The following is a 57,671-nucleotide window of genomic DNA, read 5'->3' as shown; positions in this document are numbered from 1 at the left end:
TAAAATTCTGGTTTTAACACAGTTTAATTCCGCTTCTCTCAATTCACACATTAAGAACTCTTACCACTTTGATATTTTCAGCAAAGGCTTTGTCGATATTCTGGCAGCAGAGCAGAATGTAGAAAATGACAGTTGGTATCAGGGTACTGCAGATGCGGTACGTCAATCTATGAAGCACCTTGAAAAATATGATTATGACTATATTCTTATTCTTTCAGGAGATCAGTTGTATCAGATGGATTTCAGAGAAATGCTTGATTTTCATATTGAAAACGGAGGAGATCTTACCATCGCTACCATTCCGGTAAATGCAAAAGATGCCACAGGTTTTGGAATTTTAAAATCGGATGATGAAGGAAATATCACTTCTTTCTATGAAAAGCCGGATTATGACTTGTTGGAAGGAATGAAATCGGAAGTTTCAGAAGCCAACAAACATACAGGAAAAGAATTCCTTGCTTCTATGGGAATCTATATTTTTACCAAGAATATCCTTAAAAAGATGTTTGAAGAAGGAGCCGGCGATGATTTCGGAAAAGATATCATTCCAAGCTCTATTGGAAAATACAAGACCCTGAGCTATCAGTATGAAGGCTATTGGACAGATATTGGAACCATAGAATCTTTCTACGAAGCCAATCTTGATCTTTGTCTGGATCTTCCACAATTTAATCTTTTCTCTTCTTCACCTATCTACACCAGAGCAAGGATGCTTCCGCCATCAAAAATTAACGGTTCCTATGTAAGTAAAGCTGTTTTTGGAGATGGATGTATCATTATGGCAGATAAAATTGAAAATTCCGTGATAGGGAACAGAACAAGAATTGATAAAGGAAGTACCATCGTGAATTCTTACGTAATGGGAGCTGATTTCTACCAAAATACTACAGAAATTGTCATGAATGACAGAGGCGGCCGTCCTAATATGGGAATCGGGAAATACTGTTATATAGAAAAAGCAATTCTTGATAAAAATTGTTACATTGGTGATAATGTAAAGATCATCGGTGGTAAACATATTCCTGATGGTGATTATGGAACTTATTCCGTTCAGGATGGAATTGTTGTGGTGAAGAAAGGAGCAGTAATTGCTCTGGGAACACATATCGGATGAAGAGGAGGAAGTAAGAGAAAGGCCAGAAAATAATCAAAGATATTACCTCGATTGAATTTAGTTTTATTCAATCCTTCTGAATGTTTTTATCGTAAGACAGCACGTGATTATCTTTCCAATGGAAACCTCCAGCTTCCCTCACCCCGCTTCCAGCCTTTAACTAGGTTAATTATTGTTAAACATACAATCAGAGTGATCAGCATATTGTTCACTCTTTTTATTTGTATTATTTTTGTGCGATGCGTATTTTTAAGATATTAACTTTTATCGTTGTTTTGTTGGGAGGAGCTTATGCTGCTTCCATGTACTATTTTGTGGACGAAAGTAAAAATTTCACCATTGAAAAAGAGATTGATTATCCGGTAGATAAAGTTTTTTCCCAGTTTAATAATCTTCAAAATTTTACAAGGTGGAATAATTTTTTTACCAGTTCACAATCTATAGATATTGATTATTATACACCTTATGAAGGACAGGGAAGTGCCATCAGTTATGTAGATCCTAAAAATGATACCGATGGAGAAATGTTCATTAGGTATGAAAATCTTAATAAAACCCTGAAATACCAGCTTTTTGAGGATGAAAATGAAAACCCAACTTTGGTTGATGTTAAGTTTAAACCTGTTTCCGCAGAAAAAACAAAAATCATCTGGTACGTACATACCCCGAAATTATCTGTCTGGAAAAGAGTAGGAAACTTCTGGACGGAAGACCGTTTTGCCGAAAACATCAACAAAAGTATGGCAAATCTTAAAAACTCTTTAGGAAATAAAGTAGAAAAAGACAACCAGATGGCCGCCATTAAATACGACAGTCTGATGGTAGAAAATGAAGAAGACAAACTGTTGCTGGGGATCAATGTAAGTACATCGAATAAAAAAGATGCGCTTTACAAAAATATCGTGATGAATTATAACAAAGTCTATAATTTCGTGACGATGGATCTTGGTAAAAGAGATGATGAATTCGGATATCCAATCCTGATTACGGACGCAGATAATTACAAAGACAAAGAGGTTTCTTATTTCCTCGGAATTCCGCTTTCTAAGAAAATTGGGGTGTCTGATAATAATTTCAATTTTAGATCCGTAAATCCCTCTCAAAATTATGTAATGTACTACAAAGGGAATTATGAGGGCCGAATTCGGGCAATTCAACAACTGATTCAGAAAGCCAAAAAAGACGAGATGCGCTTCGGAGATATCCGTCAGACCTTTATTGAACGTCCGATGGATGGACAGGAAGTGAATGTTAAGCTCTCATTATCAGTGTATAAGTAATTTTTTTTTAATTATTTTTTTCTTAAGTTTTTTTAACGGTTTCAGACTGTTCTAACTCGGTTTTTTTTATTAAATTTGAAGATTAATTCTACAAATAAATTTTAATAAATAGATAAACTGTAATAATGGACAGATTTTCATTCCTAAACGCAGCTCATTCTCAGTTAATTGAGGATTTATACCAACAGTACTTAAAATTCCCAGACTCTCTAGAACCATCATGGAAAGCTTTCTTTCAAGGCTTCGATTTTGCTTTGGAGAACTATGGAGACGACGATAACATCCAGTTTATTCAGGCTTCGGCCAGCGCTGCCCCGGCAGTACAACAGATTTCTCAGGCAGTATCAAACGGAGAAGTTCCTGAGCACATCAAGAAAGAATTTAAAGTAGTAAACCTTATTGAGGCTTACAGAACAAGAGGACACCTTTTCACGAAAACTAACCCGGTTAGAGAAAGAAGACATTATACCCCTACTTTAGACATTGAGAACTTCGGTCTTTCTAAAGAAGATTTAAATACAAAATTCAACTGTGCAGTTGAAACAGGAATGAAAGAACCTGCTACTTTGGCAGATTTGATCAAGCACCTTGAAAGCATCTACTGTGATTCTATCGGAGTAGAATATACATACATCAACAATGTTGAAGAAAAAGATTTCATCAAAAGATGGCTTCAGGTAAATGAAAACCATCCAAGTCTTTCTGCAAACGAAAAAACAGAAATCTTATTAAAATTAAACCAGGCAGTTGCTTTTGAAAATTACCTTCACACAAAATTTGTAGGACAAAAAAGATTCTCATTAGAAGGTGGTGAAACATTAATCCCTGCTTTAGACCAGTTGATCTCAAGATCTTCTCAGTTAGGAGTAGATGAAGTGGTATTAGGGATGGCTCACAGAGGTAGACTTAATGTATTGACTAACATTTTCGGAAAATCTTACAAGCAGATCTTCTCAGAATTTGAAGGAAAAGAATTCGAAGAAGACGTATTCTCTGGTGACGTTAAATATCACTTAGGATCATCTAAAAAGATCAAAACAGCTTCTGGAGAAGAAGTTTGTATCAACCTTACGCCAAACCCGTCTCACCTTGAAACAGTTGCTGCCCTTGTAGAAGGTATCTGCCGTGCAAAAGTAGATGACAAATATAAAGATTACTCTAAAGTATTGCCAATCATCATCCATGGTGATGGAGCTATTGCCGGACAAGGTATTGCTTACGAAGTGGCTCAGATGATGACGTTGGAAGGATACAAAACTGGAGGTACTGTTCATATCGTTGTAAATAACCAGGTGTCATTTACAACCAACTATATGGATGCAAGATCTTCAACATACTGTACAGACATTGCAAAAGTTACAGAATCTCCTGTAATGCACGTAAATGCTGACGATGCTGAAGCAGTTGTTCATGCCATCCATTTTGCTGCTGATTTCAGAGCAAAATTTGGAAAAGACGTTTATATCGACCTTTTAGGATACAGAAAATATGGTCACAATGAAGGTGATGAGCCAAGATTTACTCAGCCTAACCTATATAAAACCATTTCAAAACACCCGAATCCAAGAGAAATTTATAAAGATAAATTGCTTAAAGACAGCGTTACTTCAAACGACGTAATTGCTAAAATGGAAACGGAATTCAAAGCTCTTCTAGACAAAGATTTTGATGCATCTAAAGAGATTGAGAAAAATGTAATGGATCTGTTCATGGCTGAAGACTGGACCAACTATCCAATTGGAAAGAGAGGAGCAGTTCAGTTGCCTGTAGATACAAAATATGATGCAGCGAAGCTTAAAGAATTAGCACTTAAAATGTCAACACTTCCTGTTGATAAAAAGTTCATCAATAAAATTACAAGACTTTTCGAAAACCGTATCAAAGCTATTGAAGGAAACTCATTAGACTGGGCGTTAGGAGAGTGGTTAGCATATGCTACACTTCTTGTAGAAGGTCACAACGTAAGAATCTCTGGAGAAGATGTAGAAAGAGGTACTTTCTCTCACAGACATGCTGTAGTAAAAACAGAAGATACAGAAGAAGAATATATCCCGTTAAGACACGTATCAGAAAGCAGATTTGATGTATTCAACTCTCACCTTTCAGAATATGGTGTTCTAGGTTTTGATTACGGATATGCAATGGCATCTCCTAATACATTAACCATCTGGGAAGCTCAGTTTGGAGATTTCGTGAACGGTGCTCAGATCATCGTTGACCAGTACCTTGCTGCTGCAGAAGAAAAATGGAAAATCCAGAACGGATTGGTAATGTTATTGCCTCACGGTTCAGAAGGACAGGGAGCAGAGCACTCTTCGGCAAGACTGGAGAGATTCCTTACTCTTTGTGCTAATGAAAACATGGTAGTAGCCAATATTACTTCACCTGCCAACTACTTCCACTTATTGAGAAGACAGTTGAAATGGGGCTTCAGAAAACCATTGATCGTAATGAGCCCTAAATCTTTGTTGAGACATCCTAAAGTGGTTTCTCCAATTGAAGATTTTGCAAACGGTACATTCCAGCCAATCTTGGACGATCCTACTGCAGATCCTAAAAAAGTAGAAAAAGTAGTTCTTTGTTCAGGTAAACTGTACTTCGAATTATTAGCGAAGAAAGAAGAACTGAACTGTGAAAATATTGCACTAGTAAGATTCGAGCAGTTATATCCACTTCAGGCAGATGCTATTGAAGCGATCTTCAACAAATACGAAAACAAAAAACAATTGGTTTGGGCTCAGGAAGAACCTGAAAACATGGGAGCTTGGTCTTATATCCTGAGAAACTTCAGAGATACAGGAATCCAGGTAGTAGCTCCGGTACCAAGCGGTGCACCAGCTCCAGGTAGCCACAAAATGTTTGAGAAAAACCAAAATGCAGTGATCAACAGAGTTTTTGACAGAGATGATGCTCCTGCAAAAAGACCCGTTACAGCTTAATTTAAATAATATCCAATTAAAAAATAAAAAATACTCGATATGTCAGTTTTAGAAATGAAAGTTCCTTCACCGGGCGAATCAATTACAGAAGTTGAAATTGCAACTTGGCTTGTAAAAGATGGTGATTATGTAGAAAAAGATCAACCTATCGCCGAAGTGGATTCAGATAAAGCAACTCTTGAATTGCCGGCAGAACAAAGTGGTATTATCACTTTAAAGGCAGAAGAAGGTGATGTAGTACAGGTAGGTCAGGTAGTTTGTTTAATTGATATGGATGCTAAAAAACCAGAAGGTGCTGCACCTGCTGCTGAAGCTCCAAAACAGGAAGAAGCTCCGAAAGCTGCTGAACCTGCTAAACAAGAAGCTCCAAAACAAGCTGCTCCGGTAGCTGCTCCACAAACTTATGCAACAGGAGCTCCATCTCCGGCTGCTAAGAAAATCCTTGATGAAAAAGGAATGGATGCTGCTCAGGTTTCAGGAACAGGAAGAGACGGAAGAATCACTAAAACTGATGCTGAATTAGCGGCAGTTCCTGCATTAGGAGGAAGCCCTATGACAGCTACAGGTGCTAGAACGACTACTACAACTAAACTTTCAGTTTTAAGAAGAAAAATCGCTCAAAGACTAGTTTCTGTAAAGAATGAAACGGCCATGTTGACGACTTTCAACGAAGTAGATATGTCTGAAATCTTCAGATTAAGAAAACAATATAAAGAAGAATTCGCTCAAAAGCATGGAGTAGGAATTGGTTTCATGTCTTTCTTTACAAAAGCAGTTACCAGAGCATTACAAATGTATCCGGATGTAAATGCATCTATCGATGGTGACTTCAAAGTAAACTATGACTTCTGTGATATTTCAATTGCCGTTTCAGGTCCTAAAGGATTAATGGTTCCGGTATTGAGAAACGCTGAAAATATGTCTTTTGCTAGCGTAGAAGCTAATATCAAAGATCTTGCTATCAAAGTAAGAGACGGTAAAATTACTGTTGATGAAATGACTGGTGGTACTTTCACGATTACAAACGGTGGTACTTTTGGATCTATGATGTCTACACCAATTATCAACCCTCCACAGTCTGCAATCTTAGGAATGCACAACATCATCCAGAGACCAGTAGCTGTTGACGGACAGGTAGTAATCAGACCAATGATGTACGTGGCAATGTCTTATGACCACAGAATTATCGACGGTAAAGAATCTGTAGGATTCCTTGTTGCGGTAAAAGAAGGTATCGACAATCCGGTTGAAATATTATTAGGAGGTGACGAAAGAAAAGGCCTTGGATTATAGTTTTAATGAAATTATAATGTAAATATATTGTCTCGCCTTATAAAAAAGGCGAGATTTTTGTATTTATTAAGAAAATGCTACAATGATGTTTTCAAAAATGACTTCCAATATCAAAGTTTCAGTTATACCTGAATATGATAGTAAAAACAGTTATCCATCCGAAAACCGTTACGTTTTTAAATACAATATCACGATAGAAAATGACGGAAGCTTTCCTATCAAAGTATTAAAAAGAAAATGGTTGATCTTCGATGTCGGATTCGGATACACAGAGATTATAGGTGATGGCGTTATCGGCTTAACTCCTGAAATAGGAACAGGTGAAAATTTCGCTTACTTCTCCAATGTAATGCTTCGTTCCGGAGTAGGAAATATGAGCGGAAAATACCTGGTTAAAAACCTCGAAACACAAGAAACATTTGAGATTGATATCCCGAAATTCAATCTGTTGTCTGAAGTGTTGAGTAATTAATGATAAAGAGCAGATTAAGAACCCGGGGTCTTATTAAAGCTTTTTGATTTTCGCTTTCATATAATCGTTTACTTCATCATTGCTGGTGAGAAACAGTTTCTCAAAAGCCAGCAGAGATATCTTTGCACACACTTCAGCATCTGCACCCGCTCTGTGGTGGGTGAAATCAATTTTGTGATATTCAGCCAATGGTTTCAATCCGTATTTCGGAAGGTAATTCCATGATTTCTTAGCAAGCTGAATACTGCACAAATAGTTTAGTTTTGGAGTGAACATTCCGTAATGTTCCAGGCATCCTCTTAGAACAGAAGCATCAAATCCTGCATTATGAGCAATCATAAGGCTTCCATACATCATATCCTGAGCTTCATACCATATCTCATCAAAAGTAGGTGCATCTTTCACATCTTCAGGATGGATTCCATGCACAGCAATATTGAATTTACTGAAGTAAGGAAAACTAGGAGGCTTAATCAGCCAGGTCTTTGTCTCAACAATTTTAGAATCCTGCACCACACAGATTCCCATCTCACAAGCTGAACTTTTCTCGTGAGTGGCCGTTTCAAAATCTATTGCACAGAAATCCATTGTTTTTTTATTATAAGTTGTCGGGTTGATTGTTGCTGGTTACTAATTCTCTGGTTTAGAGTTTAATGTTCAAGGTTTAGAGTTTAAGGTTAGTTGAAGTTATAAATTTTTACTCTAATGAATCTTAGTTCATGATAAGTAAAGAAAGTTGTAATTTTCCGTAATCCCTATTACCTGCCACCTATAACCTATCATCTGCCACCTATCACTTTCCTCCTAAAAAATGCTTAAATATCAACCATTTTGATTGATAAAACAGGCTCTTCTGATGTTTCTGACGAAGTTTCCATGTTCCGGGAAGCTGGGCATAAAATCCAAAATGAGCTCTTACTACAGCCCATAAATGTGGAAAACCATGTTTTAAGCCAAAGTAAATCCCGGCAACACCATCCAGGCATAATCTGAAAAAGATCAACCAGATCAGTTGTGGAAAAGGAAGATTTTTAAGCATCATGGAAAGATTATTCCTGATGTTTAAATACGTCTTTTGTGCACTCTGTTTATTGAGGGTTCCACCGCCTACATGATATACCTGGGCTCTTCCTGTATAATAAATTTGTTTCCCGGAATTAATGAGTCTCCAGCAAAGGTCAATTTCTTCCTGGTGGGCAAAAAACCTTGCATCAAACCCATTCTGTTCCCAAAAGTCTTTTGAACGGATAAAAAAACAGCATCCTGAAGCCCAGAAAATCTCTGTTTCATCATTATACTGGCCTTTATCTTCTTCCAGATCATCAAAAATTCTTCCTCTGCAATAAGGATATCCAAGGTTGTCTATCAAACCACCGGCAGCACCGGCGAACTCGAAATGACTTTTATTATGATAAGATAAAATTTTAGGCTGTACTGCTGAAACTGACGGTTTTTTTTCCAACAATTCCAATACAGGTTCTGTCCAGTTCTTTGTAACTTCTACATCGGAGTTCAGAAGACAGTAATATTCATTGGGAATAGATTTCAATCCTTCATTATAACCGCCTGCAAAACCATAGTTTTTATCATTTTTGATAATATGGACTGTGGGGAAACTCTTTTGTAGAAACTCAACGGAATCATCCGTAGAAAGATTGTCTATCACATAAATATCGGCATTCTGAGAAAATTGAACCACATCCGGAAGAAATTTTTCAAGCCAATTTCTTCCGTTCCAGTTTAAGATGGCAACTGCCAGTTTTTTCTGCATGTCAATCTATTTTTTTTCTGCATCAAAATTCTTGATGGAATCCTGATATTTCCACTTTCTGTGTGACCAAAGATAGTTGTCAGGATATTTGTGTAAGGTATTTTCCAATAATTTATGGAATTTTCTCACCACTTCATTCTCCGTAAATTTTTCCCCATCCGGGTATATTCTGTGATAATTAACCTGATAATAACCGCGTTTCACCTTTTTCATCTCGCAATAGATAAAAACTAGATCCATCCTTGTGGCCAATTTATCATATCCGATGAAAGCAGGTGTTCTTTGATTCAGAAATTCCAAACCATAAGTGACATGAGCATGGTGAGGCGTTTGATCTGCAACAAACATATAAGCAGAATCTCCGTTGTTTTTAGACCTGAAAATATTGAGGATGACTTCATTGGCTTCCAATGCTTCGTTTCCGAATTTGTTTCGGACCTTCTTCATTTGATTCTCCCAAAAATCACTGTTTACCTTTCTGTAAACAGGGTGACAATGAGCTTGAGGGATGATTTTTGCCAGTGCATTGATCCATTCCCAGTTGAAAACATGTCCTGCCAAAAGAATAATATTTTTACCTTCAGCCTTAGCTTCGTGGAATAAATGCTGGTTGATATGCTGCATCCTCACTCGGGATTCTGTCTCCGAAATGGTAAAAGATTTAATCGTTTCCACCAGATAATCGGAAAAATTAAGATAGAATTTCTTCCGGATTTCTTTTATTTCCTCTTCAGATTTTTCGGGAAAAGACTTTCTAAGGTTTTGAGTGATAACCTCTTTCCTGTATCCTACAATATAATAATTGAGGAAAAAGATGACGTCCGAAAAAATATATAATATTTTAAGCGGAAGCTTAGAGATCAGAGTTAATATTTTGATTAGAAAATTCATAAAACAGGCAAATTTAGTGATAATAAAATTATGGTTCTATTTTTGCTGAGGGATATATATTATTTTTTTACTTTTATGTTATGAAAAAATTGATAATATTCGCTTTCCTGGGATTAAATGCTTTTGCTTTTTCGCAAGATGTAAAGAATTCACCTGATCAAGGGAAACAAAAAACAGCTCTTATAGTGCCTACAGAGCAGAAAGAGTTAGAGGCAAAGAAAAAAGCAGCTGAAGAAAAAGCTAAGCTTCCAAAGCCATATGATCCAAAAGCTGATGCGCAGGCTGATATTAATAAATTGGTCGCTCAGGCTAAGAAAGAAGGCAAAAATGTGATGATCCAGGCTGGTGGAAACTGGTGTATCTGGTGTCTTCGTTTTAATAATTATGTGCAGACTACTCCAGAATTGAAGGAATTGGCAGATAAGAATTATGTTTATTATCACTTGAACTATTCTCCGGAGAATAAGAATGAAAAAGTTTTTGCCCAATATGGTAATCCGGGTGAGAAATTTGGATATCCGGTGTTTATTATCTTAGATAAAGACGGAAAAATGATCAAAGTTCAGCAGAGCGATGTGTTGGAAGAAGGAAAAGGCTACAGTAAAGATAAAGTAAAGGAATTCTTTACGACGTGGGCTCCTAAAAAAGGATAAAATAAAAAAACTGCTTCAGCAATGAAGCAGTTTTTTTATTGTCTGATGGGTAAAATAATAACCTGTAGAAATTATAATAACTTTTTAATCCAGCTTAATTTTTTTTCTGAATAAGGGGGATATTTGATATTCGGTTCACCCCAGGTTGCTTTTTCCAGAACTGCTTTTTGATGGGAGAAGGTTTCAAAACCATATTTACCATGATAATTTCCTATTCCTGAACTTCCTACTCCTCCAAACGGAAGATTATCATTGCTTAAATGCATCACCGTATCATTGATGCAGCCTCCCCCGAATGATAATTTCCTCGTAAAGTTTTCTTTCTCTTCGGAATTGTTTGTGAAAAGATAAGCTGCCAGTGGCTTTTCGAGTTCTAAAATAGAATTGAGTGCAGCGTTATAGTTTTGAAAGCTGATCACTGGCAGGAGAGGACCGAAAATTTCTTCCTGCATGATTTCGTCATTCCAGTTTATATGGTTCAGAATCGTAGGTTCTATGTAGAGTTTTTGTTCGTCAATGTGACCTCCGGAATAAATTTTTTCCTGATCAATCAAAGAAATCAGACGTTGAAAATTCCTTTGGTTGATAATTCTTGTGTATTGTTCGGAATCCTGGCTGTATTTGAATTCTTTGATATATTTTCTGAGTATTTCCAGAAACTGCTCCTGAATGGTTTCTTCTACCAAAAGATAATCGGGAGCTACACAGGTTTGTCCTGCATTAAGGAATTTCCCCCAAACAATTCTTTTAGCTGCGATATCGAGATTGGCATTTTTTGTAACAATAGCTGGAGATTTTCCGCCTAATTCAAGCGTTACTGGGGTAAGATGTTCCGCAGCTGCTTTGTATACAATTTTTCCGACTTTTGTACTTCCCGTAAAGAATATTTTGTCAAATTTTAATTGCAAAAGAGCAGTCGTTTCTTCAATTCCACCTTCGTATACATACAGATACTCTGGCGGAAAGTTTTCATTGATGATGGATGCCATAGCTTTCATTGTGTTTTCAGCAATTTCACTGGGCTTAAGAATGCAGCAGTTTCCGGCAGCCATTGCAGCAATAATGGGAGAAAGGGATAACTGATAAGGATAATTCCAGGCTCCGATGACCAATATACAACCCAATGGATCAGCATAAATTCTACTGCTTCCCAGCTGATTGACAAGATTGGTGCTTACTTTTTTAGGCTTTGAAAGAGAATTTAGATTTTTGATGTAATAATTGATATCATTCAGAATAAAAGATAATTCTGTGGTGAAAGTATCAAATTTTGACTTGCCAAAATCCTTGTTAATGGCCTCACACAGCATATTCTCATTAGAAATAATAAGGCTTTTAAGCTTTTCAAGATACATTTTCCGGTAAGCAAGGCTTTTGGTTTGCTGTGTTGTGAAAAAATCTCTTTGTTTCTGTAAAATACTTTCAATTTCCATGAGTTGGCTTTTGTGTTAAACGTAGTCATCTTCGCAATATTGCGGTCTAAAAATACGAACAATAAATCGGCCAAAAATTTTTAAGGGAAGCTTCTTTCCTTTACATAATATTCCTCACTGCTATTTTTACAGGATGGTAAAGCAGCAGACCAATTGCGGTAACAAGTGCCAGCCAGAATAATCCTGTGAAAATTTCCATATTGGAAAGGAGAATAGACTGAGCTGTTATTTTAGCTTTAAAGGCTCCTGCTGTCATGGATAGAGAATCATTCACTGATAATTTCGAAATATTAGCCCCGAAAATTTGACTCCATTGACTGTAAAAGACAGGATTGGTATCTGTAAGATTAGCGCTGAGTGTATCAGAATGTTTTAATGTTAAAAATAACATCAGATTCTGCATCAGGGCATACCCGATAGCGGTCGTCCAGAAACGGGTTGTTGTTCCCATCGCTGTAGCATTAGCTACGTATTCTTCCGGTGTTCCTGAAATCAAAAAGAAAACAAGCGGTGTAAATAATAATCCCTGAGCGACTCCCTGCAGAAATAAAGGCGGACAGATCGTGGAAAGAGTAGTATCAGGATAAAAAGTATAGGTAAACCACGCACAATCTATGGCCAGTAAAAGAAATCCTGTGAAGAAAACAATTCTTGAAGATACTCCGCGAACCAGACAGATTCCCGATAATAATATACCCAAAAGAGTTCCTGCTACATTCCAGTATTGAATGTTTACAATATAATCCCACGGCCATTTCCATACGGTAGCCATGATGCTGTACACATTATTCAGTCCGGAACGGATCAAATAGAAAATGAAAAACAGAATCATCCCCACAATTACATTTTTTGAGCTGAAAACTTCAAAATGAAATAAAGGTCTCTTAGAATTTCTTTGTTTAAGCATAAATAAACCTCCCGAAAGAAGGAAAATAAAAAGGCATATGATAATGGTGTCAGATTCGAACCACATCAGTCTTTTTCCATAAATAATAGCATAACCGCCAGCCTGCAGACATACCCAAAGTAAAAACCAGCTGGTAATATCCAATTGATACAAAGGTTTTTTAGGAAAGAATCTGTTTCTGTTGAACAAGGCAATCCCAATAATCAATACGAACACATGAAAATAGGCCATCATCAGAATCATATGCTGAAAATCGTAATCTTCAATGCTTGATTTAAGAAGGGAAGTGGTAATGGTTCCTCCGGTAAGCATGATGGTATACATGAAAAGGTAAGCCAGAACTTTGGCGTGCTTTGTTTTTAATTCTGCAATAATCAGAGGAAGGAAAATAGCGCCTTCCAGTAACCCGAAAATTCCTTCTAAAAAACGGATCACCAATATAACATGATAATCATGAGTGACTGATAAAACGTAAAGAATGATCACAGAAATGGAAGCCATCAGTAATACATAATACTTGACACTGAAATAGGCCATAAACCGTTGTAAAACTAAAAGGGTAACCACAAATGTCCCGTACATCAAAATCATTAAATACTGGATGTCATCTGAATCTACATCCATGAAAGAAGATGTGAAGGCGCTGTTTGAATGTAAAAGCGACAACAACATCAGGTGGGGAAACAAAGCCAGTATAAGAAGTGGCAGTTTCAGCCATTGTGGTACCCATTTATGATAAACTGTGTTATGATGCATAATTTTTATGAAGAACAAAAATGCGAAAAGACAAAGGGCAAAGGTGTAAATAAGTAAAAGGTAAAATGGCAAAAATGCTTAAGAAAAAATTGGCACATTCGCTATTTTGCAGTTTGTCTTTTCGCTAAAAAAATAATTTATTCGTAAAATTTGAGATAGGTTGATCAGAAGTTAATTTCGCACTCTAAAACTCTAAAACTCTAAAACTCTAAAACTCTAAAACTCTAAAACTCTAAAACTCTAAAACTCTAAAACTCTAAAACTCTAAAACTCTAAAACCCTCCAACCCTCAAACTCATATCTTCTTCGCACTCACCAGAACATTCATCCCGGAAAGTAGTTTTTCGTTGTCTTTATTGTTATCCAGAATAATTTTCACAGGAAATCTCTGCTCAATTTTCACAAAGTTTCCGGTTGCATTATCTGGCTTTACTAATGAAAACTGAGATCCTGAAGCAGGTGAAACAGAAAGTATTTTTCCTTTAAATTCCACATCAGGATAAGCATCTGCGGTAATAATGACTTCCTTGCTCTGATCAATCTGTCCAAGCTGTGTCTCCTTGTAATTGGCGATGATCCATTTCTCTTTGCTGACGATTTGTACCAGAGCCTGACCTTCTTTAATCAACTGTCCTTCCTGAATGGTCTTTTTTCCTACCCATCCATCATAAGGAGCTGTAATGACCGTATAGGAAAGATATAATTTGGCATTGTTAAGACTGGCAGAGCTCTGTTGAATCTGGCTTTTTACAGGAGCTACTTTAGTCTGCTGCTCACTGGCTCCGGCTCTTACTGCATTTTTCTGCTGTTCCAATGCTAAAAGATTGGCTTTTGACTGTTCATAAGAAGCTTTTACATTCTCAAATTCCTGTTCTGTAGCCGCATCTTCTGACAAAAGGTTTTTATATCTTTTATAATCCTGTTCTGTTCTCCAGATATCAATTTTTGCGGAAGCAATTTTAGCATCAATGATCTTGGTATCGCTTTCTTTGGTACTGACACCGCTTTCAATTGTGCTGATGGTTGCGGTATTGGCATGAAGATTAGCTTCTGCCATATGTACCTGATTCACAAACTCTCTGTTGTCTATGATGATTAAAGTATCTCCTTTATGCACAAACTGATTTTCGTTAAATTGTATCGATTTGATAAACCCTGAAACCTTGCTGGATACAGGCGTTATGTATTGCTCAATCTGCGCATCATTTGTCGTAACATTTTTTCTCGAAAAAAGATAAAAGCTGACCATTCCCGTGATTCCACTAATGATCAGGATCCAGGCCAGTAGAGTAATGGACTTGTTGATTCTTTTTTCCTTTTGTGTCAATTGTTTTTGTGCCATAGTTTTTATAAGTTTCCAATCGTATATTGGAGTTGGTAATATTTAAGTTGTCTGTTGATTTTTACGGAAATAAGATTAGATTCTGCTTCCAGATAAGTATTGTCAGCGTCGATCAGTTCAGTAATAAGGCTTAGTTTATTGGCATATTTTGTTCTTACGATACGGTAGTTTTCCTTAGCCTGATTAATCGCCTCTTCAGCAATTTTCACCTTCTGGTCTGTCTCTTCAAACTTTTTATAAGCTTCATACACATTATGTCTTACATTTTCCTCGTTTTCCTCTATCTGAAGCTTAGCCATGCCAATATTTTCCCGTGCTTCCTGCATTTTGTACTTATTTTTGTACAGGTTTTCGATAGGATAAGTAAGGTTCAAACCCACCATTCCCAGACGGTAAGCATAAGGTTCGGGAGGAAAGAACATCATATTCGGATATTTTAAAAAATATTCTCCGCCAGCGGTAATTTTGGGTAAATAATTCGCTTTGGTAATCTTTTGATCCAGTTCCTTTAATGAAAGGTTTTTATGAGTGATTTCAACAGATTCATTTTTGTTTAAAGCTGTTTCTGTCAGTTCATCCAAATAAGGAATCGAAGCATTGTCCGAAATAAGATCTTCTGTATCCACATGCATTTCCTGATTTTCCGGAAGCGAAAGAATCGTTTTCAGTTTATGCTCTGCAATCTGAATATCATTATCAAGTTCCGTCCAGCTCATTTTATGATTGGAAAGCTGTAATGATGTTCTTAAAACTTCGTTTACGGTCACAACACCATTGGCTTTAAGAGCTTTTACCTGCTTAATATTGACAGAATCTTCTTTCATTTTATCATTGATAAGACTCTGTTGTTCTTTTAAATGGTGAATCTGTAGGAAAGCTGTAATGATGGTCATTTTAAGTTGTCTCTCATCCAGATGCGTTTTTAAAGCCGAAATTTCAGTATCAATGGCCGCTTTCTTTTCTGTATTTTTGATTTTTCCGCCCATGTAAACAGGAATGGAAGCAGATAATGTAAAATCATACATCCCATTGATCACATCATACTTGGTAGCTTTGTTGAATACACCATTCTGATGCTGAAACAGGTTCGTAACCTGATTGTAGCTTGTGTGAAATTCAATATCCGGAAGTTTTTCCATTTTGAGGTCTTTCTCTTTGGTAACGGACATTTCCTGTTTCAGATGACTTATCTGTATGTTTTTGTTGTTTTTCAGACCAATCTCTACAGCTTGTTGTAAGCCTAGATGCTGGTAGTCTATCATCTGTGAATGTAAAAAGTTGCTCAATAATAAGCACAACGCAATGCACAGATATTGGCCTGCGTTCAATATGATATTCATAAATTAATTAAAGGATTTTTGCTAAAATGATTTTGATGCAGCAAAGTTACGATGAGGAGCTGCAGACTCTATTTGTGAAAACAGAAAAATATTTGCTCATTTACGCCAATTTGAAAATTCTTCTTACCTTTATGGGATGAACAACAGCCATTTCAAAGAAGTAGAAGAAGATGATACAGAATTTTACGTTTATCATGTCCTTACCGGAAATGTAACTACAGAGATTCATTATCACGGTTCTGCACAATTGGTATATGCAGAAGGCGGTATTGTACATGTCTTTACTGATCAGAAGCATTGGTATCTTCCTGCGAGATGTTTTATGTGGATTCCTGCCGGGACACCTCATTATATTTTTTCTACCAGTCCAAAAGTGGATTTATATAATTTTTATTTTAAAAAAGAAGAAGGTGAAAATGGCTTCTTTGATGAAATCAACATTTATTCTGTTAATGATTTACTCAGAGAGATGATTTTGTACACTAAAGAATGGGATGGGAAAATCACAAAAAATGATACCACTAAATATTTTTTTCTCAAAGCGCTGAAAGGTGTTTTACAAGAGAAAGAATATAAACATCTTGCGTTTCCAATACAGCATCCTTTTCCTAAAGATGAAACCTTATTAAAGATTGCACGATACATCCATGCTAACCTTGAAAAGCCTCTTACTATCGAATCTACGGCAAAAGAATTTGGAATGAGTACAAGAACCCTCTCAAGGAAATTTAAAGAGATTTTGGGCATGAATTATGTTCGTTTTCTAAGAGCATTAAGAATTACACGTTCCCTTGAACTGATGCTGGAAGATAAATACAATATGTACGAAATAGCAATGATGGTAGGGTACAACAGTCTGTCGTCTTTCAGCAATATTTTTAAAAAGATAATTGGCATTGCTCCTACGGAATATCAGCGGAAATTAAGAGGAGATAAGTGATGAGAGGGGGTGTGTTACGTGATAACGAATTTTATAAGCTGGACATGATTCTCTACTAACATACTTTGCTTCTGAACCAAATAAGGCTGAGAAAAGTTCATTTAACAAGTAATAATAGCTAAGATTTCCTGCATTCCTCTTCCATGAAGGGCTGGATTTTTGCAACGCAAAAAGACGGGGTAGCTCAATAAAAAAACCACCTCAAATAAATTGAAGTGGTCTGTATTGTGAGAAAATCTCAGTCGCTTATTAAGCTTCTTCAGATTTAACTTCTTCTTTCTTAGCAGCAGGAGCAGCTACAACTGGAGCGTCAGATACGATATCGAATTCGAAATTGTACTCAACGTTTCTGTGTAATCTGATGTTAGCTGTTACTTTACCAGTTCTCTTAATAGTGTTCCCTGGGATTTTGATGTATTTCTTCTCTACAGAAACTCCAGCTTTAGCAAGAGCAGCAGAAAGATCTGCATTGTTGATAGATCCGAATAATTTGTCACCAGAACCTACTTTTGCAGGAATAGTGATAGAAGTTTTCTTCAATTGCTCAACTACAGCGTTAGCAGCAGCGATTAATTTAGCTTCTTCTTCTTTTCTAGCTTCTAAAGTAGCTTCTAGAGCTGCTTTGTTTTTAGGTGTAGCTAAAAGTGCAATTCCTTGAGGAAGTAAAAAGTTTCTAGCATAACCTGGCTTTACGCTTACTGTATCAAACTCAAGTCCTAAGTTTTCTACGTCTTGTTTTAGGATGATATCCATTGTTGTTGTCCTTTTTTGGGATTTTAGAGTGATCTAAAATCAAGTTAGAATTAATTATTTATTCAGCAACAAAAGAAGAGGGAGACCTCTTCTTTTATTTATTTTTTGTCTTATTTCAATAAGTCAGCTACGTAAGGTAGTAAAGAAAGGTGTCTTGCTCTTTTGATAGCAGCAGAAACTTTTCTTTGGTATTTTAAAGAAGTTCCAGTGTATCTTCTTGGTAAGATTTTACCTTGCTCGTTTACAAATTGTAATAAGAAATCAGCATCTTTGTAGTCAACGTGCTTAATTCCGTATTTTTTGAATCTACAATATTTCTTTTCAGATTTTGTATTGATATCAAGCGGAGTAAGGAATTTTACTTCTGATTCTCCTCCTGCTGAGGCTTGTTTAGCCATTTCATCTATTGCCATGTCTTGTCTTTTTTAAAAAATAGGGTTAATAATTAAGCTTTAGCTGCTTTTACTTTAGCTCTTCTTGTTACAGCGTACTCAATAGCATGCTTGTCAAGTTTTGTAGTAAGGTAACGGATTACTCTTTCGTCACGCTTAAATGCTAATTCTAAATCAGCTACTACAGTACCTTCTCCTTTAAATTCGATTAAAGTATAGAACCCATTCTTTTTCAATTGGATAGGGTAAGCTAACTTTTTCAATCCCCAATTTTCTTTAGCAACGATTTCGCAGTTCTTTTCTTTGATAAGATCTACATACTTGTTCACTGCTTCCTCTACCTGTGCCTCAGATAGAACGGGAGTTAAAATGAAAACAGTTTCGTAATTGTTCATAATGTTAAAAAATTTGTTAATTATTTCGAGGTGCAAAAGTAGAAAATATATTTCTTATATACAAGAGTATTGAAGGAAAATGAGCAGAAATATCTTCTTGTTTAGTAACTGCTGCTTAAAATTTTTAAGTTGAAACATCTTAGAATTAATCTTTCTCTCTTAATTCCGTCAAAAAATTCACCTTCAAAACATCATACAAAGAATGTCTGCTTACAAGGATGGAAGCAATAGAAGATACCATTCCGGCAAGCATAAGATGGAATATTAATGAATGTCTATCCGTCATTTCAAGAACAATAATGGCTGAAGTAAATGGGGCTCTTGTAATTCCGGTAAGAAAAGCAACCATTCCGGCCAGAATCACTACATTGGTTTCGTTGGGGGTTAAATGAATAATTCCTGAAATAACAGAGCCAATACTTGCCCCTGCAGTAAGAGCCGGAGCAAAAATTCCACCAGCACCTCCTGAAGTGAAAGAAAGGGCAGGGCCCAGCATCCTTAGAATTGGAACATACCAGTCTTCGTGTTTATCTTTGGTAAATAGAACACGCTCCATGATTTCTTTTCCTGAACCCAGAATTTCTCTGTTGATGAAATAGGCGATTGAAGCAATAATTAAAGCACAAATAATCAGGAAAACGACATTAGCTTTATCTGTTTTCAGTTTTTTCTTCTTCCAGCTGTTGAGTTTAAGCATGATAACTGAAAGCTGACTGGCCAGAATTCCAGCCGTTGCCCCAACGAGAATGATTGGAAACATCACCATTAAAGAAACATCATTAGTCTTCGGATATCCCAGATATAAATAAGATCCTGCCAGCGTTTGTGCTGTAAGACCCGCAATTATTACCGCCGTAAACAAAGCTGTTTTAAAATAATTAATGTGGGTTTTAGACAACTCTTCCACCGCAAAAACAATTCCTCCAAGCGGCGTATTAAATGCTGCTGCAAGACCTGCTGCGGCTCCAGTCATAATCATGTTTTTCTTAGAGATCTTCGGCCACCATTCAGGAAGATATTCATTCACTTTTCTAAAAACAGAGCCTGCAATTTGAATCGTAGGGCCTTCACGTCCTACTGCACCTCCTCCGATGACCAGAATAACAGAGGATAGGATTTTAAAGAAAATGATTTTAATACTTAAAAGATTTCGGATTTTCCGATGCTCTTTAGGGTTGGCCAATTCTACAGCTGCCATCACCTGTGGAATACCACTTCCTTTAGCATTGGGAGCAAATTCTTTCACCAACCACCAAGAAAGGACAAATCCAATAGGAGCAATAATGAAAATCATCCATGCATGCCAGTCAAAAATAAAATTCATCAGATGTTCACCCCAGGCAAAGACCTGCGCATACATAACAGCAAAAAAACCTGTAATAACAGATCCTATCCAAAAAGGAATGGCCTGAAGAAGGTTATGCTTCAACTGTTCATTCCGGATATTATCGAAGGAATTTTTGAGGGATTTTTTGATGAGGGCGAAAATTTTCAGCATTTGGTAATTTAGAGGTGTAAAAATACGTGAATTTTGCAGAATTTATATTTCTTTCAGAAATTTTGAAACCATCTCAGCATTTTCAACGGTAAGTTCCTTGGGTAAACCGAAACTTATAATATCGTTTTTGACTACAAGTTTAAAATCTTCATCAGGAAAGAACTTTATTACGTCTTTTCTTCTGTTATCTAAAAATGACATGGTTTTGTACGGATCATTTCCAATCACATAAAAATCTTTAAAATCCTTATCGTCCTTAAAATTAATGTTAAAATGACTGAAAATTCCAGCTACTTTATCAGCGAGGCTTTTTTTATTGACGGAAATGAATCCAAAATCATTGTCGGTTTTTTTTAATCCCCAAATCTGCAGCGTATCAAGTTGCTTGTCAGCACGTGCTCCTCTGAAAGTAGTTCCCCCTTTATTGACAATAAAAAGATAAAAAGAATGGGCCTTATTCTTATCTGTTACAAAATAACAAATTTTAGGTGTAAATAATGGAGACAGATTATCTTGCTCCGATTTGAACTGGTTATAAGGAGAGTTTTCAATATCAATTACAGAAATATCATACATTTCAAAAAGCTTATCGTACACTTCAGAAATTAATTTCTCTTCTTCATTCGAAAAATCAAAAAGCTTGGTTGTCATATCTTAATTTAAGTTGGATTAGAGTAAATAGTTTGTTTTAAAATTAATACTAATAACTTAAACTGCCAAGGAAGTCGTTATAATATGAAATGAATTGATTTTGATTATTGATATATCATTAAATGTCAATTTTGTTTGAATTATTTTTAATATTAAAAATCAAATATTGTCAGTTTTTAGTAAAATAAAAGAAGTTTAAATCAAATAAAAAATCCCGACTTTCGTCAGGATCATATGTATTAAATGGATATAAATTTTAATTAATTTTTCTGAGCCATAAGATCTTCTATTTTCTTAATCATACTAGAACCATTGGTGTTTTGAGGGTTTAGCTCAAGAGATTTTTTATAATTTTTTAGCGCTAACGGATAGTTTTTAGCATTGAAATATCCCTCTCCCAGGCTATCGAAAGCGTTTCCGGATTGTGGATGTTCCTTTGCATTGAGTTCAAAAACTTTAATTGCTTCTTCAATTCTTGAATTTCCCATTAAAATATAACCAATATTATTCAACGTCCCGTCAAAATCCCACTTTGGATTTTTCGCCTTAATAGCATAGTAGTTTTTTTCTGCGTTTGGATTGTTATTTTGGGCAAACCCGGCAATAATAGATTCCTCAGAGATAGAATAAACATCGGTCAGGTTTTTATCAATGATGGCTGCAACATGATTAACAATATGATACTGTGCTGGGAAAAAATTATACCCGTTGGACATCATAATAATGGCCATGTTATTTTGTGGAAAAATCCTGTAAGCACTAACGTTTCCGCCGGAAAAACCATAAGACTTAATCTCATTCGCTTTACTGATCTCCCATCCATAAGCAAAAACATCTTTTTTGTTTCCATACTCAAACGGTTTCCACATCATTTCTTTTGTCTTTTGATTCAAAAAATCATTGTTACTGAGATGGCTGCTCCATTGTAAAAAAGCAGGAAGGGTAATGGCTAATCCATTTCCGGAATGGGATCTTACACCGTTATCAAATGGCGTTTTCTCGTATTGTTTTGTTTCATTGTTGAAGTTGTATTTCTGAACTCTGTTGGGAATCTGTTCAAGTGAATTTGATGAGAAATAGACTTGATTTTTTGTGTCTGAAAATTGATTGTTAATGATAAAATTATCAAAAGACTGTCCAGTAATCTTTTCGATAATCATGGTAAGGAGCATGTAATTCGTTTGATTATACCTGAATTCATTTCCCGTTTTGAATTCCATTTTTTCTTTGGAAAGACGTTCAATCACCTTTGCATTGGAATCACTCACTGGAATATCCTCAAAAGCGATAAAATTTGGAATTCCGGAAGAATGTGTCAATAGGTTTCTAACTTTTACGTCCTGCCATTCTTTGGGAAAATTTTCAACATATTTGGAGACGTTGTCCTCTAAAGATAACTTTCCCTGTTCGATCAGTTGAAAAATACCAACATTGGCAGCTAATTTTGAAGTAGAGTAGATTCTGAACATTGAGGTTGAACTCACTTTTTTAAGATCTTCAAGGTTTTCTGTACCGTAATATTGCTCAAAAATTACTTTGCCATCTTTTATAATTCCGAGAGCTAAACCAGGGATTTTATTGTTTTTCATGGCTTCTTTTACATAGCTGTCAATCATTTTAGACTGGTTGTTTTGCTGCGAAAAAGCCGTTGTGAAAATTTGTAATGCAAATGCTGCGAGAAGGATATGTTTCATTTGTTGATGATTCAGGGTTATGTTTTTTAGATAAGACAATTGAGCTGCCAGCTCTGTTACATGGTCTGTTGAATTTTTGTATAAAAGCTATGGGTTCCAACAAAAAAACCTCCGAAAAAATTCGAAGGTTTAGTATTTAAAATCAACAAAATTACTTATTGCTGATTACTCATTACTTATATTTCTGTGTTCAGATCCCAGTTTTCAAGGTAGTCGTGAACATGCTTCAGCATCATTCCTCCTAAAGATCCGTCTACCACTCTGTGGTCATAAGAGTGAGACATAAACATTAAGTTTCTGATTGCGATTACATCACCGTCAGCTGTTTCAAGAACTGCAGGCTTCTTAACGATCGCTCCGATGGCTAAAATAGCTACCTGAGGCTGTGGAATAATCGGTGTTCCCATAAGGTTTCCGAAGCTTCCTACGTTAGAGATTGTATACGTTGCACCCTGAGTGTCTTCTGGTCTTAATTTTTTGTTTCTTGCTCTGTACGCTAAGTCGTTGATTGCTTTTGCAAGGCCGGAAAGTGATAACTGATCTGCATTTTTAATAACAGGAACAATAAGGTTTCCGTCCGGAAGGGCAGTAGCCATACCGATGTTGATATTTTTCTTTTTGATGATGTTTTCACCATTAATAGAAACATTGATCATTGGGAAATCTTGGATTGCTTTTACAACAGCTTTCACGAAAATAGGCATAAACGTAAGTTTTTCACCTTCACGTTTTTCGAATACTGCTTTGTTTTTATTTCTCCATTTTACAACATTGGTAACGTCTGTTTCAATGAAAGAAGTAACGTGTGGAGCAATTTGTTTAGCTTTCACCATGTTTTCAGCGATGATCTTTCTCATTCTGTCCATAGGAATGATTTCATCACCTGCGCTTACCGGAACCGTAGCTGCAGGAGCAGATACTGCTGGTTTTGGAGTAGAAGCTGCCTGTACCGGAGCAGTCTGAGCTGGCTGGTTACCTCTGTTAGCAACATAAGCTAATATATCTTCTTTTGTAATTCTTCCTTCTAAACCGCTTCCTTTGATGGATTTCAGTTCAGTTTCAGAAATTTTTTCCTGTTGTGCAATAGATTTTACGAGTGGAGATAAATAAAGGTCTCCCGAGAATTCTACGTTTGAAGCAGCAGTTTGTAGAGGCTCTTCAATTGCTTTTAAAGTATTAGCATCTGGAGTCGCTGCCGGAGTTTCAGTTTTCACTTCCTCTGAAGCTGCGCCTTCTCCTTCAATTTCTAAAATAGCAATGGCTTCACCTACTTTTGCAACTTCATCTTTTTGCTTTAAAATTTTTACGATTTTCCCCGAAACTGGTGTCGGAACGTCTGAATCTACTTTATCTGTTGCAATTTCTACTACGGAGTCATCCTCCTTTACGTTATCACCTTCATTGAATAACCAAGTGATAATTGTCGCTTCCATAACACCTTCTCCCATGGAAGGAAGCAATAATTTGTATTCTGCCATTTTTGATTTTTAGATTTTGACAAATATATAAAAAAAATCGGTTTTTTTATGAAATATATAATCTTAGCTGAATTCAATATAAATATTTTCGCCTACATTCAATCCAAACAGGCTTTTGGCGCCGTTTTTCTTGCTTCCTTTATAGATGGAAAGCTCTAATAATTGACTATCATTGAAGATTGCAGCAGACTGCCCATGGAATTCTGTCTCCCTTTCCCAGTCTGAAACCACTTCTGTATGGCTGGAAAATACTCTTGAAAGGCTTAAATTCCTGAATTTTATGGTAAAACCGTTGTAACCTTTACTGATATTCTCGAAAAAATCTTTGTTGATATTTGAGATTATATTTCCGAAATTATCAATATAGGTAACTTCACCAATGATCATGCCTTCTGATTCATTGTATACAGCTCTTGGGAACATCAGCTGTTTTGCCGACTGTATTTTTCGTCCTATCACTTCAGGAAGTCCGCCATTGGCAAGGTGTACTGCTGCCGGTACAAAAATATCCGTAGAGGTAAAGTCGATGACATCATCAAAGCGGTTGTTCAGCGTGAGTTCATAGATCGCTTCCGGTTTAATATCAAAAAATATAAGGCTTAAAAGGCCGTTGTCTGCCGCCAGAAAGTAAGATCCATCAGCTTTATAGATGATATTCTTTCTTGATTTGTGGTAAAAACTGTCCACAGAAAGAATATGAATGCTTCCTTTAGGAAAATATTTATAAGCATTTCTTACAATATACGAAGTCTGTATAAGGTTGAATGCCTGGATGTCGTGGGTTATATCAATAATATTAACCTCAGGGTTTAGAGACAGAATTTTGCCTTTCACAGCGGCAACTCTGTAATCTAAATTTCCGAAATCCGAAGTAAGGGTAATAATTGACATGAGCAATTTCTAGAATAGTGTAGTATTGCAAAGTTATTTAAAATAAAAAGAATGCCCGAAAGATTGTTGAAAAGAATTTGACATAAATTGAAAAAAAGCTTTAATTTTAAAATCTAAAAATAAAAATACTGCATGTTTGAATTGACATATGATTTGGAAGATATCGATGCGAAAATCTTCTATGGAGTTAATAACCAATTTTTCAACTTAATAAAATCAAGCTTTCCGACCATTAAAATTACAGGAAGAGATCACGTTATCTTTGCCATGGGAAATCAGGAAGCTTTAGACATACTGAAGCAAAAACTGAATGATATTGTCAGTTTTATCTCCAAAAACAATTCAATAGGACTGAAAGATGTCGAAAATATATTGAATATTAAAGACGAAAACGAGAAACAACTGGTATTCGATCAGGATATTATCGTAAAGGGAGTTAACGGGAAAATTATTAAAGCGAAGACAACCAACCTTAAAAAACTGGTAAAGGAAACTGAGAAAAAGGACATGGTTTTTGCCATTGGGCCGGCAGGTACCGGAAAAACATATACCAGTGTAGCATTGGCAGCAAGAGCTTTGAGAGATAAAGAAGTGAAAAGAATTATCCTGACAAGACCAGCTGTAGAAGCAGGGGAGAGTCTGGGATTCCTTCCTGGTGATCTTAAAGAGAAGCTGGATCCGTATTTACAGCCTTTATATGATGCGCTTCGTGATATGATTCCTCATGAAAAGCTGGAAGGGTTTATGGAGAAAAAAGTAATTGAAGTAGCTCCTTTGGCTTTTATGAGAGGACGTACGCTGGATGATGCTTTTGTGATTCTTGATGAAGCACAGAATACGACGCATGCGCAGATGAAAATGTTCCTTACCAGAATGGGTATGAATGCCAAGTTCATTATCACTGGAGATCCAAGCCAGATTGACCTTCCGAAAAATCAACAGTCCGGGCTGAAAGAAGCAATGAGGATTTTAAATGGGGTAAAAGAAATTGGTTTTGTGCATCTTACAGAGGAAGATGTAGTAAGACACCCTGTGGTAAGAAAGATTATCCTTGCTTACAATGATGAAGATAAAAGAGTGAGAAATGACTAGATCTGAATGAGTAAAAGTTTCTATTAACCTTTTATTAACCTTGAATTGTTTGGTTAAAATTTGTTAATTTGAAAAAAATAATTAGTTTTGCAATCCTTAAATGTAAAAACTAATTAAACATGAAAAAACTTTTACTAGTTGCAGCGGTTGCCGTTATGGGAATTTCTGCCAACGCACAAGAATTTCGATTTGGTCCAAAAGCCGGATACTCTTACTCTACAATTAAATTAAAAGGTGACGGACAGTCTGAAACTTCAGATCCTGTACATACATTTTATATTGGTGGTATCGCTGAATATAAACTGAGTGATAAATTTGCTCTTCAGGGAGAACTTCTATACTCTCCACTAGGAGGAAAAATAAATGTAGCTGAAGCTGATCCGGAAGATCCGACTACTTTTTTAAATGTAAAAGCAAAGCAGACTTACCACACTTTATTAGTGCCTATTTCTGCTAAGTACTTTATCACTGAAGGATTGTCTGTTTCTGCGGGAGCAAGCTTCGGAGTGATTCTTTCTGCAAAGCAAAAGCTTACTGCTGATTTTGGATTCGGAATTCCTGGATTCGAGATTGATGCTAATGACGAAAGAGATATCAAAGATCAAATGAATACTTTGAATATCGCTCCATTCCTTGGTGCTGAATATGCACTGGAAAACGGATTGTTCTTTGATGCAAGATATAACCTTGGTGTTTCTAACCTTGGTAAACATGCAGAGGGGAATGAAAAGTTGACTAACAGTTTTGCACAAGTGGGTGTAGGGTTTAAATTCGGAGGAAACTAATTCTGAAAATCTTATCCAGAAATAATAGAAAAGCAGGACAATTTTTGTTCTGCTTTTTCATTGTGTAGTATTTCATTCATGTAAATTCTCTATATGATGAAAAATAATTAGTATTTTTGCGCCGTAATTCAAAGCTACTAAAAAAATGAAAAAACTATTATTACTAGGTGCTTTTGCACTTTTAGGAGGTGCTGCTCAAGCGCAGGAAGGTTTTAAAATTGGTGGACATATTGGTGTTCCCGTATCTGATGCAAGTGATGTATCTTCGTTTACATTAGGAGTAGATGCAGCTTATATGTGGAATATTGCTAAAGGTCTTGATCTTGGGGTAACCACAGGATATTCTCATTTCTTCGGAAAAGATCATTTTGATGATTTTGGTTTTGTTCCGGTAGCAGTTTCCGGAAAATATAGATTCTCTGGAGCACCTATCTTTGTTGGTTTAGACTTAGGGTACGGTATTTCTACAAAAGATGGAGTAGATGGAGGTTTCTATGCACAGCCTAAATTTGGATATCAAATGTCTAAAGGAGAGTTGTACATCGGGTACCAATCTATCAGCAACAAGCGTGACCTTCCAGGATGGGGAAGCTATAGCTGGAATGTAGGAGCTGTTAACCTTGGTTATAACTTCTTTATTAAATAAGAAAGCAATTGCATATTGAGAACTCCGGCCGAAGGCCGGAGTTTTTTTGATAGCTTATAAATACACTGTACGGATCTGTTCTCAGAAAGGTTTGATATAACACGCGTACAACGATTAGAAAATGGTGAAAATACTATTGAATATAAACAAATGTTTAAATTTTAAGAGATAATAACTTAAATATTAGTATTTTAGGTTAATTAAATTTGGCATTTTCCCTGAATTCATGGGGTTTTAGAAAAAAATGAAAAATTTAAAAAGCTAAATATATTTAGCTCTGATTGAAAAAAAGTTATTTTTTTATTCATAATATTGTGAAAAACCTAATAAGTTCTCATAAGTAGGATTTATTCTTACAAAACCCTAAATTTTAACAATGATATTAATCACATTAACAAATTTTAATATTAGTGGGTGCCACTGTAAATTTGCCCTCAGAAAGTATTAAAATTTTTTAAAATGAAAAAAATATTATTAGCGGGTGCAGTTGCACTTTTCGGTTTATCAAATGCTCAGATTGCAAAAGGAACTACATATTTATCTGGATCTGTTGGTTATTCTCAAGTAGAATCTAACAATGGTAACGATAAAAAAGAAAACTTCAACGTATTACCTACAGTTGGATATTTCGTAAACACTAACTTAGCAGTTGGATTAGGAATTGGATACCAAACTGAAAAGAACACTGTATCTACTACTACAACTTTAGGAAACGCTACAATCGTAAACGAGAGCGTAGTTAAAACTCCAGCATTCGTTGTTGCTCCATTCGTAAGAAAATATTGGACTTTATCTGACAAGTTATATTTCTTCGGACAATTAGCAGTGCCAATGCAGTTCGGAAAAACTGAAACTGAAACTAGCTCTGTAGCTACTTCTGGAAACACTGTTGTTTCAAACTCTACATCTACTGAAGCTAAATACACTAAAATTGGTGTAACTGTTAAGCCAGGTTTAGATTATTTCTTAAACAAAAACTGGTCTATCGAAGCTACTATCGGTGAGTTCGGTTATAGCAACTACAAGCCAAAAGATGGTGATGCTACAAACAACTATAACTTCGGATTGAATTTATCTTCTGTAACTTTCGGAGTTAAATATGTATTTGCAAAATAATAAACAAAGCATATAGCAAGAAAGCCCTGAGAAAACCTTAGGGCTTTTTTCTATATAAAAACTAATATAAAAACCATGAAAAAAATAGTATTGATGGGTGCTGTTGCGCTCTTCGGATTATCAAACGCACAGATTGCAAAAGGAACGTCTTACCTTTCAGGACAGGTAGAGTATAATCACAGTGAAAATAACGAATATTATAACAGCAGTAAAAAGGATGATATTGTCAAAATCATTCCTACAGCAGGGTATTTTGTGACTACTAATTTAGCCGTAGGGTTAGGTGCAGGATATAAAAGTGCTGTTACAAAGTATGATGTAAAAGGGGATTTCTTCAGTAACGCACTGGAAATAAAAGAGATCACTAATGCATTTGTAGTAGCTCCATTCGTGAGAAAATACTGGACTTTATCTGATAAGTTATATATCTTCGGACAACTGCAGGTTCCAATGGAATTTGGTCAGGAAAAGCTGGAATCAAACAGTGAAATCTTCATGGGGGATCCTCTTCTTGCTCCTTCATTTTCAAGAAAAAATAACTACACCAATATTGGCGTGAATATCAAACCGGGATTAGATTATTTTGTCAGTAAAAACTGGTCTATTGAAGCTACAATAGGGGAGTTTGGGTACAATACTTACAAAAAGGATATTGACGGCGCTAAAAGAAATAATAGCTACAAATTTGATCTCAATTTGGCCGCAGTTACTTTTGGAGTAAAATATGTATTTGCAAAATAATAAACAAAATATATACATTAGACGGTGGAAAGCTATCTCAGGCTTTTTAAGTGTAAAAACTAATTAATATAATAATCATGAAAAAAATCTTATTGGCATCTGCAATTGCTTTATTTGCAGGTCTGAATGCGCAAAAAACTACATTTGGTGTAAAAGCTGGTTACGCTTTATCAAAATTGAATTCCAGTGAGGGCGATTTTGAATTTGGTGGATTCGAAGCAAGTTTAAAATCCAAATCAGGGTTTTATATCGGAGGCTTGGTTGAGCATAAATTCAATAATAAGTTTGCTGTTCAGGGAGAGGTAGAATATGCCAATCTTGGAGGAAAAGCTGAAGTTGGAATACCGGGTACAGGTATTACCTTAACTGAAAAGATGAACCTTAACAGAATTGTTATTCCTGTATCTGCAAGATATTATGCAACTCCGGAACTGGGAATTTATGCAGGTCCATATGTGAGCTTTAAAACGAATAATAAAGCAAAATTTGAAGTTAGTGGTCCTAATGCTGGTATGGTAGATCCTTCCGGACTTAAAGAAGGAGAACGCTATTTGGAAAGAGAGCTGAATGATGGTTTAAAATCTACAGATTTCGGTTTATTCTTAGGAGCTGATTACAATATTCATAAAGGATTATTCGTAGATGCACGCTATAGCTTTGGTCTTAGCAATATGATCAAAAATCCTGTAGACGGAGAAACATTAAAAATGAATTTCTTCCAGTTAGGAATAGGGTACAAGTTTAAATAAACAGATCCTCATATAAAAATAAAAAACTCTCAGAATTTCTGAGAGTTTTTTTATGAATGATTTTGTCTTTCTTATTTTCCAAACATTCCGCCCATTCCAGGCATATTTGGCATTTTGCTCATCATCTGCATCATTTGCTTTCCTTGAGGCCCCTGCATCATCTTCATCATTTTACCCATTTGATCGAATTGTTTCATCAGTTGATTTACGTCTTCTACCTTTCTTCCGGCACCTTTAGCAATTCTTCCTTTTCTCTGAGTATTGATAATAGAAGGTCTTCTTCTTTCTTCAGGAGTCATAGAGTAGATAATCGCTTCAATGTGCTTGAATGCATCATCACTGATTTCTACATCTTTGATTGCTTTTCCAACTCCGGGAATCATTCCCATCAAGTCCTTCATGTTACCCATCTTCTTGATCTGATTGATCTGCTTAAGGAAATCATCAAAACCGAATTCGTTTTTAGCAATTTTCTTGTGAAGTTTTTTTGCTTCTTCTTCGTCAAATTGTTCCTGAGCTCTTTCTACTAAGGAAACAACATCTCCCATTCCCAGGATTCTGTCTGCCATCCTTTCCGGGTAGAAAAGATCTAAAGCTTCCATTTTTTCTCCTGTAGAGATAAATTTGATTGGTTTTTCAACCACAGAACGGATCGTTAATGCAGCACCCCCTCTGGTATCACCATCTAATTTTGTTAAAACAACCCCGTCAAAGTTCAATGCATCGTTGAATGCTTTTGCTGTATTTACAGCATCCTGACCTGTCATTGAGTCAACAACAAATAGGGTTTCATTTGGTTTAATGAAGTAATGAACAGATTTGATCTCGTTCATCATCTGCTCATCAATCGCTAAACGACCAGCGGTATCCACGATGACAACATCATGACCGTTTGCTTTTGCAAAATTGATCGCATTTTCAGCAATGGTAGATGGGTTTGTAGAACCTTCTTCAGTAAAAACAGGAACATTAATCTGTCCTCCTAATACTTTCAGCTGGTCAATTGCTGCAGGACGGTAAACGTCGCAGGCTACCAATAAAGGTTTTTTATTTCTTTTTGTTTGTAAATAATTAGCTAGTTTTCCTGAGAAAGTAGTCTTACCAGACCCCTGAAGACCTGCAATAAGGATTACAGACGGCTTTCCTGAAAGATTGATCCCCTCTTGAGAACCTCCCATCAGGTCTACCAATTCATCATGAACAATTTTGGTCATCAACTGTCCTGGAGTAAGGGACGTAAGAACGTTCTCTCCTAATGCTTTATCCTGAACTCTTTTAGTAAGATCTTTTGCAACTTTATAGTTAACGTCGGCATCCACCAATGCTCTACGGATTTCCTTTACGGTTTCCGCTACATTGATTTCTGTAATTTTTCCTCTCCCGGAAATATTATGTAATGCCTTGTCTAATTTATCCTGTAAACTATTAAACATATTTATTGTAAATTATAGGTTTGCAAAAATAAGGAATTTTTAGCATATCTAAAGTGTCCGGGACGTAATATTATATATATAAGAAAAAATGATATATATCAAACCTTATCATAATACGATAGAAAAAGTCTATTTTTGCGTTCAATTAAAATTTAGAATGAAAATTAATCCCAATATTCTTGTTGTCATTTTATTCTTCCTGACGTTTCTGGTGCACTTTTCCCTTTGGAAATTTGTTTTTCACCTGGATGAAATTGTGATCATAAAATTTTATCTTTTTCTGAGCGTCATGTTTATGATGATGATCACTCTTGTAATTTTAATTAATAGAGTAGCGCCGGAATTTTTAGGATTGTCTGTCATTGGTTTGATTCTTTTAAAATTCGGTTTAATGTACTTAATCAGAAAGAAACTGAACTTTGAAGTGATTCCAGGCTATAAATTTCATTTTATTATTCCCTATTTTGTCCTGACAGCCCTGCTTACATACTATGCCATCAAGCTGATTAATCATGATAAAAAACAGTAAAATAATTTATTGAAACTAGAAAAAATATCATATTTTTGCACAACGAAAAAAACCTATCAATGTTTAAGAAATTCGCAGTTTTATTCTACAGTATTTTTGTATTAAACTTAGTGTCTGCACAGCACGGAGAGGCTACTGCTGGCGCAGCTCCTGCTCAAGAGCTTTCAGAGAAAGACAAAGTGAGCAAAGAAAACAAAGAGTTCATCGATCATCACTTGTTGGATGCACATGATTTCACATTGATGGTTGATAAAGATGGTCACCACATCGGTTTTCCTCTTCCTGTTATTGTATATGACAACGGTTTTCATGCTTTCATGAGTAACAAAGAAGGGTTTATGCACGGAGAGCCTACTGAAGTAGATGGTTCTTTTTATGTGTTGCACCACGAGAAAATCTATAAGACTGATGCAGCTGGAACTATTACTCTTGATGATCACGGTCACCCAACGAACGAAAAGCCAATGGATCTTTCTATTACAAAAAGTGTACTGATCATTTTATTAGTATCAATCTTTATGTTAGTATTATTCGGAGGTATGGCTAAGTCTTATAAAAAATCAGTTGTTCCTACAGGTGCTGCAAGATTTTTAGAGCCGCTAATCATTTTTGTAAGAGATGAAGTTGCTATTCCAAACATCGGACACAAGTATAAGAGATTTATGGGTTATTTATTAACTGTATTCTTCTTTATTCTTTTCCTTAACGTTTTAGGATTGATGCCTTTCGGAATCAATGTTACAGGTAATATTACCATGACATTCTTCCTTGCGATCCTTACTTATTTGATTACAACGTTTTCAGCTAATAAAGATTACTGGAAACACATCTTCTGGATGCCAGGAGTACCGGTTCCAATGAAGTTGATCATGCTTCCTATCGAATTATTAGGAACAATCACTAAGCCGTTCGCATTGATGATCCGACTTTTTGCCAACATGACGGCAGGTCACATTGTAGTAATGAGTTTGATCGGATTGATCTACGTATTCAAAAATTTCATCGCAGGTGTTGCATTCCCATTTCTAACGTTAGTAATTTATTTACTAGAAGTATTGGTAGCATTCCTACAGGCTTATATCTTTACTATGTTATCAGCCCTGTTTATCGGAATGGCAGTACAAGAGCACGAACATGAACATCATGCAGCTCATTAATTGAAATTATAAATTAAAGTAAAACAAATTTTTTAAAATTATATATTATGGAAATCCCTAAAATTGTAGGTGCTGGTATCGTAGTACTAGGTGTAGGTATCGGTCTTGGTAAAATCGGAGCTGCTGCTCTTGAAGCTATCGCTAGACAACCTGAGCAATCTGGAAAAATCCAAACAGCTATGCTTATCGCAGCTGCACTTGTAGAAGGTGTTGCGTTTGCTGCTCTATTCGCAGTAAACTAATTAAAATCAGACCATTATCTGTGACGGTTGGTTACAGATAATGGTTCTTTAAAAAAGTAATAATTATTTATACATTTATATAATGGAATTAATTCATCAGTTTTCATCAGGATTATTTATTATCCAGTCTGTAATTTTTCTAGCATTATTATTTTTGTTAGGTAAATTCGCTTGGAAACCTATTTTAACGTCTATCAATGACAGAGAAACATCTATTGTTGACGCTCTTAATCAAGCTAAATTAGCTAGAAAAGAAATGGAAACTTTAAAAGAGGATAACGAAAGAATCATTCGTGAAGCTAAAATCGAAAGAGATGCTATCCTTAAAGAAGCTAGAGAAATTAAAGACAGAATCGTAGGGGAAGCTAAAGATGTTGCTAAAGCTGAAGGAGACAAAATGATCGAAGCTGCTAAACAGACTATCAATGCTGAGAAAAATGCTGCTATGGCAGATATCAAAACTCAAATTGGTACTTTATCTGTAAACATTGCTGAGTCTATCTTGAAACAAAAATTAGACAACAGCGAAGCTCAAAACGAATTAGTTCAAAATTATTTAAACAAATCAAACCTTAACTAAGAATGCTTACATCTAAAGTAGCTAAAAGATACGCACAAGGTTTACTTGATTTCACAAACGAGTCAGGTCAAACGGCTACTGTATTTTCTGAAATGAAAGATGTAGTAAAGATCATGAAAGAGTCTGCGGACTTAAATAAATTTTTCATGACTCCTTACATCGATTCTAAAAAGAAAATAGAAGTAGCAAACGAAATTTTCAAAGGTTTATCTGTTTCTTCTCAGAACCTGATTAAATTGGTCATTAAACACGGACGTGAAAGCCAATTGAAAAATATCGCTCAGGAATTCATCAATAAAGTAGAAGACCTTAGTGGTGTACAGAGAGTAACGCTTACTACAGCAACTCCGCTTTCAAAAGAAAACCTTGATCAGATTTTAAGATCTACCAATCTTGTAAATGCTGATTCAAATTTTGATCTGAAAGTAAATGTGAAGCCTGAAATTCTTGGAGGATATGTTCTAAGAGTAGGTGACCAGCAGGTAGACGCGTCTGTGAAGACAAAACTGAACCAAGTTAAAAAAGATTTTCAATTGAACTAATATGAAGAAGGTCTTATATATATCAATGCTAGCTTTTTCTTGCATCGCTTTTGGTCAAAAGATAAAAGTTAAAAAAGATAAAGTTTTTGTTGATGATAAGGAAACCTATCATATTGAAACTAATGATTATAACTTTATACTGTCTGATCTGAAAGATAACGAAATTGTTTCCGTTCTTGGATCTACTTACGAGGTTCCCAAAACACCTCCAATTTATAAGAATGAATCTCCTTATTGGACTAAACTGATTTATAAGGTAAGATTCTTGAAGAGCAATAAAGAGGTTATTACAGACCTATCAGATAAAGATATTATTAAAAACATTTATAAGTCCGGAATATTTGATGAAAACGGTACAGCTGACGAAGCAAAAGTTGACCTTTTTGTCGCTAAATATTCTAACGAAGATCTAAAAATTAAACTTTTTAAATAAGAAAAACAACCATACAATGGCAGAAATAAATCCGGCAGAAGTATCTGCGATCTTAAAACAGCAATTGGCCAACTTCGATACTCAATCAAACGTTGAGGAAGTAGGTACAGTTTTAACCATCGGTGATGGTATTGCTCGTGTATACGGGTTAGAAAACGTACAATACGGAGAGTTGGTGAAATTTTCTAGTGATGTAGAAGGTATTGTACTTAACCTTGAAGAAGACAACGTGGGTGTTGCTCTACTTGGTGAAAGTAAATTAGTAAAAGAAGGTGATACAGTAAGAAGAACAAACAGAATCTCCTCTATCAAAGTAGGAGAAGGTATGTTAGGAAGAGTAGTAGATACTCTTGGTAACCCTATCGATGGTAAAGGTCCTATTACTGGGGATTTATACGAAATGCCATTGGAAAGAAAGGCTCCTGGAGTTATCTTCAGACAGCCGGTAACTGAACCTCTACAATCTGGTATCGTTGCAATTGACGCGATGATTCCTGTAGGAAGAGGCCAGAGAGAGCTTATCATTGGTGACAGACAAACAGGTAAAACTACTGTTGCAATTGATACGATCATCAACCAAAAAGAATTCTTTGATGCTGGTAAACCAGTATATTGTATATATGTTGCTATCGGTCAGAAAGCTTCTACTGTAGCACAAATCGTTAAAACTCTTTCTGATAAAGGAGCTTTAGCGTATACTGTAATTGTTGCGGCTAACGCATCAGATCCAGTTCCAATGCAGGTATACTCTGCAATGGCAGGAGCTTCTATCGGTGAGTTCTTCAGAGACACTGGTAGACCAGCACTTATCGTTTATGATGACTTATCTAAACAAGCTGTTGCTTACCGTGAGCTTTCTCTACTATTGAGAAGACCACCGGGCCGTGAAGCTTACCCTGGAGACGTTTTCTACCTTCACTCAAGACTATTGGAAAGAGCTGCAAAAGTAATCGCTGATGACGAAATTGCTAAGCAAATGAACGATTTGCCAGAGTCTCTTAGACCAATCGTAAAAGGTGGTGGTTCATTAACAGCCCTTCCAATTATCGAAACTCAGGCTGGTGACGTTTCTGCATATATCCCTACAAACGTAATCTCTATTACAGACGGACAGATCTTCTTGGAGTCTGATCTATTCAACTCAGGGGTTCGTCCAGCGATCAACGTTGGTATCTCTGTATCGAGAGTAGGAGGTAATGCTCAGATCAAATCAATGAAAAAAGTTTCTGGTACGTTGAAGCTTGATCAGGCTCAATATAAAGAACTAGAAGCGTTTGCTAAATTTGGTTCTGACCTTGATGCGTCTACTTTAGCAGTTATCTCTAAAGGAGAAAGAAACGTAGAAATCCTTAAGCAGCCGGTAAATGCACCACTTCCTGTAGAAAGTCAGGTAGCGATCGTATATGCTGGAACAGAAAACTTAATGAGAAACGTTCCATTGAACAAGATTAAAGAATTCCAACACGAATATATCGAGTTCCTAAAATCTAAGCACCCAGATACAATGGCTGCAATTAAGGCTGGAAAAATCGATAACGATATTACAGGTGTTCTTAAGCAGGCAGCTAACGATTTAGCTTCTAAATACAACTAAAAAATTCAAAGTTTAAGGTTTAAAACATAGTGTTTTAAACCTTAAACTTTAGACCTTAAACTTTGAACCCAAATTAATGGCAAACTTAAAAGAAATACGAGGCAGAATTACGTCAATTTCATCTACGATGCAGATTACACGTGCTATGAAGATGGTTTCCGCAGCGAAACTTAAAAAAGCACAGGATGCAATCGTAATGTTAAGACCTTATTCTGAAAAATTACAGGAGCTTATCCAGAATGTAAATTCTAGCTCTGATCCTGATCAGATTTCTGTATATGCTCAGAAAAGAGAGGTTAAAAGAGTACTATTCATCGCTGTTACTTCAAACAGAGGTCTTGCGGGAGCTTTTAACTCTTCTATCGTAAAAGAGCTTAACCTTCAGTTTCAGAATAATTCTCAATATGAGATTGAAATTCTACCTGTAGGTAAAAAAGTATATGATGCTGTAAGAAGAAACCGTACGGTATATGCTAATGGAAGTTCTGTGTATGATAATCTGAACTTTGATGCAGTTGCTCATATCACTGAAGGGGTAATGACAAGCTTCAGAGAAGGTAAATTTGACGAAGTATATGTTATCTATAACAAATTCGTTAATGCTGCTACTCAGGAGGTAACTACAGAAAAACTTCTTCCAATCTCAATGCCGGAAAACACTGAGCCACAGGTTGAAACAGATTATATTTTTGAACCTAACAGAACTGAGATTCTTGATAATTTGATTCCAAAGTCTATCAAAACTCAGGTTTTCAAAGCCATCCTAGATTCAGTAGCATCTGAGCACGGAGCGAGAATGACTGCAATGCACAAAGCAACAGATAATGCCGAAGCTTTGAGAAATGATCTTAAGATCTTCTACAACAAAGCAAGACAGGCTGCAATTACCAACGAAATCCTGGAAATTGTTTCCGGAGCAGAAGCTTTGAAAAATTCTTAAAGAATTATTTTAATATACAAATTAAAGCACCGAAATTATCGGTGCTTTTTTATTTAAATAAGGTGAAAACCGCTGTTTACTATCCAAAAATCTCCCTTTTTTAGAAAAATGGATTTCTGTTCCAATTATTTTTTTTATTTAAAAACAGGAGTATCTTAAAGATCGATTTTTCTGTTTCAAAAATCTCCAATCGAAATAATCAATCCCGGATTCAGGCAGGTTATTTTTATTTTACATATCTTTGTACCTAATAAAATTTATACAACCTCTAAATGGACTCGGACATAGTCAGGCTTTTGCTGGCCTTATTTCTTGTTTTACTAAATGGCTTCTTCGTAGCCGCAGAATTTTCAATTGTTAAAGTTCGTTACTCACAAATTCAGTTAAAAGCCGCAGAAGGTAATTCTATGGCTAAACAAGCAGAACATATCATCAAGCATCTTGATGAATATCTTTCCGCTACACAATTAGGAATTACATTGGCATCCCTTGCCCTTGGTTGGGTGGGAGAAAGTGCCCTGCATCATATTGTTGAAAATATTTTCACATCGTTGAGTATTGATCTTACTCAAACAACGATTACTACCATTTCGGTAGCAACAAGTTTTGTATTGATTACCATCATGCACATTGTATTTGGTGAGCTTATCCCAAAATCAATTGCCATCAGAAAATCTGAAGCCACTACAATGGCTACAGCTGTTCCGTTGAGAGTTTTTTACACGATTTTTAAACCATTTATCTGGTTGATGAACTCAATGTCGAATGGTTTCTTAAGACTTATAAAAATCCACCCTGCTTCCGAACAGGAAATTCACTCTACCGAAGAACTTCAGCTTTTGGTAAAACAAAGTGCAGACAGTGGTGAGATTGAAGAAGAGAACTATGAAATCATTAAAAATGCATTTGATTTTACAGATCACTCTGCGAAGCAGATCATGGTTCCAAGGCAGAATATCACTTCCATAGACTTTGAAGAAGATGTTAATGATATTATCAATAAGATTATGGATAGCGGTTACTCCCGTATTCCTGTTTATATTGATTCTATTGACAATGTGATCGGAATTTTCTACACAAAGGAAATTATAAGAGAATTTGTAAAGAGAAAAGGTGATCTGGATCATGAAGACCTTAAAGACTTAATGCGTGATGCCTTTTTCGTGGTGGAAAGTAAAAAAGTTTCTGACTTATTGAAAACTTTCCAGCTTAAAAAACAACATATTGCTATTGTTATTGACGAATTTGGAGGAACTGAAGGAATTATCACACTGGAAGATATCCTTGAGGAACTTGTAGGTGAAATTCAGGATGAAGAAGATGATGAAGAAAAAATCGTTGATAAAATAGCGGATAATACGTATTGGGTACAGGCTACACAACCTTTGGACGAAATCAATGAGTTCCTTCCTAAAAGGCTTCCTCTTTCTGAAGAAAGTGAGTACAATTCATTAGCCGGATTTATTCTTTATGAATTGGAAGAAATCCCTGAAGAAAATCAGGAGTTTGATCTTGAAGACTATCACTTTAAAATTCTGAAGATGAATAACAAGAGTGTGGAACTTGTGGAATTAATTTATCAGGAGCCTAATGCCATTGATAATCTGGCAGACAAAATAGGAGAAGTTTAAAAGAATTAGAATGAGTTTTTATAACAGTATAAAAGATTACGAAAATCCGAAACGTCAGTACGAAGAAGAAGTTCTCGTCTTAGATGATACGGATGAAGTTTACAAACTGGTACTGCATAACGATGATGTTCATACATTTGATTATGTAATAGACTGCCTGATCGAAATATGCAAACATAGTCTGGAACAGGCTGAGCAATGCACTATTTTGGTTCATTATAAAGGTAAGTGCACCGTAAAAACAGGCTCAATGGATGTTTTGAAGCCTATGCATGAAAAATTAATTTCGCGCGAATTAACAAGCGAAATCGTATAATAAAAGAACCGACAATCAATTTGTCGGTTTTTTTATTAAATCCGGATAGAAAAATTGAGTAATAATGATAAATGACAAAGACTAACAGGCATCCGGCAAATCTTTTAATCTTTAAATGCTTTAATCTTTTAATTTCTCAATACACTTACATTGTCATATTTTATCTAAAATAGTATATTTGTACCAACTATAAAGAAACAAAAAAACAATGCTTGTAATAGGAATTGCCGGTGGTACAGGATCCGGCAAAACTACAGTTGTTGATAAGATACTTCAGCAGCTTGATATTGAGGGAATGAATATCCTCTCTCAGGATAATTATTATCACGACAACCAAGGTCTTACACTCACGGAAAGAGAAGCTCTAAACTATGACCATCCGAAATCCATAGACTTTGACCTACTGATAAAACATGTAAAAGCTTTAAAAAATAATGAGTCTATTGAACAGCCCATTTATAGCTTTGTCACTCATTCCAGAACAGGAGATCATGTTACTGTAGAACCTAAGAATGTATTGGTAGTAGAAGGAATTCTTGTTCTTACCAACAAAGAATTACTGAAAGAATTTGATTTGAAAGTATTTGTTCATGCAGATTCTGACGAAAGACTGATCAGGAGGATCAGAAGAGATACCCAGGAAAGGGGAAGAGATCTGAGCGAAGTATTACACCGTTATCAGACTACATTGAAACCAATGCACCAGGAATTCATCGAGCCGTCTAAAAATGATGCCGATCTTATTATTCCCAATATGAAGCAGAATTCTGTAGCCATTGATTTTTTAACTACCGTTATTAAAAATTCATTGAAAAAACATTAAAAAATGGAAGAAAATAACCTTATCAAAGACATTCAGCCGAAATCTGAAACATTCAAAATTATCCAGAAATATGTTTTGAATAAGTATACCATTACGATCTGTCTGTTTTTGGTATGGATGATTTTTTTCGATAAAACCTCATTTCTTGTAATTAATGAACTGAATGGTGAGATTCATAAATATGAAGATCAGCTGGATTATTATAAAAAAGAATACGAGAAAAACGATGCTTTTTATAAAAAACTGATGAATAACAAATCAGAAAAAGAAAAGTATGCAAGAGAAAATTATTTTATGAAAAAACCGAATGAAGAGATCTTTATTCTGGTGGTAGACAGCACAAAAGTTGCTAAAAAGTAATAAAAATCAAATAGAATTATATCAATGGTGAAATTTATTTTGTGTTTGAAAATTCATTTACAAAGTAAAATTCACTATTGACAATTTATAATTTAAACTAAAACTAATGTCAAATACACATATACTTTCAAACTGGGAAAATTTAGTCAAAAAACAGCTTAAAACAGAGGATATTTATCCAGTTTTAGAAAAGCAGAATCTGGAAGGTGTAGAGGTGAAGCCTTTTTATACAGAAGTTGAGAAACCTTTGTTAAATCTGCCCAGAGTTGAAGAAAGCACCCATTTGGTAGCAAGATACCATGAAAGTCTGGAAGATGAAGTATTTGCATTTGTCCTTGATCAGAATGTAGAAAACCTTGATCAGAAAACCCTTTTTATTAATAATAAAGAACTTGCAGGACATATCAGTCCCACAGAAGAAGACCAGTATTTTTCACTGATAGATGTTTTTGATGAAAAAACAGGAGTTATTGATGATCAGTTAGTAAAAGAATTGCTGGCAAAAGACTTCAAAAGAAGAATCTGTGTTGATATTTCACTGCATCAGAATGCAGGAGCTGCCATCTATCAGCAGCTGGGTATTGCTTTGGCAAAAGCTAAAGAATTAGTAGAGGCATATGGAGCTGAAATTTTAAACAAATTGATCTTCAGAATAGCAGTAGGAGGAAGCTATTTTTTTGAAATGGCCAAACTGAGAGCCTTTAAAATCGTTTTTAACCAGTTTTCCAAAGAATATGGACTGGATGAAGTTCCTTACATCTTTGCGGAGACTTCGCTTCGAAATAAAGCAGTAGCTGATAACGAAAACAATCTGATCCGTTCCACATTAGAACTTGCTTCTGCCATGATTGGAGGTGCTGATGCCGTATTTTCCAATAACTATCTTGTAGACAGAAGTACGGATAACTCGGAGGAAATATCTTTCAAGCAACAGATTGTTCTGGCTTACGAAAGTATTATCAATGTATTTGAAGATGCTTCGAACGGAAGTTATTATGTAGAAGATATTACGCGCCAGTTTGCAGAGAAATCATGGGCTTTATTTGTTGAAATAGAAGAAGCAGGAGGGTATCTTGAGCTATTGAAACAGGGAATTGTCCAGAAAAAGATCTACGATCATGCTATTGAAGAACAGCAATGGATTGAAGAAGGGAAAATAAAGCTGATAGGAGTTAATTTATACCCTAAATTAGACGTTAAAAAGTCCATTGGAGATCTTTACAACGAAAAAGAAATAAAAGCCGTACGTTGGGCTGAAATGTTTGAATAGGACATCTTAAAATAAACTGATACTTCGGCTCCGCTCAGTATGACACTGTTAAATTTTCTGTATTAATTTTCAATAATAAATTTATACATTGAGTATTAGCGTTGTCATGCTGAGCGGAGTCGAAGCATTTTAAACAAATGAACATAAAATTGGCAGAGTCTGTGGAAAACAAATTATCAAACAAAGAAATTCAAAACTATATCAACGCAAATCTGCATTCAAATTTACACACCTTACTGTTGAAAAAATCACCATTTCCAGAGGTTTCTATGCAGGAAATTGTACAGCAGATCAAAGGAAAGCAGGTGGCAGAGAGGAAATTTCCATTTCTTTTAAAAGAAGGCATTCTTTTCCCGCCACAGCTTAATCTGGAACAGTCATCATCCGAAAAAACGGCCCTATATAAATCTGAAATACTGAAAGGAAAAACATTTATTGACCTTACAAGCGGTTTTGGGATTGACGCTTATTATCTGTCTCAAAATTTTGACGATATCACTTTAGTAGAACAGAATACCGAACTTTTAAAGATTGTTGAAAATAATTGGAATATTTTAAACCGAAAAGCAAAATTTATCAATCTTAAGCTTGAAGATTTTTTGGAGACCAATCAGGAACACTTTGATGTTATTTATCTTGATCCGGCCAGAAGAGACGAGCAAAAAAATAAAGTTTTTCTTTTGGAAGATCTTTCACCAGATATTCTTGAAATTCAGGAAAAATTATGCTCTATTTCCAATCTTGTAATAATAAAGCTTTCCCCGCTTATTGACCTTAAGTACCTTGTTTCAGTGCTGCCAGGCATTTCAAGAATTGATATTATTGCTTTGAAAAATGACGTGAAGGAAGTTGTAGTTTTTTTATCCAACGAAAATACAGAAGGAATTATATGCAACTGTGTGAATCTTGAAAGTGGGGAAGAAGCCTTTACATTCAGATTTGGGGAAGAAGAAACCGCAGAATCGGAATATTCTGAACCAGAAAAATACATTTACATTCCTAATCACTCCATTTTGAAGGCGGGAATCTTTAATTTAATTTCTCAAAAATTTGGATTAAAAAAACTGCACCCGAATACCCATTTATATACTTCAGCTGAGAAAAATGAAAACTTCCCAGGAAGAATTTTAGAGATGGAAGTGATTGATTCTAAAAATATTAAAAAGAAAGAGCAGTTCAATATTATTTCAAAAAATTACCCTTTAAAACCGGAAGAAATCAAAAAGAAATACGGACTGAAAGATGGAGGAAAACAATACCTTATTTTTACACAATCCAAAAAAGGGAAAATTATTTTAAAATCAGTATAAAAATGTTGCTGAAAAATGCAGGATTTCTTAATTTTGGGCAATCAAAAATTTAAGCATGAAATCGCGGGCTGTTTAAATAACCAAAAATAGTGCGGTTTCATATGATTTTTTAAAAAATTAAATTGTACATATGAAAAAATTGATTATATGTTTAGCTATTGCAACTGTAGCTGTAAGCTGTAAAAAAATATCTGCTGGAGGGAATAAAAATACTCTTAAATTAGAAGAAGGAGCAGAAAGATATTCTGATGACGTTCAGAAAGGTGGAGAGGCTCACGGACATGGTCATGAGGCTGCTGCAACAGCTGAAGGACACAAAGAAGAAGCTGCAAAACCTGAAGCTCACAAAACAGACAGTACTGCTGCGGCAAAACCTGCTGAAGCAAAAGAAGCTCCAAAAGCTGAACACTAATTAGTAGTATACAATATACAAGTGCCCTGTTTCTGCAGGGCATTTTTTATTAAAAAATCTGACTAACGGGCTCAGTAACACAAGGTTTGGAAAATCATTCCTTTTTGTTTGTCCCTGCCAGGCATTTTTTTTAATTTTAACAAAATAAATTTTTACAATGCAAGAGACATTAAATTACATTAACGAAAACAAACAGCGTTTCGTGGATGAATTATTTGAGTTATTGAGAATTCCTTCTATTTCTGCAGATCCGGCGTATAAAGATGACGTTTTGAAATGTGCAGATGTAGTGGCAGCACACCTTAAGAATGCAGGAGCTGATAATGTTGAAATTTGCCAGACAAAAGGGTATCCAATTGTTTTCGGGGAAAAGATTTTAGATAAAAATTTACCTACAGTATTGGTTTATGGACACTATGATGTTCAGCCGGCAGATCCATTGGAATTATGGACAAAACCTCCTTTTGAGCCTTATATTGAGAAAACTGAATTACACCCTGAAGGTGCCATCTTCGCAAGAGGTTCTGCTGATGATAAAGGACAGTTTTTCATGCACCTGAAGGCTTTTGAAGCCATGATGAAAACCAATGCTCTTCCTTGCAATGTTAAATTTATCTTAGAAGGAGAAGAAGAAGTAGGATCTGTAAGCTTGGGAGACTGGGTAAATGAAAATAAAGAGAAATTAACTTGCGATTGTATCTTAATTTCGGATACGCATATCTACAGCAACGAACAGCCTACTGTAACAACAGGATTAAGAGGTTTAAGCTATGTAGAAGTAGAAGTGGAAGGGCCAAACAGAGACCTGCACTCAGGGCTTTATGGTGGAGCAGTTCCAAACCCTATTCATGTTCTTTCAAGAATGATCGCTAATCTGATCGACGAAAACGGGCACATTACGATTGACGGGTTCTACGACAATGTAGAAACGGTTTCAGACGCAGAAAGAGCTGAAATGAACAAATTGAAAGACAATCCGGAAGAATTCAAAAAATCAATCGGATTAAGCAATATCGAAGGGGAAAAAGGATATACAACGTTAGAAAGAACATCTATTCGTCCTACTTTAGACTGCAACGGAATCTGGGGTGGTTATACAGGAGAAGGAGCAAAAACAGTAATTCCTTCAAAAGCTTTTGCTAAAATTTCAATGCGTTTGGTTCCTTACCAGACTCCTCAGGAGATCACAGAGAAATTCACAAAATATTTTGAAAAGATTGCTCCAGATACAGTAAAAATTAAAGTAACCCCTCACCACGGAGGTATGCCTTACGTTTTACCAACAGATACTAAAGAATTTGCTGCTGCAAAAGAAGCAATGGAATCAGCATTTGGAAAAGAAGTTCTTCCGTACAGAGGAGGAGGAAGTATTCCTATTACAGCCATGTTTGAGCAGATTTTAGGCGCTAAGTCTGTATTGATGGGCTTTGGGTTGGATTCTGATGCGATCCACTCTCCAAACGAACACTATGGATTATTTAATTTCTATAAAGGAATTGAAAGTATTCCAATGTTTTTTGAAAATTATTCAAAGTAATTCAACGAAAATAACAAATGATAAGGTATTTCTGCAAAGAGATACCTTATTTTTTTATCCATTTCATACCATTGTCACCTTTTAGAAATGTGTTTTTAGTGTCCTTTAAAAATTAAATTCACTGAAAATAAAAGTGTTAATTTTTATTTGCAATAAGTTATTTCACTATTCATGGAAAGTTTATATTTTTAATACAAAACTTGATTTACCATGAAAAAATACTACTTAATTGCATTTTTACTATTGTCAACATGCGTTTTTGCGCAACAGACAGTATCTTTTGAATCCAATGAAGGATTTAACACCGGAAATATCAACGGACAAGCTGGCTGGATCAGTACACCTACAGGAGGTGTTCCTGAAAATATAACCCATCAAACCATCAGTTCTGATAAAGCGAGTGACGGAAGCACATCCCTCAAAATTGTCAAAGAAACAACCTATGGAACCCAATCCGAGCCTATTATAGGAGGTTTTTATAATCTGCCACCCCCTCTTTCCTACAACAACTTCTCAGTATCATTCGATATCAATATGTCACAGCTCAACGGCTCTGATTTTGGCTTTCAAGGGGTGAGTGGTATTGATGATCAGGTTGTTGTGAGATTGGATTTTGATAAAACCGGACTGGTCAAGATTCTGAATACCATATCAGGTGTACAGGATCTGATTTCCATCCCTTCAGCCTGGCTGCCTAATACATGGTATAGATTCAAGGTTGTTGGAAGCCCTGCAGAGGTCAGTTACTATCTTAATAACGTCCTCATTTATACAGGTACAGCTGCAGGCGCTATGAATATCAATCAGCTGCGTTTTGTACATAATAACGCGTTAGGATCGGCTTATATTGATAATATTAAAATTAATACCGAATTACAGGTCATGGGTGTAAAAGAATCGGATTTAAGTGATATAGAATTAACATTTTATCCTAATCCGGTTGCAGATGTCATCAATGTTACCTCAAAAGAAGCGAAAATTAATCTGGTGAGCATTATTGATATGACTGGAAAATCAATAAAGACTGTATTATCCAGTGATAAGAAAAATGATGCCTCTGTAAATGTATCAGAATTAACTGCCGGAAATTATATTCTTATCATCGATACAGAGAAAGGAAGATTCAATAAGAAATTCATTAAAAAATAAATCCTGATCAATCTTAGCATCAGCAAAACGCTCCAATTGGGGCGTTTTTGTTATTTTAGACAATTAAAATTATTAAATAGATGTCAGAAAATAAAACAGCTTATATAACAGGAGGAACCAAAGGTATCGGTTTCGGAATTGCTAAGATTTTACTTGAAAATGGAATATCAGTAGCATTTTCAGGCAGAAAAAGAGAAGATGTAATGAAGGCCGAAGAAGAGCTTAAACAATACTCAGAAAATGTGTTGGGAATTGTTTCTGATGTAAGAAGCCTGGAAAATGAGCAGGAAGCTGTAAAACATGCGGTTGAAAAGTTTGGAAGACTAGATTATATCATTGCCAATGCAGGATTAGGCATTTTTAAGCCCGTAGATGAATTGACGGCAGAAGAATGGAATGATATGATAGAAACCAACCTTACGGGTGTTTTTTATACCTTAAAAGCCTCTGTAGAAGAATTGAAAAAGACGGAAGGGTATTATATTACCATTTCCAGTCTGGCAGGAGCAAATTTCTTTGAAAACGGAACAGGGTACAATGCTTCAAAATTCGGAGTCGTAGGTTTCACACAAGCTGCTATGATTGACCTAAGAAAGTATAATATTAAGTCCACAGTCATTATGCCTGGATCAGTAGCGACCCATTTTAACGGAAATACTCCATCGGAAAAGGACAGTTGGAAAATTCAGCCGGAGGATATGGGAAATCTTGTGTTGGATATTTTGAAGATGAATCCAAGAGTTTTACCTAGTAAAATAGAATTTAGGGCTACTAAACCATCATAATGTTTGATCTTAAAAATTTATAGTTAAAATAATAATTTTTTAGGATAACGAATTCAATAAGAGTACATTAATTGATAGATGTTTTTATTTCGCAGGCAACTTTTTAAAGCTTTTGTTGTCCTATGGATAGAAACCACTCTTTCTTCACTTAATTATATAATCATTAATAGGATAGGGGTTAAAATCTACCTAATAACTGGTATTGATTCTATTTTTAAACTGAAGTAAGTTTGGTTTCGAATTAAAATAAAAATATGAAAAATTTTCTATCAATTAATGCATTTTTGTTGATTTTATTTCAAACATGGAATGCCCAGACACTGGAAAGTGACAGCTTTAATACATATACTGTAGGAAATGTAGGGACAGACATTACTGCAGCTACTCCCGGGCAAGGCGGGTTTTATACAGATTTTGCAGGAGGATCCAATTCCGAAGCACAGATCGTAAATATAGATGCTTCCCATGGAAAATCTTTACAGCTTACAGGAAGTGCTGGTGGTCCGGTAACAAAATATATGTGGAAAAATGGCCTTGGAACGGCCTGGGCAGGAAGAACCTCCGGAAATGATATCCTTAAACTGAGTTTTAATCTTTACACGGGAAGCTCTACAGGAGGTGTAGGGCGGGGAACTGTATTGATTTATGACGGAACAACCCATAAAACATTACTAGGAGCCGGATATGAATACAATACACAACGTATTGTTGGAATTGCATACTACACCAAAATATCATCAGGGGTAACCGGAAATTATCTATTTTATCTGGAACCTGCTACTGCTATCTATCCACCCAATACCTGGATTACTTTGAGCTGTACATTCAATAAAACAACAGGAGTTGTTACATGGACAACCCCTGGTGGTGGTACTTACAGCCCTGCATCAACACATACCCCTGCAGCGGCTGGTGTGGATCCTTTCGAAATGGATTTCGTTTCAGTAGCCAGCGCAGGGAATACCGTAGTGAATATCACTTCTTTTGATGATTATATGGTAACAGCGGCAAATGCTGCAACATTGGGAACCAAAGAAGCTGTTGCACAAGAAAACAGAATTTCAGTCTACCCAAATCCTGCAACTGATTTTCTGAATATACAATCAGAAGAACCAGTTACCCAAGTTGAAGTTACAAATATGTCAGGAAGAAAAATGGAGGTTCAGTTAAATCATAATAAAGTAGATATCCGGAATCTTATCCCGGGAATTTATACAGTTAACATTGAAATAAAGGGAAATAAATTTTCTAAAAAAATCATTAAAAAATAATCTTAATCTTACTTTTAATAACATCAAAACGCTCTGTAATAGGGCGTTTTGTTAATTTTAATGCTCTGAATAACAAATCAATATATATTATGCATGCATAATATATTTTTTGCTTATATTAGCAAAAATTAATTCAAACAAAATCTCTGCAAAAATCGTCATGGGTGGATGCATTAAAGGGAAAAAATAAAATAGTACACATGAAAATATTAGTTTGTATTAGTAGTGTTCCGGATACTACTTCCAAAATTAACTTTACAGCAGATAAATCTGCTTTCGACAAAAACGGAATTCAGTGGGTAATCAACCCGCTAGACGAATTTGCATTGACAAAAGCGGTTAAACTTCAGGAATCTCAGGGAGCAACAGTAACAGTAATCAACATAGGGGATGCTGCTACAGAGCCTGTAATTAGAAAAGCTTTAGCTATTGGTGCTAACGATGCTGTAAGAGTAAATCTTGATCCAAAAGACAGCTATTCTACAGCAAAAGAAATTGCAGCTGTAGCTCAAAACGGAGGATATGATCTTATTCTTTGCGGAAAAGAATCCATTGACTATAACGGAGGTTCTGTTCCGGGAATGGTGGCTCAGTTATTGAACCAGCCTTTCGTAAACGCTTCAGTAGGATTAGACGTGAATGGAAGTGAAGCTACGGCAGTAAGAGAAATTGAAGGAGGAAAAGAAACTATTTCTGTAAAATTACCGGCAATTATTGCAGGTCAGAAAGGATTAGTAGATGAAAAAGATCTTATCATCCCGAATATGAGAGGAATTATGTCTGCAAGAACAAAACCTCTACAGGTAGTAGAGCCTTCTTCTTCAGAAGTAAAAGTTCAGGGAGTGTCTTATGACAGCGTTCCTGCAAGAGCAGCTGTGAAAATGGTTTCTCCTGACAATCTGGATGAATTGGTAAGATTACTTCACGAAGAAGCTAAAGTAATCTAATCTTTAAATTTTTTAATCTTTAAATTATTTTAAAATGGCAGTATTCGTATACGCAGAAAATATAAATGGAGTTTACAAAAAAGCAGCTTTCGAAGCAGTTTCTTATGCTAAAGCTATCGCAGATAAAGCTGGAGACACTGTTACAGCAATCTCTGTAAACCCAACAGATTCTTCAGATTTATTATACAAATATGGAGCGTCAAACGTTATCAATATCAAAGACGAAGGTCTTAAAAACTTCTCAGCAAAAGCATTTGCACAGGCTGTAAGCGAAGTAGCAGACGGAAATATCATTGTTTTCCCTCATACTACTGATGCTTCTTCAATTGCTCCTATGTTTGCTGTAATGAAGAATTATTCTTTAATTACTAATGCATTAGAAGCTCCTGAAAGTCTTTCTCCTTTCCAGGTGAAGAGAAGAGCATTCTCAGGAAAAGGTTTCATGCATGCAAAAGCAGAAGGAAACGGAGTAATCGTTACGGTTTCTCAAAATGCTTTCGGTGTTAAAGAAAATGCAGTATCAGGTTCAGAAGAAGTGAAAAACTTATCTGTAGCTAATGAAGATACAAAAGTGATTTCTCATGAGCAAAGTTCAGGCAAATTAGACCTTAAAGAAGCTGAAGTTGTTGTTTCTGCTGGTAGAGGGATGAAAGGTCCTGAAAACTGGGGAATGATTGAAGATTTAGCAAACGTTTTAGGAGCTGCTACAGCATGTTCTAAGCCTGTTTCTGATATCGGATGGAGACCTCACACAGAACACGTAGGACAGACAGGTAAAGCAATTGCACCTAACCTTTATGTGGCTGTAGGTATCTCAGGAGCTATTCAGCACCTTGCCGGAGTAAACTCTTCAAAAACTATCGTAGTAATCAACAGTGATCCTGAAGCACCATTCTTCAAGTCTGCTGACTACGGGGTAGTAGGAGATGCTTTCCAGATTATTCCTGCACTAACAGAGAAAATTAAAGCAATTAAAGGATAAAAGTCAGTGAGGAATAGTTAATGCACTTTGCTCATCAATTTTAATCATTTACCCGCAAAGCAAATTCACTATTAACCACTTACAACTCTTAAAAAAATAAATAAAAGCTCGGCTTTCCGGGCTTTTATTTTTGCGTAAAAAAGTGAAAACACAACAAAAAATTAATCTATATTTGTAGCTATGGATTATAAGCAGCTAATTATTCGCGGAATATCGTACAGCCAAACCCAATCGGGGGCGTACGCATTGTTACTGGAACATGAAGAAACACACATAAAATTACCTGTTGTTATAGGAAATTTCGAAGCTCAGTCTATCTCTCTTGGATTGGAAAAAGATATTCATCCACCGCGTCCTCTTACTCATGATTTATTTACAAAATTTATAGTTTCTGCCAATTATGAGTTGATTTCTGTCATAATCTATCAGATTGTAGACGGAGTATTTTTCTCTAATATCAACTTTAAAAATAAAGTTACCGAAGAAGAATTAATCCTTGATGCCAGAACTTCTGATGCCGTTGCCATGGCCGTAAGATTTGATGCGCCTATATTTACCACACAGCAGGTTTTAAATGAAGCCGGGATTTTACTGGAGCTGGAAGACGTAGCAAAAGAAGATCAATCTTTCTCAGAAACTGTACAGACAGAAGATAATCTAAAATCTCTTTCCATGGAAGAGCTTCAGAAATTATTGGAAGATGCCGTTAAAGAAGAAGACTATGATACTGCCCTTGAGATTCAGGAAGAAATCAAAAGGAGGAAAAAGACAATTGACTAAAGAGATACTTTTTATATAAACTATGAATTTAAAATTACGACTGACCATCCTCAGTTTTCTCCAGTTTTTTGTGTGGGGAGCATGGCTGATTACGATGGCAAACTTCTGGTTTGGCACCAAACATTGGGAAGGAACTCAGTTTGGAGCTGTGTTCGGAACAATGGGAATTGCTTCCATCTTTATGCCAACCATTACTGGAATTATCGCAGACCGCTGGATCAATGCGGAACGTATATTTTCAGTATTACACATTCTTTATGGGGTTGTTCTTTTCATATTACCTCATTCCACAGATCCGAATTCTTTCTTTTCGGTAATGCTTATAGCCATGTGTTTCTATATGCCTACTATCGCACTTGCCAACTCCATTTCTTATACAATCCTGAAAAATAATAATCTGGATGTAGTAAAAGACTTTCCTCCCATTCGTGTATGGGGAACTATTGGTTTTATTGTTGCCATGTGGATCACCAACCTTAGTGGAAACAAAGCGACAGAAGGACAGTTTTATATTGGAGGTGCTGTAGCCATTTTCTTAGGAATTTACGCCCTTACATTACCAAAATGTCCACCACAAAAGCTGATTGATAAAAATTCACCATTATCCGAGCAATTAGGATTGAATGCATTCAAGCTTTTCGGGAACTATAAAATGGCATTGTTCTTTTTATTTTCAATGCTTCTGGGAGCGGCACTTCAGCTTACGAACGCCTATGGAGATGTTTTCTTAAGTGAATTTGCACATTTCCCGAAGTATGCTGATTCGTTTGTAGTACAGAGATCTACCATTATCATGTCAATTTCTCAGGTTTCAGAAACCCTGTTTATTCTGGCGATTCCTTTCTTTCTGAAGAAATTTGGAATCAAAAAAGTAATGTTGATGTCAATGTTAGCATGGGTTTTAAGATTCGGATTCTTCGCATATGGGGTTCCGGATGGATTTGGACTTTCATTAATCATTCTTTCATGTATCGTGTACGGAATGGCTTTTGATTTCTTCAATATCTCAGGTTCACTTTTCGTAGAAACTACCACTGACAAAAAGATACGTTCTTCGGCTCAGGGATTGTTTATGATGATGACCAACGGTTTTGGAGCTGTTTTTGGAAGTTATCTTGCCGGGTGGGCTATTGATAAATTTTTTACCCATCAATTTACAACGGCTTCAGATCTGTCTACTTATCTGGAAACAACTCCTGATAACCCTACTTTCCTGGAAATTTTAAAGAATAGCTTTAATGCTGCTGTGAACGCAGACGGAACCCTTTCCTCTGTAGTAATGGTAAAAGACTGGCAGCAGATATGGCTTTCTTTTGCAATTTATGCGTTGATACTGGCGATTTTCTTTGCTATATTATTCAAGCATAAACACAATCCGGAAGATGTTTCTTCAGTGAAACATTAATCGAAACTTACATTTATTAAGATATTAAATTGCATTTTTGAAAAAAAAATGCAATTTTTTTTTATTTTTAAGCCATTGTGTTGGCAGGAACCTGTTTATTAAAAAATACTTTTATTCCTGATTTCTGAAAAGATGCTTTTCCGGAGAAAAATAAGGACTTCAGCCTGATATAGAATCCTTAAATGTTAATTTTTAATTTGATAATAAATCTCTTTTTTCTTTATGTAATAATTAGAAATATCGAATATTTTTTATAACTAACAAGTGTTCGGAAGCGGAATTTCTATTTTTAAAACACTCTCTTTAAAAGTGTGTTTTTTTTTGTATTTTGGCACTTTAGTAAATATGAAAAATATTCAATTATTAGGATTACTGTTAGTCATTGTTGGTAGTTTTTTACCCCTGGTACATGTGCCTGTTATTGGGAACTGGAACTATTGGAAGCTTGATCATTATCTGGCTATTGCCTGTTGGTTATTTTCAGCATGCGCTGTTTTTGGAATCGTCAATAACAGTGCAAAAATTGTAAGGTTTTTTGGTATTCTGCTTATACTTTTATTTGCGTTTACCTTATTTGCTGTAAAAATGCAGTCTCTACAATATTTCAGTTTTTTACCTTTCAAATCCTGGCAGGAAACTTTTGCCGGTATCGTTAAACTGAGATGGGGCTGGATTGTAGAGTTTTTAGGAGCTTTTCTTCTGGTTTTTTCAGGAGGAAATAAGAAAGTTAATAATACAACACAAATATAAAAATGAACTTATTAAAAATATTCTCAGCAGGAATGCTGTTGACTGCAGCTATTCAGATTCAGGCTCAGACAACAGAGCAGAAAAAACCGGATAATCCGGCTAAATGTGCCAATATCAAAGAAGGTAAATTTGTAAGACCTAATTACCCGGAAGGAATATGGTATATGACCATTAAAGATAATGTTCAAACTGAATATTTTAATAATGGAAAAGACTTTATCAAATCAACATTGGTTTTCGTAGATGATTGCAACTACAAAGCTATTGTCATGGAGAAGTCTGATAAAAATGATCCTGCACAGGTAGGAGATGTTTTCAATAACAAAATAGTAGCCACACAAGATAATCTTCTGAAAGTGAATACTAAGATTGAAGGAACATCATTCGACGTTGTGTACGTAAAAGTAAAATAAATTCTAACTATAAAAATGGAACACTGGTTCCGTTTGGCTAAATAAAAATTATATACATGAAAGAAGTATTCATTGTTTCCGCAGTAAGAACACCTATGGGGAGTTTTATGGGAAGCTTATCAACAGTTCCAGCTACAAAACTGGGAGCAACTGCCGTAAAAGGAGCATTAGATAAAATCGGTTTAGATCCTAATCAGGTTCAGGAAATCTATATGGGAAATGTTCTTCAGGCAGGAGAAGGCCAGGCGCCGGCTCGTCAGGTAGCTTTAGGAGCAGGTCTTTCAATCAATACACCTTCTACTACAGTCAATAAAGTATGTGCTTCGGGAATGAAGGCTGTAACAATGGCTGCTCAGGCAATCAAAGCTGGTGATGCAGAAGTAATTGTTGCAGGAGGTATGGAAAATATGTCTTTAGTTCCTCACTATTATAATGCAAGAGTTGCTACAAAATTAGGCGATATCAAAATGCTTGATGGAATGGTACTTGACGGTCTTACAGACGTATACAACAAAGTACATATGGGAGTATGTGCAGAAAAATGTGCGGTAGACTATAATATCACAAGAGAAGATCAGGATAACTTTGCTGTTGAATCTTACAAAAGATCAGCAAAAGCATGGAGCGAAGGCAAATTCAACGAAGAAATTGTACCGGTTTCTATTCCACAGAGAAAAGGAGAGCCTGTAATTTTTGCTGAAGATGAAGAATACAAAGCTGTAAACTTCGACAGAATTTCAACACTTCCTACTGTATTCAAAAAAGAAGAAGGAACGGTAACTGCAGCTAATGCATCTACTTTGAACGACGGTGCTTCTGCGCTAATCCTTGTTTCTAAAGAAAAAATGGAAGAACTTGGATTAAAGCCTCTTGCAAAAATTGTTTCTTATGCTGATGCAGCACATGAGCCTGAAAACTTTACTACTGCTCCGGCTAAAGCACTACCTATCGCTCTTAAAAAAGCAGGATTAGAAGTTTCTGATATCGATTTCTTCGAATTCAACGAAGCATTCTCAGTAGTAGGATTGGCTAATAACAAAATCTTAGGATTAGATGCAGCTAAAGTAAACGTAAACGGAGGAGCTGTTGCTCTAGGACACCCATTGGGAAGTTCAGGATCAAGAATCATCGTTACATTGATTAATGTATTGAAGCAAAATAATGCAAAATACGGTGCAGCAGCAATCTGCAACGGTGGTGGAGGTGCTTCTGCTATCGTGATTGAAAATATCTAATATTCTGTTTCAGAGTATATTACCATTAAGGAATTGATAATTTTTTTAAAAACTTATCCATTTCTTAATGGTTTTTCTATTTTTGTGCTACTAATATATATTTGAAATGTCTGAAACTGAGAATCGACAGCCTAAAAACATAAAGAATAATCCGAAGATTATGAAAGCCTGGGCTGTATATGACTGGGCGAATTCCGTTTATTCCCTGGTTATTACCTCTACTATTTTCCCTATTTATTACTCTATCCTTACCACAGCGTATGAGAAAAAGGAATACATAGCAGAAACGAAAACATGGATTGATGTTCCGGTAAGGCATACAATCAAAATTTTTGGAGAAGGATATCAGCCGGATGCCGTATACGGATATTCACTTACGATATCATTCTTTATCGTAGTATTATTGTCGCCGTTTTTATCTTCTTTAGCAGATACCATCGGAAACAAAAAATCTTTCCTGCAGTTTTTCTGCTACCTTGGAGCAACGTCTTGTATGGGATTAGCTATGTTTACAGGGATGCATAACGTATTTCTGGGACTCTTATTCAGTATTACAGCCAGTGTAGGGTTCTGGGGAAGTTTAGTGTTTTATAACTCGTTCCTTCCGGATATTGCTACACCAGACAGGCAGGATGCACTTTCTGCCAGAGGATATGTTTACGGATATATCGGTTCTGTAGTTTTGGTAGTAATCTGTTTAATTTTAATTCAGGTTTTTGCTAAAGGAGCAGCTCAGCAGTTACTATTTACCAGAATCAGTTTCCTATTAACAGGAGCATGGTGGTTCGGGTTTTCCCAATATACATTCAAGCACCTTCCTCAATTTGGGGATGTGAAGGATAAACTTCCTAAAGATTTGGTATTACTGAATTATAAAAACATCTTCAAAAAGCATGAAGATCAGGGAGGTTTCTTTGAGGTATTTAAAGATAATCTGAGCTTTTATAAAGATATAGCAAAAGAAAGTTTTCATGAACTGTTTAAAGTAGGAGGAGAGCTTTTCAAAGATAGAAATCTGAAATTCTTCCTGTCAAGTTTCTTCTTTTACAGTGTAGGAATGCAGACCATTTTCCTTATGGCTACTTTATTTGGAAAGAGTGAGATCAACCTTGCTCAGGATAAATTGATCGGAACCCTTTTGGTTATTCAAATTGAAGCCATCATCGGAGCTGTTATTTTCTCAAGATTATCTAAGAGAATTGGTAACAGAAACGTAATTTCAATTGCTATTGTACTTTGGATTGTAGCTTGTTTATGGGCTTATTTCCTGAACAAAGAAAATCCTACAGTAGAATATCAGTTCTATGGAGTTGCTGCGGTAGTAGGTTTAGTGATGGGAGGACTTCAGGCAATGTCCAGATCTACCTATTCGAAACTGCTTCCGGAAAATTCCATGGAGAACACTACCTACTTCAGTTTCTATGATGTATTGGAGAAAATTGCCATAATCATCGGAACATTCATCTTTGCAACATTGATTGAACATTTCAACAATATGCGTATTGCAGCTTTATCAATGACCATATTTTTTGGTGCAGGATTAGTCTTAATTCGATTCCTGAAGGTCAAAATGAGAACAGACAGAGAAACATTATAAAATTAAAAGGCGTTATTTTTAACGTCTTTTTTTATTTTAACGAATAAAAAACATCTATTTAATTATTTTGTTTGATTTATTTATGTACTCGTAATAAATACTAGAATGTAGTAATGATTTTTCACTATGTTTTGATTTTTTTTGTTAATTTGTAAAAATAACAAAATGACAAAATCATGAAAAATTTTCTACTAATTTGCTTTTTGCAATGTTTTATTCTCAATTTTTCTCAGAATTTAAAACCGGTTGCGCAAAAAGTTTCGGAATTTCATAATCGGAAAACAGAAGTTAAAAGCTATAGTTTATTTGAGACAAATAAAAATGCTGATAAAATTACTGAATACCAAAAGGCCGCAACTGATATCACTGTAATGTCTCTGAAGTCTACAGAACTGAAAAGGTTAATTAAAGAGAAACCTGATTTTCTTGAAATATCTTTTCCCTTTGATGGTGGCAGACAGATCACTGTTGAAATGTACAAACATCAGATCTTAACTAACGATTTTAAAGTAGTTACAGAGAAAGGGAAAGCAGTAGAATATACACCGGGAGTTTATTATCAAGGGATTGTAAAAGGAGATAATGCTTCAATTGTCGCCTTTAGCTTTTTTAATGATGATATTGTAGGAGTTGCTTCTACTCCTGAATTAGGAAATATAGTAGTGGGAAAAGCTAAAAACTCTGAAGATTTTGTAAGCTATTCGGATTCTAAATTAACAGGTTCTAATCCATTTGCTTGTGATGTAGATGGGCTGAAAGAAAATCAGGTTCAAAGACCTGTTTTTAACCCTAATAATACCAGTAAAAAGAAAACGGACAACTGTGTAAGAATCTACTATGAAGCAGGTTTTGGCCCATATACCCAAAACGGAAGCAATACGACAACTACAGCCAATTGGGTGACAGCTATGCATAATAATGTGGCAACTTTGTACGCCAATGAGAATATAAATGTGGCTTTAAGCGAAGTTTTTGTTTGGACAACCACTGACCCTTATGCAGGCTCACCAGGCACAATTCTGGACCAGTTCAGAACCACCAGAACTTCTTTTAACGGGGATTTGGCACAATTATTAAGAAATCCTGCCACAACAAGTATCGCATATGTAAATTCATTATGTACCGATTACAGATATTCTTATTGTGGTACGAATTTTAATTATCAAAATGTACCCACCTATTCATGGAATATAGAAGCCATGACGCATGAGCTTGGACATAATTTAGGCTCTCCAC

Annotated in this window: 57 protein-coding genes (2 of these 57 cut by a window edge); 41 read left to right on the top strand and 16 right to left on the bottom strand. The window is 35.7% G+C overall.

Annotation, left to right across the window (positions count from 1 at the left end):
- The 5 genes from ACM6F9_RS10005 to apaG form a co-directional block, all read left to right on the top strand.
- A protein-coding gene (locus tag ACM6F9_RS10005) for a glucose-1-phosphate adenylyltransferase (protein WP_414845573.1) crosses the window boundary here: on the top strand, window positions 1-1,114 show its 3' portion. It extends 155 nt beyond the left edge of the window; 1,114 of the gene's 1,269 nt are visible here — the last part of the coding sequence; its start codon lies beyond the left edge, outside the window; its stop codon occupies window positions 1,112-1,114.
- Window positions 1,115-1,353: 239 nt separating this feature from the next.
- Complete coding sequence (locus ACM6F9_RS10000) at window positions 1,354-2,394, top strand: SRPBCC domain-containing protein (protein ID WP_414845572.1); 1,041 nt, start codon at window positions 1,354-1,356, stop codon at window positions 2,392-2,394.
- 125 nt (window positions 2,395-2,519) lie between these two features.
- On the top strand, window positions 2,520-5,333 hold the full coding sequence (locus ACM6F9_RS09995) for a 2-oxoglutarate dehydrogenase E1 component (protein ID WP_414845571.1): 2,814 nt from the start codon (window positions 2,520-2,522) through the stop codon (window positions 5,331-5,333).
- A gap of 39 nt (window positions 5,334-5,372) precedes the next feature.
- A complete protein-coding gene (odhB, locus tag ACM6F9_RS09990) occupies window positions 5,373-6,626 on the top strand; it encodes a 2-oxoglutarate dehydrogenase complex dihydrolipoyllysine-residue succinyltransferase (protein WP_414845570.1) in 1,254 nt (417 codons plus the stop codon).
- 82 nt (window positions 6,627-6,708) lie between these two features.
- Window positions 6,709-7,098: a Co2+/Mg2+ efflux protein ApaG gene (apaG, locus tag ACM6F9_RS09985; RefSeq protein ID WP_065398091.1), complete on the top strand. Its 390-nt coding sequence runs from the start codon at window positions 6,709-6,711 to the stop codon at window positions 7,096-7,098.
- 33 nt (window positions 7,099-7,131) lie between these two features.
- Here the strand turns inward: apaG and ACM6F9_RS09980 are convergent, their stop codons facing one another.
- From ACM6F9_RS09980 to ACM6F9_RS09970, 3 genes are all read right to left on the bottom strand, one after another.
- Window positions 7,132-7,686, bottom strand: coding sequence for a 3'-5' exonuclease (locus ACM6F9_RS09980; RefSeq protein ID WP_414845569.1), 555 nt, complete (start codon window positions 7,684-7,686; stop codon window positions 7,132-7,134).
- Between the two features lie 205 nt (window positions 7,687-7,891).
- Window positions 7,892-8,869, bottom strand: a complete 978-nt coding sequence (locus tag ACM6F9_RS09975) for a glycosyltransferase family 2 protein (RefSeq protein ID WP_414845568.1) — start codon at window positions 8,867-8,869, stop codon at window positions 7,892-7,894.
- 6 nt (window positions 8,870-8,875) lie between these two features.
- Window positions 8,876-9,760 carry a lysophospholipid acyltransferase family protein gene (locus tag ACM6F9_RS09970; protein ID WP_414845567.1) on the bottom strand — a complete coding sequence of 295 codons (885 nt, stop codon included), beginning with the start codon at window positions 9,758-9,760 and terminating at the stop codon, window positions 8,876-8,878.
- A gap of 80 nt (window positions 9,761-9,840) precedes the next feature.
- On the opposite strand from ACM6F9_RS09970, the gene ACM6F9_RS09965 reads away from it, so the two are divergent.
- Window positions 9,841-10,413, top strand: coding sequence for a thioredoxin family protein (locus tag ACM6F9_RS09965; protein WP_414845566.1), 573 nt, complete (start codon window positions 9,841-9,843; stop codon window positions 10,411-10,413).
- A gap of 71 nt (window positions 10,414-10,484) precedes the next feature.
- Here ACM6F9_RS09965 and ACM6F9_RS09960 read toward each other — a convergent pair whose 3' ends face one another.
- The 4 genes from ACM6F9_RS09960 to ACM6F9_RS09945 form a co-directional block, all read right to left on the bottom strand.
- A complete protein-coding gene (locus ACM6F9_RS09960; protein WP_414845565.1) occupies window positions 10,485-11,846 on the bottom strand; it encodes an aldehyde dehydrogenase in 1,362 nt (453 codons plus the stop codon).
- Window positions 11,847-11,946: 100 nt separating this feature from the next.
- The gene (locus tag ACM6F9_RS09955; RefSeq protein WP_414845564.1) at window positions 11,947-13,509 is read right to left on the bottom strand and encodes an MFS transporter; all 1,563 of its coding nucleotides are present in this window, start codon (window positions 13,507-13,509) and stop codon (window positions 11,947-11,949) included.
- A 295-nt stretch (window positions 13,510-13,804) separates the two neighbouring features.
- Window positions 13,805-14,851, bottom strand: a complete 1,047-nt coding sequence (locus ACM6F9_RS09950; RefSeq protein WP_414845563.1) for an HlyD family secretion protein — start codon at window positions 14,849-14,851, stop codon at window positions 13,805-13,807.
- Between the two features lie 5 nt (window positions 14,852-14,856).
- On the bottom strand, window positions 14,857-16,191 hold the full coding sequence (locus ACM6F9_RS09945; RefSeq protein WP_414845562.1) for a TolC family protein: 1,335 nt from the start codon (window positions 16,189-16,191) through the stop codon (window positions 14,857-14,859).
- A gap of 136 nt (window positions 16,192-16,327) precedes the next feature.
- Here ACM6F9_RS09945 and ACM6F9_RS09940 point away from each other — a divergent pair, with 136 nt between their 5' ends.
- A complete protein-coding gene (locus tag ACM6F9_RS09940) occupies window positions 16,328-17,131 on the top strand; it encodes a helix-turn-helix domain-containing protein (protein ID WP_414845561.1) in 804 nt (267 codons plus the stop codon).
- 249 nt (window positions 17,132-17,380) lie between these two features.
- On the opposite strand, the gene rplI is transcribed toward ACM6F9_RS09940, so the two are convergent.
- The 8 genes from rplI to ACM6F9_RS09900 form a co-directional block, all read right to left on the bottom strand.
- Window positions 17,381-17,884: a 50S ribosomal protein L9 gene (rplI, locus tag ACM6F9_RS09935; protein ID WP_105701384.1), complete on the bottom strand. Its 504-nt coding sequence runs from the start codon at window positions 17,882-17,884 to the stop codon at window positions 17,381-17,383.
- A gap of 110 nt (window positions 17,885-17,994) precedes the next feature.
- Window positions 17,995-18,297: a 30S ribosomal protein S18 gene (rpsR, locus tag ACM6F9_RS09930; protein ID WP_034706728.1), complete on the bottom strand. Its 303-nt coding sequence runs from the start codon at window positions 18,295-18,297 to the stop codon at window positions 17,995-17,997.
- Window positions 18,298-18,329: 32 nt separating this feature from the next.
- Complete coding sequence (gene rpsF / locus ACM6F9_RS09925) at window positions 18,330-18,671, bottom strand: 30S ribosomal protein S6 (protein WP_105701385.1); 342 nt, start codon at window positions 18,669-18,671, stop codon at window positions 18,330-18,332.
- Window positions 18,672-18,816: 145 nt separating this feature from the next.
- Complete coding sequence (locus ACM6F9_RS09920) at window positions 18,817-20,169, bottom strand: chloride channel protein (RefSeq protein ID WP_414845560.1); 1,353 nt, start codon at window positions 20,167-20,169, stop codon at window positions 18,817-18,819.
- Between the two features lie 42 nt (window positions 20,170-20,211).
- Window positions 20,212-20,820 (bottom strand): hypothetical protein, encoded by a 609-nt coding sequence (locus ACM6F9_RS09915; RefSeq protein ID WP_414845559.1) that lies wholly within the window; start codon window positions 20,818-20,820, stop codon window positions 20,212-20,214.
- 260 nt (window positions 20,821-21,080) lie between these two features.
- Window positions 21,081-22,514, bottom strand: a complete 1,434-nt coding sequence (locus tag ACM6F9_RS09910; protein WP_414845558.1) for a serine hydrolase — start codon at window positions 22,512-22,514, stop codon at window positions 21,081-21,083.
- 176 nt (window positions 22,515-22,690) lie between these two features.
- Complete coding sequence (locus ACM6F9_RS09905) at window positions 22,691-23,992, bottom strand: dihydrolipoamide acetyltransferase family protein (protein ID WP_414845557.1); 1,302 nt, start codon at window positions 23,990-23,992, stop codon at window positions 22,691-22,693.
- Between the two features lie 63 nt (window positions 23,993-24,055).
- Entirely contained in the window at window positions 24,056-24,883 is an 828-nt protein-coding gene (locus tag ACM6F9_RS09900) for an SAM hydrolase/SAM-dependent halogenase family protein (protein ID WP_414845556.1), read from the bottom strand.
- A 132-nt stretch (window positions 24,884-25,015) separates the two neighbouring features.
- On the opposite strand from ACM6F9_RS09900, the gene ACM6F9_RS09895 reads away from it, so the two are divergent.
- The 6 genes from ACM6F9_RS09895 (at window position 25,016) to ACM6F9_RS09870 (ending at window position 30,012) form a co-directional block, all read left to right on the top strand.
- Entirely contained in the window at window positions 25,016-25,975 is a 960-nt protein-coding gene (locus ACM6F9_RS09895) for a PhoH family protein (RefSeq protein WP_105701391.1), read from the top strand.
- A 119-nt stretch (window positions 25,976-26,094) separates the two neighbouring features.
- On the top strand, window positions 26,095-26,760 hold the full coding sequence (locus ACM6F9_RS09890; RefSeq protein WP_414845555.1) for a porin family protein: 666 nt from the start codon (window positions 26,095-26,097) through the stop codon (window positions 26,758-26,760).
- A gap of 145 nt (window positions 26,761-26,905) precedes the next feature.
- The gene (locus ACM6F9_RS09885) at window positions 26,906-27,406 is read left to right on the top strand and encodes a hypothetical protein (protein WP_414845554.1); all 501 of its coding nucleotides are present in this window, start codon (window positions 26,906-26,908) and stop codon (window positions 27,404-27,406) included.
- A 459-nt stretch (window positions 27,407-27,865) separates the two neighbouring features.
- Entirely contained in the window at window positions 27,866-28,522 is a 657-nt protein-coding gene (locus tag ACM6F9_RS09880) for an outer membrane beta-barrel protein (protein WP_414845553.1), read from the top strand.
- 75 nt (window positions 28,523-28,597) lie between these two features.
- Window positions 28,598-29,263 (top strand): outer membrane beta-barrel protein, encoded by a 666-nt coding sequence (locus tag ACM6F9_RS09875; RefSeq protein WP_414845552.1) that lies wholly within the window; start codon window positions 28,598-28,600, stop codon window positions 29,261-29,263.
- 77 nt (window positions 29,264-29,340) lie between these two features.
- A complete protein-coding gene (locus ACM6F9_RS09870; RefSeq protein WP_414845551.1) occupies window positions 29,341-30,012 on the top strand; it encodes a porin family protein in 672 nt (223 codons plus the stop codon).
- A 71-nt stretch (window positions 30,013-30,083) separates the two neighbouring features.
- On the opposite strand, the gene ffh is transcribed toward ACM6F9_RS09870, so the two are convergent.
- Window positions 30,084-31,445: a signal recognition particle protein gene (ffh, locus tag ACM6F9_RS09865; RefSeq protein WP_105701396.1), complete on the bottom strand. Its 1,362-nt coding sequence runs from the start codon at window positions 31,443-31,445 to the stop codon at window positions 30,084-30,086.
- 157 nt (window positions 31,446-31,602) lie between these two features.
- Between ffh and ACM6F9_RS09860 the strand changes: the two genes are divergently transcribed.
- The 28 genes from ACM6F9_RS09860 to ACM6F9_RS09725 form a co-directional block, all read left to right on the top strand.
- Window positions 31,603-31,974, top strand: coding sequence for a hypothetical protein (locus tag ACM6F9_RS09860; protein WP_414845550.1), 372 nt, complete (start codon window positions 31,603-31,605; stop codon window positions 31,972-31,974).
- 59 nt (window positions 31,975-32,033) lie between these two features.
- Window positions 32,034-33,131 carry a F0F1 ATP synthase subunit A gene (atpB, locus tag ACM6F9_RS09855; protein ID WP_129040031.1) on the top strand — a complete coding sequence of 366 codons (1,098 nt, stop codon included), beginning with the start codon at window positions 32,034-32,036 and terminating at the stop codon, window positions 33,129-33,131.
- A 47-nt stretch (window positions 33,132-33,178) separates the two neighbouring features.
- The gene (gene atpE, locus ACM6F9_RS09850; protein WP_002979108.1) at window positions 33,179-33,373 is read left to right on the top strand and encodes an ATP synthase F0 subunit C; all 195 of its coding nucleotides are present in this window, start codon (window positions 33,179-33,181) and stop codon (window positions 33,371-33,373) included.
- 82 nt (window positions 33,374-33,455) lie between these two features.
- Entirely contained in the window at window positions 33,456-33,953 is a 498-nt protein-coding gene (locus ACM6F9_RS09845) for a F0F1 ATP synthase subunit B (protein WP_034695422.1), read from the top strand.
- A gap of 2 nt (window positions 33,954-33,955) precedes the next feature.
- Window positions 33,956-34,495 carry an ATP synthase F1 subunit delta gene (gene atpH / locus ACM6F9_RS09840; protein ID WP_414845549.1) on the top strand — a complete coding sequence of 180 codons (540 nt, stop codon included), beginning with the start codon at window positions 33,956-33,958 and terminating at the stop codon, window positions 34,493-34,495.
- Between the two features lies 1 nt (window position 34,496).
- Window positions 34,497-34,928, top strand: a complete 432-nt coding sequence (locus ACM6F9_RS09835; protein ID WP_414845548.1) for a hypothetical protein — start codon at window positions 34,497-34,499, stop codon at window positions 34,926-34,928.
- Between the two features lie 16 nt (window positions 34,929-34,944).
- Entirely contained in the window at window positions 34,945-36,522 is a 1,578-nt protein-coding gene (gene atpA, locus ACM6F9_RS09830) for a F0F1 ATP synthase subunit alpha (protein ID WP_414845547.1), read from the top strand.
- 76 nt (window positions 36,523-36,598) lie between these two features.
- Window positions 36,599-37,462: an ATP synthase F1 subunit gamma gene (gene atpG / locus ACM6F9_RS09825; RefSeq protein WP_105701402.1), complete on the top strand. Its 864-nt coding sequence runs from the start codon at window positions 36,599-36,601 to the stop codon at window positions 37,460-37,462.
- A 272-nt stretch (window positions 37,463-37,734) separates the two neighbouring features.
- Complete coding sequence (locus ACM6F9_RS09820; protein ID WP_414845546.1) at window positions 37,735-39,093, top strand: hemolysin family protein; 1,359 nt, start codon at window positions 37,735-37,737, stop codon at window positions 39,091-39,093.
- A gap of 10 nt (window positions 39,094-39,103) precedes the next feature.
- Window positions 39,104-39,409 carry an ATP-dependent Clp protease adaptor ClpS gene (locus ACM6F9_RS09815; protein ID WP_414845545.1) on the top strand — a complete coding sequence of 102 codons (306 nt, stop codon included), beginning with the start codon at window positions 39,104-39,106 and terminating at the stop codon, window positions 39,407-39,409.
- 208 nt (window positions 39,410-39,617) lie between these two features.
- Window positions 39,618-40,232, top strand: coding sequence for a uridine kinase (udk, locus tag ACM6F9_RS09810; RefSeq protein WP_034697618.1), 615 nt, complete (start codon window positions 39,618-39,620; stop codon window positions 40,230-40,232).
- A 3-nt stretch (window positions 40,233-40,235) separates the two neighbouring features.
- Window positions 40,236-40,592 carry an FtsB family cell division protein gene (locus tag ACM6F9_RS09805; protein WP_414845544.1) on the top strand — a complete coding sequence of 119 codons (357 nt, stop codon included), beginning with the start codon at window positions 40,236-40,238 and terminating at the stop codon, window positions 40,590-40,592.
- Between the two features lie 106 nt (window positions 40,593-40,698).
- A complete protein-coding gene (locus ACM6F9_RS09800; RefSeq protein ID WP_414845543.1) occupies window positions 40,699-41,862 on the top strand; it encodes a methylmalonyl-CoA mutase family protein in 1,164 nt (387 codons plus the stop codon).
- A gap of 137 nt (window positions 41,863-41,999) precedes the next feature.
- Window positions 42,000-43,172, top strand: coding sequence for a class I SAM-dependent methyltransferase (locus ACM6F9_RS09795; RefSeq protein WP_414845542.1), 1,173 nt, complete (start codon window positions 42,000-42,002; stop codon window positions 43,170-43,172).
- Window positions 43,173-43,302: 130 nt separating this feature from the next.
- On the top strand, window positions 43,303-43,584 hold the full coding sequence (locus ACM6F9_RS09790; protein WP_414845541.1) for a hypothetical protein: 282 nt from the start codon (window positions 43,303-43,305) through the stop codon (window positions 43,582-43,584).
- Window positions 43,585-43,741: 157 nt separating this feature from the next.
- Window positions 43,742-45,121, top strand: a complete 1,380-nt coding sequence (locus ACM6F9_RS09785; RefSeq protein WP_105701409.1) for a dipeptidase — start codon at window positions 43,742-43,744, stop codon at window positions 45,119-45,121.
- A 210-nt stretch (window positions 45,122-45,331) separates the two neighbouring features.
- Window positions 45,332-46,270, top strand: coding sequence for a T9SS type A sorting domain-containing protein (locus ACM6F9_RS09780; RefSeq protein ID WP_414845540.1), 939 nt, complete (start codon window positions 45,332-45,334; stop codon window positions 46,268-46,270).
- A gap of 80 nt (window positions 46,271-46,350) precedes the next feature.
- Window positions 46,351-47,055, top strand: coding sequence for an SDR family oxidoreductase (locus ACM6F9_RS09775; protein ID WP_414845539.1), 705 nt, complete (start codon window positions 46,351-46,353; stop codon window positions 47,053-47,055).
- Window positions 47,056-47,309: 254 nt separating this feature from the next.
- Window positions 47,310-48,326 carry a T9SS type A sorting domain-containing protein gene (locus ACM6F9_RS09770; protein WP_414845538.1) on the top strand — a complete coding sequence of 339 codons (1,017 nt, stop codon included), beginning with the start codon at window positions 47,310-47,312 and terminating at the stop codon, window positions 48,324-48,326.
- Window positions 48,327-48,526: 200 nt separating this feature from the next.
- Window positions 48,527-49,273 carry an electron transfer flavoprotein subunit beta/FixA family protein gene (locus ACM6F9_RS09765; RefSeq protein ID WP_414845537.1) on the top strand — a complete coding sequence of 249 codons (747 nt, stop codon included), beginning with the start codon at window positions 48,527-48,529 and terminating at the stop codon, window positions 49,271-49,273.
- Window positions 49,274-49,307: 34 nt separating this feature from the next.
- Window positions 49,308-50,255 (top strand): electron transfer flavoprotein subunit alpha/FixB family protein, encoded by a 948-nt coding sequence (locus ACM6F9_RS09760; protein ID WP_414845536.1) that lies wholly within the window; start codon window positions 49,308-49,310, stop codon window positions 50,253-50,255.
- 180 nt (window positions 50,256-50,435) lie between these two features.
- Window positions 50,436-51,035: a bifunctional nuclease family protein gene (locus ACM6F9_RS09755; protein ID WP_105701413.1), complete on the top strand. Its 600-nt coding sequence runs from the start codon at window positions 50,436-50,438 to the stop codon at window positions 51,033-51,035.
- Between the two features lie 22 nt (window positions 51,036-51,057).
- Window positions 51,058-52,440, top strand: a complete 1,383-nt coding sequence (locus ACM6F9_RS09750) for a nucleoside permease (protein WP_414845535.1) — start codon at window positions 51,058-51,060, stop codon at window positions 52,438-52,440.
- A gap of 345 nt (window positions 52,441-52,785) precedes the next feature.
- Entirely contained in the window at window positions 52,786-53,190 is a 405-nt protein-coding gene (locus ACM6F9_RS09745; RefSeq protein ID WP_414845534.1) for a hypothetical protein, read from the top strand.
- Between the two features lie 2 nt (window positions 53,191-53,192).
- Complete coding sequence (locus tag ACM6F9_RS09740; RefSeq protein WP_414845533.1) at window positions 53,193-53,603, top strand: hypothetical protein; 411 nt, start codon at window positions 53,193-53,195, stop codon at window positions 53,601-53,603.
- A 56-nt stretch (window positions 53,604-53,659) separates the two neighbouring features.
- Complete coding sequence (locus tag ACM6F9_RS09735) at window positions 53,660-54,838, top strand: acetyl-CoA C-acyltransferase (RefSeq protein WP_129040076.1); 1,179 nt, start codon at window positions 53,660-53,662, stop codon at window positions 54,836-54,838.
- A gap of 106 nt (window positions 54,839-54,944) precedes the next feature.
- Window positions 54,945-56,435, top strand: coding sequence for an MFS transporter (locus ACM6F9_RS09730; RefSeq protein ID WP_414845532.1), 1,491 nt, complete (start codon window positions 54,945-54,947; stop codon window positions 56,433-56,435).
- A gap of 176 nt (window positions 56,436-56,611) precedes the next feature.
- A protein-coding gene (locus ACM6F9_RS09725) for a M12 family metallo-peptidase (RefSeq protein WP_414845531.1) crosses the window boundary here: on the top strand, window positions 56,612-57,671 show its start. It continues 1,103 nt past the right edge of the window; only the first 1,060 of its 2,163 coding nucleotides appear in the window; its start codon is at window positions 56,612-56,614; the stop codon falls past the right edge of the window.

The sequence above is a fragment of the Chryseobacterium sp. IT-36CA2 genome, from assembly GCF_949767875.1.
GTDB lineage: Bacteria > Bacteroidota > Bacteroidia > Flavobacteriales > Weeksellaceae > Chryseobacterium.
Note: the sequence above shows the minus strand (reverse complement) of the source record. Positions and strands in the feature narration are given on the sequence as shown.

What these genes read in the sequence shown, in the direction of transcription:
- ACM6F9_RS09970 (WP_414845567.1), bottom strand. Translation starts at nt 9,760, where the DNA reads ATGAATTTTCTAATCAAAATATTAACTCTGATCTCTAAGCTTCCGCTT.
- ACM6F9_RS09965 (WP_414845566.1), top strand. Translation starts at nt 9,841, where the DNA reads ATGAAAAAATTGATAATATTCGCTTTCCTGGGATTAAATGCTTTTGCT.
- ACM6F9_RS09750 (WP_414845535.1), top strand. Translation starts at nt 51,058, where the DNA reads ATGAATTTAAAATTACGACTGACCATCCTCAGTTTTCTCCAGTTTTTT.
- ACM6F9_RS09740 (WP_414845533.1), top strand. Translation starts at nt 53,193, where the DNA reads ATGAACTTATTAAAAATATTCTCAGCAGGAATGCTGTTGACTGCAGCT.
- ACM6F9_RS09775 (WP_414845539.1), top strand. Translation starts at nt 46,351, where the DNA reads ATGTCAGAAAATAAAACAGCTTATATAACAGGAGGAACCAAAGGTATC.
- atpB (WP_129040031.1), top strand. Translation starts at nt 32,034, where the DNA reads ATGTTTAAGAAATTCGCAGTTTTATTCTACAGTATTTTTGTATTAAAC.
- ACM6F9_RS09905 (WP_414845557.1), bottom strand. Translation starts at nt 23,992, where the DNA reads ATGGCAGAATACAAATTATTGCTTCCTTCCATGGGAGAAGGTGTTATG.
- ACM6F9_RS09755 (WP_105701413.1), top strand. Translation starts at nt 50,436, where the DNA reads ATGGATTATAAGCAGCTAATTATTCGCGGAATATCGTACAGCCAAACC.
- ACM6F9_RS09860 (WP_414845550.1), top strand. Translation starts at nt 31,603, where the DNA reads ATGAAAATTAATCCCAATATTCTTGTTGTCATTTTATTCTTCCTGACG.
- atpG (WP_105701402.1), top strand. Translation starts at nt 36,599, where the DNA reads ATGGCAAACTTAAAAGAAATACGAGGCAGAATTACGTCAATTTCATCT.
- ACM6F9_RS09945 (WP_414845562.1), bottom strand. Translation starts at nt 16,191, where the DNA reads ATGAATATCATATTGAACGCAGGCCAATATCTGTGCATTGCGTTGTGC.
- ACM6F9_RS09795 (WP_414845542.1), top strand. Translation starts at nt 42,000, where the DNA reads ATGAACATAAAATTGGCAGAGTCTGTGGAAAACAAATTATCAAACAAA.
- ACM6F9_RS09820 (WP_414845546.1), top strand. Translation starts at nt 37,735, where the DNA reads ATGGACTCGGACATAGTCAGGCTTTTGCTGGCCTTATTTCTTGTTTTA.
- ACM6F9_RS09835 (WP_414845548.1), top strand. Translation starts at nt 34,497, where the DNA reads ATGAAGAAGGTCTTATATATATCAATGCTAGCTTTTTCTTGCATCGCT.
- ACM6F9_RS09780 (WP_414845540.1), top strand. Translation starts at nt 45,332, where the DNA reads ATGAAAAAATACTACTTAATTGCATTTTTACTATTGTCAACATGCGTT.
- ACM6F9_RS09760 (WP_414845536.1), top strand. Translation starts at nt 49,308, where the DNA reads ATGGCAGTATTCGTATACGCAGAAAATATAAATGGAGTTTACAAAAAA.
- ACM6F9_RS09995 (WP_414845571.1), top strand. Translation starts at nt 2,520, where the DNA reads ATGGACAGATTTTCATTCCTAAACGCAGCTCATTCTCAGTTAATTGAG.
- ACM6F9_RS09880 (WP_414845553.1), top strand. Translation starts at nt 27,866, where the DNA reads ATGAAAAAAATATTATTAGCGGGTGCAGTTGCACTTTTCGGTTTATCA.
- ACM6F9_RS09845 (WP_034695422.1), top strand. Translation starts at nt 33,456, where the DNA reads ATGGAATTAATTCATCAGTTTTCATCAGGATTATTTATTATCCAGTCT.
- atpE (WP_002979108.1), top strand. Translation starts at nt 33,179, where the DNA reads ATGGAAATCCCTAAAATTGTAGGTGCTGGTATCGTAGTACTAGGTGTA.
- ACM6F9_RS09920 (WP_414845560.1), bottom strand. Translation starts at nt 20,169, where the DNA reads ATGCTGAAAATTTTCGCCCTCATCAAAAAATCCCTCAAAAATTCCTTC.
- udk (WP_034697618.1), top strand. Translation starts at nt 39,618, where the DNA reads ATGCTTGTAATAGGAATTGCCGGTGGTACAGGATCCGGCAAAACTACA.
- ACM6F9_RS10000 (WP_414845572.1), top strand. Translation starts at nt 1,354, where the DNA reads ATGCGTATTTTTAAGATATTAACTTTTATCGTTGTTTTGTTGGGAGGA.
- ACM6F9_RS09800 (WP_414845543.1), top strand. Translation starts at nt 40,699, where the DNA reads ATGTCAAATACACATATACTTTCAAACTGGGAAAATTTAGTCAAAAAA.
- ACM6F9_RS09785 (WP_105701409.1), top strand. Translation starts at nt 43,742, where the DNA reads ATGCAAGAGACATTAAATTACATTAACGAAAACAAACAGCGTTTCGTG.
- ACM6F9_RS09950 (WP_414845563.1), bottom strand. Translation starts at nt 14,851, where the DNA reads ATGGCACAAAAACAATTGACACAAAAGGAAAAAAGAATCAACAAGTCC.
- rpsR (WP_034706728.1), bottom strand. Translation starts at nt 18,297, where the DNA reads ATGGCAATAGATGAAATGGCTAAACAAGCCTCAGCAGGAGGAGAATCA.
- ACM6F9_RS09875 (WP_414845552.1), top strand. Translation starts at nt 28,598, where the DNA reads ATGAAAAAAATAGTATTGATGGGTGCTGTTGCGCTCTTCGGATTATCA.
- ffh (WP_105701396.1), bottom strand. Translation starts at nt 31,445, where the DNA reads ATGTTTAATAGTTTACAGGATAAATTAGACAAGGCATTACATAATATT.
- ACM6F9_RS09915 (WP_414845559.1), bottom strand. Translation starts at nt 20,820, where the DNA reads ATGACAACCAAGCTTTTTGATTTTTCGAATGAAGAAGAGAAATTAATT.
- rpsF (WP_105701385.1), bottom strand. Translation starts at nt 18,671, where the DNA reads ATGAACAATTACGAAACTGTTTTCATTTTAACTCCCGTTCTATCTGAG.
- apaG (WP_065398091.1), top strand. Translation starts at nt 6,709, where the DNA reads ATGATGTTTTCAAAAATGACTTCCAATATCAAAGTTTCAGTTATACCT.
- atpA (WP_414845547.1), top strand. Translation starts at nt 34,945, where the DNA reads ATGGCAGAAATAAATCCGGCAGAAGTATCTGCGATCTTAAAACAGCAA.
- ACM6F9_RS09910 (WP_414845558.1), bottom strand. Translation starts at nt 22,514, where the DNA reads ATGAAACATATCCTTCTCGCAGCATTTGCATTACAAATTTTCACAACG.
- odhB (WP_414845570.1), top strand. Translation starts at nt 5,373, where the DNA reads ATGTCAGTTTTAGAAATGAAAGTTCCTTCACCGGGCGAATCAATTACA.
- ACM6F9_RS09870 (WP_414845551.1), top strand. Translation starts at nt 29,341, where the DNA reads ATGAAAAAAATCTTATTGGCATCTGCAATTGCTTTATTTGCAGGTCTG.
- ACM6F9_RS09745 (WP_414845534.1), top strand. Translation starts at nt 52,786, where the DNA reads ATGAAAAATATTCAATTATTAGGATTACTGTTAGTCATTGTTGGTAGT.
- ACM6F9_RS09890 (WP_414845555.1), top strand. Translation starts at nt 26,095, where the DNA reads ATGAAAAAACTTTTACTAGTTGCAGCGGTTGCCGTTATGGGAATTTCT.
- ACM6F9_RS09895 (WP_105701391.1), top strand. Translation starts at nt 25,016, where the DNA reads ATGTTTGAATTGACATATGATTTGGAAGATATCGATGCGAAAATCTTC.
- ACM6F9_RS09805 (WP_414845544.1), top strand. Translation starts at nt 40,236, where the DNA reads ATGGAAGAAAATAACCTTATCAAAGACATTCAGCCGAAATCTGAAACA.
- atpH (WP_414845549.1), top strand. Translation starts at nt 33,956, where the DNA reads ATGCTTACATCTAAAGTAGCTAAAAGATACGCACAAGGTTTACTTGAT.
- ACM6F9_RS09765 (WP_414845537.1), top strand. Translation starts at nt 48,527, where the DNA reads ATGAAAATATTAGTTTGTATTAGTAGTGTTCCGGATACTACTTCCAAA.
- ACM6F9_RS09770 (WP_414845538.1), top strand. Translation starts at nt 47,310, where the DNA reads ATGAAAAATTTTCTATCAATTAATGCATTTTTGTTGATTTTATTTCAA.
- ACM6F9_RS09730 (WP_414845532.1), top strand. Translation starts at nt 54,945, where the DNA reads ATGTCTGAAACTGAGAATCGACAGCCTAAAAACATAAAGAATAATCCG.
- ACM6F9_RS09960 (WP_414845565.1), bottom strand. Translation starts at nt 11,846, where the DNA reads ATGGAAATTGAAAGTATTTTACAGAAACAAAGAGATTTTTTCACAACA.
- ACM6F9_RS09735 (WP_129040076.1), top strand. Translation starts at nt 53,660, where the DNA reads ATGAAAGAAGTATTCATTGTTTCCGCAGTAAGAACACCTATGGGGAGT.
- ACM6F9_RS09955 (WP_414845564.1), bottom strand. Translation starts at nt 13,509, where the DNA reads ATGCATCATAACACAGTTTATCATAAATGGGTACCACAATGGCTGAAA.
- ACM6F9_RS09900 (WP_414845556.1), bottom strand. Translation starts at nt 24,883, where the DNA reads ATGTCAATTATTACCCTTACTTCGGATTTCGGAAATTTAGATTACAGA.
- ACM6F9_RS09975 (WP_414845568.1), bottom strand. Translation starts at nt 8,869, where the DNA reads ATGCAGAAAAAACTGGCAGTTGCCATCTTAAACTGGAACGGAAGAAAT.
- ACM6F9_RS09980 (WP_414845569.1), bottom strand. Translation starts at nt 7,686, where the DNA reads ATGGATTTCTGTGCAATAGATTTTGAAACGGCCACTCACGAGAAAAGT.
- ACM6F9_RS09790 (WP_414845541.1), top strand. Translation starts at nt 43,303, where the DNA reads ATGAAAAAATTGATTATATGTTTAGCTATTGCAACTGTAGCTGTAAGC.
- ACM6F9_RS09815 (WP_414845545.1), top strand. Translation starts at nt 39,104, where the DNA reads ATGAGTTTTTATAACAGTATAAAAGATTACGAAAATCCGAAACGTCAG.
- ACM6F9_RS09940 (WP_414845561.1), top strand. Translation starts at nt 16,328, where the DNA reads ATGAACAACAGCCATTTCAAAGAAGTAGAAGAAGATGATACAGAATTT.
- ACM6F9_RS09885 (WP_414845554.1), top strand. Translation starts at nt 26,906, where the DNA reads ATGAAAAAACTATTATTACTAGGTGCTTTTGCACTTTTAGGAGGTGCT.
- rplI (WP_105701384.1), bottom strand. Translation starts at nt 17,884, where the DNA reads ATGGATATCATCCTAAAACAAGACGTAGAAAACTTAGGACTTGAGTTT.